Here is a 57,671-nt window from a genome sequence, read left to right on the forward strand (position 1 = left end):
CGGCCCGTGCGGCGGCCAGGGCGGCGGCGGCCCGCGCGCGGAGCGCGGCGGCGGAGGTGGGTACGGAGGGCGCGGCGGGGACGGTGGGGACGGCCCGGGCGGTCGGGGTGTCGGCGACCCCCGCCGCCTCGCCGGCGAGCACGGCCCGGCAGATGTCGGCCTCCGACACCGTGCCGAGCAGGCGCCCGTCGGCGACCACGGGCAGCCGCCGCAGTCCGCGGTCGGCCATCACCACGGCGGCCTCGGCGACGGGGGCGCCGGGGCGCAGGGTGATCGGGTCGCGGTCGACGAGCGGGTCGACCGGCCGGGACGCCCTCGTCGCGGCCCCGGTGAGGAACACCGCCGACGCCGCCGCGACACTGCCGGCGCGCTGCGCCTCCGCCGCGTCCGGCAGCAGCGCGCGCAGGACGGCGCGCGCGTCGAGCGTGCCGACGAACCGGCCGTCGACGTCGACCACCATCACCGTGCCGACGTCGCCGGCGGCGATCGTCTCCGCGGCGCGCCGCAGCTCGGTGTCCGGGCGCACGGTGACCGGGAACCGGGTCATCACCACCTCGACCTGCACGCCCGTCACCCCCTACCGTCGCGGCGACGACGCCGGGGGATCCACGTCGCGTCGGTGGCGGGGCTCGCCGCCGCGGGCTCGGGTGCCGGGGCCGGCGTCCGCGTCGGCATCCAGGTCTCGTCGGTCCCGGGCGTCGCCGCGGCCGCGGGCTCGGGTGCCGGGGCCGGCTCGCGGGCCGGCATCCACGTCGCGTCGGTGGCGGCGGGCGCCGTTGTCGCTGTCGTCCGGGGTCGGGCCGGCGTCCACGTCGCGTCGGTGGCGGGCGTGCGCCGCGGGACGTACGTCGCGTCGACAGGTGCCGGCTCGGACCGGGACACGGGCTCCGGCTCGGGCTCCTCCGTGATCCCGGGGGCCGGGGGCTGTTCCCCGGCCCCGGCGCGGGCGGTGCGGCGGTCCTTCACCTTCTGCGCGAGCTTGCGGGCCCGCGGGAACCACACCGGGAAGATGATCAGGGCGATCACGAGCACGACGAGCACGGTCAGCCACGGCTGCGGCACGTACTCCCGGGCCAGGCCACCGAGCCGCGAGTTCCAGGTCATCACCGACAGCGCGATCATGGCCCAGAGACAGATCGCGGAGAGCACCCCGAAGATCAGCAGCCCGACCTGCTTCGGGCCGGGACGGCGGCCCGCGCGCAGATCCTTGACGAACCCGCCCCCGAAGTAGGCCTTCGCCTCCTCCTTGAGCCGCGGCGTGCGCAGGGCGTCGGCGAGCGCCTGGTAGCCGTCGAGCGGTACCAGCGGGATGAGGTTGAACAGCGTGTTCAGGTACAGACCCGCGGCGAGCGTGAAGCAGACCCCGGCGATCTTCGGGTCGGGCACGGTGATCGCCGCGATCGACACCCCGCCGGCCAGCCCGACCGTGGTCAGCGGGCCGGAGACCGCGACGACGATCCGCGACCACGACGTCCCGAACCACATGTCCGAGGTGTCCACGAACGCGAACGGCATGCCCATCATCAGCAGGAACCCGCCGCGGTTGACCCGCCGCCCGTAGGACTTCACGGCCAGCGCGTGGGCCAGCTCATGCAGGGTGGTCGCGACGACGTAGCCCGCCGCGGTGGCGACCAGCCCGACGATCCCGGCGCCGCCGAAGTCGAACAGCAGCTGCTCCGACGACGCCGTGACGAACGCGGCGAGCCCGCCGATCGCCAGCACCCACAGCAGCACGACGGCCGGCAGCGTGAAGAAGCGCCACGCGAACCCGTGGTAGAGCCTGTCGGCGAGGGGGTCGAGGCGCTTCACCGACAGCTCGACGCGGATGAGGTTCTTGAGCACCGCCCGCCCGATCCGGCGCCAGAACGTCACCTCCTCGACGTCGCCGGGCAGCCCGCGGACGAGTCCCGCCTGGTGCAGCGTCCGCACGGTCGCCTCGATGCGGGGCAGCGCGAGCTCGCCGTACTCCTCGAGGTAGGCGAAGAGCAGGTCGCGCATCGAGTTCTCGCCGTCGAGACGGCGCCAGAGGAAGACGTCGCGGTCGTCGAGGCTCAGGTAGGCGCCGGTGCGGGTGTTGCGCAGCACCCACCGGTCCGGCTCGATCTGCTTGAGCGCCCACCCGCTGCGCCGCCGCGGCACCGCGGCCAGGGGCTCGGTGGCCGGCGGCGGCTCGTCCTCGCCGTCGGTGGTCTTGCCGAGCACCGTCCCGGCGATGTCCTTGACCTGGGTGCGGTCGGCGACGACGCCCCCGCGCGGCTGGTCGAACAGCACCGCGACGTCCCCGACGTGCACCGTCGCGTGGTCGGCCAGGGCCACCCGGGCGTCGCCGCCGACCTCCAGCTCGTCGCCCCCGAGCGGGGTCACGGTGGTGCCGTTGTGCGAGCCGTGGTCCTCGACGACGTAGCCCGCCGCGCCGCGGGTGATCGTCGCGTGGTGGCGCGAGACGCTCGGGTCGTCGAGCACGACGTCGCAGTCGGCGTCGCGGCCGATCGTCGTCGTCGCGGCGTCGAGCGTGACGCGCTGCTCGCGCATCCCGTGCGACGCGACGCGGAAGACGAGCGACGGCGGCGCGTACTCCGCCACGCTGGCGCCCTTGCGCAACGTCCCGCAGCGCAGGCAGTACGGGAAGTCGCGGCGCACGTGCACGTGGCACGAACGGCACAGCATGGGGGTCCCCCTCGCATGGTGGTGGATCAGAACCAGTCGTTCCAGATCGGGTGGACGCCGCCGCCGATGTTCTTCCACTCGAAGCGGCCGTCCGCGTACCAGACCTGCTGCTCGTAGTGGTAGGTCCCGACGCCGTCGACGATGTCGACGGGCTGGCCGACCTTGATCACCGTCGTGTGCAGGTCGGCCTCGTTGGTGAAGGACCCCTCCCAGACCTCGCCGCCCTCGAAGCCGGCGAAGACCTCGATGTGGCCGTCCTGGAAGCGGAAGATCTGGACCGAGCCGTTCATCGTGTCGACCACCTGGGGGGCGAGCGCCTGCGACGGGTCCGGCTCGGCCGGCGCGGGCGTCGGGTCGCTCGTGACCGGTGCCGGTGTCGCCGGGGCCGTTCGCGGGGTCTCGACGACCGTGCCGTCCGCCCCGACCGTGACCGGCACGCTGCGGCTGGTGTCGTCGGGCAGGTGGTAGGTCCGGGTCCCGGTCCCGTCGGGGTGGACGACCGTGGTCTGCGTGCCGAACCCGTCGGCGCCGAAGAGCGTGGTGGTCACGGTGCCGTCGGGCGCGGTCTCGACCCACTCGGATCCGCCGTCGGGGGTCGGGTGGAAGACGCTGGTCGTGCCGTCGCCGGCGTAGGTGGTGCTGGCGCCGTCGGCGTCGTAGACGGTGTAGCTCCCGTCGGTCCACCCGCCCTCGTAGCCGACGGTCTCGACCCGCGTTCGGTCCGGGTTGGTGACGTTGCGGTACCAGGAGCCGTCGGCCTCGTAGTGGGTCTCGGTGGTGGTGCCGTCGGCCGTGCCCGTCATCTCCCAGCTCACGACGCCGTCGTCGCGGAAGGTCGCGCTGCGCCAGGAGCCGTCGGCGTTCCTGGCGTCCAGCTGCTGGACGTGCTCACCGGTGCCGTAGCTCTCGGTGGTGCCGCCGTGGCCGTCGTCGGTGTCCCGTGACCAGCTGCCGTCCGGGGCGGTGCTGGTGCGGCTCGTGCTGCCGTCGAGCCCGAACGTCGTCACCAGGCGGGACCCGTCGGGGTGGTCGACGGTCGTCGTCACCGCGCCGGTGACCGGGTCGGTCGTGGTCTGCCACGGCGGCCCGTCAGGCGTCCCCGGGTCCGACCAGCTGGCGGCGGTGTCGTCGGCGTGGTGTGACTCGTGGTGGACGACCCGCCCCGCGGCGTCCGTGGTGAACGCGTCGGTGTCGCCGTCGGGGAAGGTGAAGATCCGGGTGGTCGAGCCGTCGGGGTTGTCGACGTCGGTCACGGTGAGCCGCACCGTCTCCACCGAGCCGTCCGAGGCCGTGATCGTGGCGAGGTGGCCACCCGAGGCCGTGGGCGTCACGACGGTCTCGAGGCGGGCGTCGCCGAAGTGGTCGACGGTGGTGAAGACGGCGGTCGGCGCGGTGCCCGTCGGGCCGTAGGTCGTCTGGCTCCACGTGCCATCGGTCCGGGTGACCTCCGAGGCGAACGAGGCGCCGGCGGCCTCGGCGGTGACGGTGCCGTCGGGTCCGGTCCGGACGGTGACGTCGGAGCCGTCGGGCTGCGAGGTGCGGGTCACGGTCGTGCCGTCGGCCTCGGTCCAGGTGTCGGTGCGGACGCCGGTCGTCGCGTCGGTGCTGCGGTGGACGTCGAGGGTGGTGCCGTCGCCGTAGCGGACGTCGACGGTCTGCGTGCCGTCGGCCTGGGTCGTGGGCGCCGCCCGGACCACCCCCCCGTGGTAGCCGGCGTTGGCGTCGACGGCGGGGGCGACGGGGGTCGTGGCCGGGGGTGCGGTCACGGCGGGTACGGCGACGGCGGCGGCGGCCATCGCGGGGCCGGCGTCGGTGTGGGAAGGCACCACCGGCGAGGTCGCCTCGTGCTGGGGGAGCCCCAGCCGTGCGAGGACGTCGCTCGGCGACTGCCGGATCTGCTCCACCACCTGGTGGAGCTGGTCGGACGACAGCCCGGAGAGCGCCCGGGCCATCTCGGTGACCACGCCGCCCAGGGCCTCGCCCGACGGGCCGCCGATTCCCTGGACCGCTGCCGTGAGCGCCTCGGCGCCCGTCGGGGCCGGCGGCGTCGCGTCCTCGTCGAGGAGGTCCGACGCGCTGCGCGTGAGCGAGTGGAAGGCCTGGTGCTCCGCGGGGGAGGGCTCGCCCGCCCAGGCGCCGCCGCTGCGCCCGTCCGCGGCGCGGTCGCTGCCGCCCACCGCGTTGCCGTCGGCGTCGTAGACGGTGGTCCGTGTGCCGTGGTCGTCCACGACGGTCTCGATGCGGGAGCCGTCGAGCTGGTACACGGTCGTCGTGACGGGGTGGGCGAAGTCGCCGCCCTGGTTGACGCCGCGCTGGACGACGGTGTACGAGCCGTCGGGGTTCACGACGTGGGCGGAGTACTGGTCCGGAGGCAACACCGGCGTCTCGCGCTGGTATCCGGCGAAGCTGTCGGGCGGCGTCGGCGGCGTGGTGTCGGCGGGGACGGTTCCCCACGCGCCCTCGCCGTTGCCGGCCCAGCTCCCGCCGATCATCTGCCCGTCGGGGCCGTAGTAGGTGGTCTCGGTCCCCACATTGGTCGGCGTGGGTCCGGTCCGGATCGAGGTCCAGAGCAGGGTGCCGTTGCCGCTGTAGCTCTCGCCGCGGACATTGCCGTCGATCCCCGTGGTGACGCTGGTCCAGCCGCCGTCGTCGTGCGGGAAGCTGTACGCCAGCACCGCACCGGTCCGGGACGTCATGACCGTCCCGTCCGGGTACGTGGTGGTCACCGCAGGCGAGCTGATGTTGGCCTGGTTCCAGGAGCTGGGGGCCTGGACCTCCCGCATCGCTCCGTCCGGGGCGTACAGGACGGTGGTCGGTGTCGTGCCGGCGTCGCCGTCCTTGGTCTCGAGCCAGTACCCGCCGGGCTGGCGCTCGATGGTCCAGGTCGCCGTGACGTGGGGGCCACCGCGGTCCTCGTAGGGATCGGGGTCCCAGTCGACACGGGTGCCGGTGCCGTCGGGTCCGATGGTGCGGACCTGGGTGTCGCCGTACGTCGCGACGGTCGTGATCTCGTTGCCGGCCGCGTCGTGCTCGACGGTGTAGCGGGCTTCAGGGTCGTGGGTGGGGAGCCACGGGTGCTCGGTGGCGAAGTCCGCCGGGGAGCCCGCGTCGTCGGGGACGACGAGCGCGTTGCCGTCGGTCGGTGCGCCGGTGACGTCCCCGAGCGCGATGTTCTGGTCCGGGCTCTGCCCCGCCGCCGGGGTGCCGCTCTCGGGGGACGTCGTCCAGTGCCGCACCTCGGCCCCGTCGAACGTGTCGAAGGCCCGGTACGCGACCTGTCCGAGGGCGACGGTCTCGGTGCCGCCGTCCGGCCGGACGAACGTGTAGACGTAGTCGTAGTCACCGGTCGGGAAATCGCCGACGGTGCGGCTGTCGAACCAGATCGGGGTGACCGTCCGCGAGCCGTCAGGCCCCTCGACGATCGCCGAGAACCGCCCGCCCGGCTCGGTCGTCCCGAAGGTGGTGACGGTGACGGCGCCGTCGGCGTCCGTGTCGACCGACCGGGCGAGCATGGAGCCGCCGGGCGAGCGGTCGTTCGGCGTGTCGTAGCCCTTGTAGCCGGTGAACACCGTCGTCGAGCCGTCGGGACGCGTCGTGGTCTCGGTGAAGGTCGCGAGGTAGTAGTCGCGCGGCTGCTCGTAACTCAACGTCGTGACCGAGCCGTCGGGGTGCGACGTCACCGTGTCGCCGGCGACGACCACGCGGCCCGGCCCCAGCGACCAGTACTGGGTCACCTCGGTGCCGTCCGCCGCGACGGTGACGTCGTGCCAGCTGGTGTTCGGGACGTCGGTGTGGCGGGTGAGCTCGGCGGTGGTCCCGTCGGCGTAGGTCAGCCGCATCGTGGTGCTGCCGTCGACGTTCTCGGCGAGGTCCTCGTGGGCGACCACGCGGCCGTGCTCGCCCGCCATGCCGCGGTCGACGACCTGCGCCACGGCCTCCGGCAGCGCCGTGAAGACGTCCGGCGCGTCCGGGTCGACGAGCGCCGTGCCGTCGTGGCGGACCGACTGCTGGTCGATCACGTGACCGTCGAGCGTCGTGAAGGAGTCCGAGTCGCCGTCGCGGTAGAGGACGGTCGTGGTCCGGGAGCCGTCGGGGTTGTCGGTGTGGAACAGCTGCGCCGACACGGTCGTCGTCGAGCCGTCCGGGCCGAGGACCGAGACGTAGGCCGAGTCGGGGTAGCCGTCGATCGCGTGGACGGTGGTCAGCGACTGGACGAAGTCGGGCTCGGGGCCGGTGTCGTCGATCGTCAGGAGGAGCTGGTCGTTCTCGGCGGTCGGAGTGGACACCTGGACGTCGACCGTCGACCCGTCGGGCAGGTCGGTGTGCCCGTAGGCGATCCCGCCGTCCTCGTTGAACGAGGTGGTCGTGCCATCGGGCGAGGTGGTCTGCCACAGCCCGGTCGCCGGGCCCTGGGCCGGATCCCAGCTGTGGGTCCAGGTGCTGCCGTCGGCGCGGGTGATCGTGTCGGTGATCGCACCCGTGGCCGGGTCGGTGGTGCGGGCGGCGGTGGCGGTCGTGCCGTCGCCGTAGGTGTACTGGACCGTCGAGCCGGCGACCTGCTGCGAGACGACGCCGCCGTGGAGGTTGCTGGCCGACGCGGTCACCGCCGACGCCACGGCCGGCGAGACCTCCGGCCGCACGAACGGGTTGGTGCCCGCGCCGCCGCCGTGGTGGCCGGCGTGGCCGGTGTCGGCGGTCGTCGTGAGCGTCGGCGCGCTCATCGGGACCGCGGCGACCGGGCCGGCCATCGCCGCGAGGGGTGCGGCGGCCGGCTTGGCGGAGGTGCTCGGGGCGTCGTGCTCGACGGCGGGCGTCGTCGGTGCGGTCGCCGCGGTGTGGTCGACCGTCGCGGTGTCGGCGGTGTGCGGCGGGGGAGTGGGATCGCCGCTGGCGGCCTCCGAGGTGGGTGCTGCCGTCGTGGTCGCGGGCGGGGCCGGCTCGGTGTGCGTCGCCTCGGGCTGGGTCGGCTCGCTGCCCGTCGGCTCGGTGTCCGTCGGCTCGGTGTGGGTCGCGTCGGTGTGCGCCGGCTCGGTGCTCCCGGAGTCGGCGTCCGCGCTGCTCGGGTCTGCGCTGTCCGTGTCGGAGTCCGACCCGGAGCCGCCGGTGTCGGAGCTGTCGGAGCTGTCGGAGCTGTCGGTGTCGGAGCTGTGGGACTCGGAGCTGTGGGACTCGGAGCCGCTGGAGTCCGAACTGCCGGAGTGGGAGTCACTTGAGTCGGCGTGGCCGCTCCCGGAGTCACCGGAGTCGGCGTGGCCGCTCCCGGAGTCACCGGAGTCGGCGTGGCTGCTGCCGGAGTCACCACCGGAGTCGCCCCCGGAATCCCCACCGGAATCCCCACCGCCCGAGTCTCCCGAGTCGCCGGCGTGTAGCTCCCCGCCGAAGAACAGCGCCGAGCGCGACAGCCGCTCCTCGAGCCGGGTGGGGCGGTGGTCGACGCCGCCGAGGCGCACCGCGCGCAGCGAGTCCACCTCGTCCTCGGTCAGGCCGTGGCGCACGCCGGCGGCCGCGGGATCCCCGAGGACCTCCTCCGCGAGGGCGGCGTCGGTGGCCATGCGGGCGAGCAGGTCCTGCAGCGCGTGCCGGTCGGCGGCGGTGGTCATGCGGACCCTCCTCGGGCCGTCGTGCGATCAGGAGCAGGAGTAGGTGAAGCCGCCGGAGCCCTCGACGGGCCGCGGTGCGAGAACGCGCAGGGTGGCGGTCGCGTCGAGGCGCCCGCGGCCGGTGACCGACCACTGGAGGTGCACGTCGGTCGACGTCACCCCGCTCGCGATCGTCTGGGTGAGGACCTCGCTCGTCTGGCCGTCGCTGCGCACCCACTGGTAGCTGACGGAACCGGCCTGCCCGTCGGTGACGAGGGTGCCGACGACGTCGACGGTCGTGTCGCAGCTCGCCGTCGGCGGTACCGCGCGGACCTCGACGCCCCGCACCCCGACCGTCGAACCGGCCCGCAGCAGCAGGAACGCCACGACGCCCGCGACGATCAGCAACGTCAGCAGGCCGCCCACCCACCGGCCGGGGCGTCGACGTCGGGTGCCGGTGCCGCGCCCGGGCGGCGAGGTGGGCGACGACCAGCCCGGCACCGTCGCCTCGGCGGACACCTCCGGCCCGAAGCGCACCAGCTCGTCGTCGCCGGTCGGCGACGCGGCCGGCGCCGACGACGGCGGTTCCGCGGGGCGGGCCCGTCCCTGCCCCGCCTGGGTGCCGGCCGGCTCGGCCCGTTCCCGTTCCGCCCGTCGCTGACCCATCGCGGTCGCCGCGGCCGCCGGGAGTTCCGTGGCGGCGGGGACCTCGGCCCCGTTGCGGGGGCGCCTGCCGTCCTGGGTGCCGGCGACGTCGTCGTGCTCGTCCATCGGGCCCGCCATCAGTGGACGACCGGACCCGGGTCGTTGCCACCGCAGGCGCAACCGCCGTAGTCGATGTTCGGATCGGGGTCGCCCGTCCCGCCGGAGCTGCTGGCCGAGCCGGACCCGGACCCGCTGCCGGAACCGCCACCGGAACCGCTCGCCGAACCGGACCCGGAGGCCGAACCACTGCCGGAGCCGCTCGCGGTGCCGCTACCGGACCCGGATCCGCTGCCGGAGCCGGAGCCGGAGCCGCTTCCCGACCCGGAACCGGAACCGGAACCGGCGCCTGAACCCGAACCGGAGCCCGAACCGGAGCCCGACCCGGACCCGGAGCCCGAGGCCGAGCCGCTGCCCGAACCGGAGCCCGAACCGGAGCCGCTGCCCGAACCGGAGCCGCTGCCCGAACCGCTGCCGACACCCGAGCCGGACCCGGACCCACTGCCCTGGCCGGCCCCGACGCCGGTGCCGCCGGTGTTCCCCGTGCCGGCGTTGCCGGACCCGGTACCCGTGCCTCCGTTGCCGGTGGTCGTGCCGCTGCCCGCCCCGACGGTGCCGGGACCGGCCACGCCACCGCCGCCACCCGGTGGGCTGCCGACGGCCGCCGCTCCGGTGCCGCCACCGCCACCGGCGCCGCCACCGCCGAAGACGGTTCCGCCCGGGGCGAAGGGGTTGCCGAGGTCCACGATCGCCTCGGTCGCCGAGCCCACGCCGGCTCCGCCGCCACCGGTCCGCAGCGCCGTGCCGCCACCGCCCCCGGAGGCCGCGGTGCGCAGCGGCGACGCCGCGGGGAGACCCGGCCCGACGGAGCCGGACACCCCGGTGCCGTTCCCGCCGCCGGTACCCCCGGACGTCCCCGCCACCCCGTCGGCGAGGACCGGGGAGCCCGCGTTCGAGCCCGCGGCCGTGGTCGCGACGATCGGGCCGCCGATGAGCAGGGCCGCCGCGAGGACGCCGAGCCCGATGCGCGTGCGGTTGCCGAGCCGATCGGCGATGGAGGCGGCGGCCGCGGGCGGCACGTCCGCCGGCATCGTGCCCATCGTGGTCGTGGCACCGGCACCGGCCGCGTTCACCGCCCCGAGGACGGTGGTCGCCACGGCGCTACCGCCCACCAGCCCGGCGGCGAGCGGGAAGAGCAGCGCGAGCAGGGCGGCACGCTCGGCCAGCCCGCGGCGGCCGCGCTCCTCCCAGTCCTCGCCGTAGCCGAGGGTCGCCGCGGCGTCGAGGGCGACGAGGAACGCCGACGCGTCGGCGGGACGGTCGCCGGGCGCTTTGGCGAGCCCGGCCGCCGCGAGGTCCCGGACGGGCGCCGGGAGCTCGTCGAGCGGCGGGGCCGCGTGCTCGTGCTGGCGCCGCAGCGTCGCCGGGTCGGTGGACGTGAAGGGCGCGCGGCCCAGGAGGCACTCGACGAACACGGCGGTCGCCGCGTAGACGTCGCTGCGCACGGTGGCCGGCCCGTCGTTCCACTGCTCGGGGGCCATGTAGAGCGGCGTGCCGCTCATCGTCGCCGCGGCGCCGTGGCGCGCGGCGACGCCGAAGTCGGTGAGGATGCTCCGGCCGCCGGCGGTGACCATGACGTTGGCCGGCTTGTAGTCGCGGTGGACGACCCCGGCGCGGTGGGCGGCGCCCAGACCGCGCAGGGAGCCCTGGAGCACGAGCAGCGCCGACTCGGGGGAGGTCGCCCCGCGCTCGTCGAGCATCCGCCGCAGCGTGACGCCGTCGACCAGGTCCATGACGATCGCCGCGCCCCGCGGCGACTCGACGTACTCGAAGAGCCGCACGACGTGCGGGTCGGCGACGTCGGCGAGCAGCCGCGCCTCCCCGCGGAAGTCCGCGAGGAACTCGGGGTCGCCGTGCAGCTCGTCGTCGAGGTACTTGATCGCGACCGGCTGTCCGGACGACGTGTGCACCGCGAGGAGCACGACACCGGTCGCCCCGCGTCCGAGCTCCCGGATCTCGTCGTACCCGGGCACCGACCACCGGTCCCGCACCATGTCCGCCTCCCCCTGCTGATCGACGGCGCGATCGTCGGGGGGAGAGCGGGGCGGTGTCTGCCGTAGTGCACTACGGCATCTCGCCGTTACGTGCTTCTGACTACTCCATTACGGTGACAGCGGAGTGCGCTGGTCGTCCCCGAGGCGACGGGGAGCGATGGCGGCGGCCAGCGCGGCGCGGTCGGGCAGGCCGAGCCGGGTGCAGGCGCGGTAGATGTGGCTCTCCACGGTGCGCACCGAGACGTGCAGGCGCAGCGCGATCTGGCGGTTGGTGAGGCCCTCCGCGGCGAGGGTCGCGACCTCCCGCTCCCGCCCGCTCACCGGGAGCGGCGCCTGCGCCAGGCGCAGCGCCGGCGTCACGGCGCCCTCGCACCGCTCGGCGGCGAGGGTGGTGGCCCGCTCCGCGGCCGCGGTGGCCGCGGTGTGCTCGCCGCGGTCGCGCGCGACCACGGCCGCGTGGGCCAGCGCGTCCACGGCGGCGAGCACCAGCCCGCACGACTCCATCTGGTCGGCGGTGGCGATCAGACGGTCGACGTCCCGGGCGGCGAGGGCCGCAGCGTGCGCCGCCGCCGTGCTCGCGCGCGGCCCGTCGAGCACCCGGGCGAGATCGGCGAGGGCGTCGACCTGGTCGCGGTCCCCGAACCGCACCGCCGCGTGCCGCGCGACCATCTCCGCGGCCCGCTGCCCCCGCGAGCGTGCCGCGGCGGCCGCCTGGCGGGCCGTGCGCACGGCCTCCTGCACCGAGCCCTGGGCCGCGGCCACCCAGGCCCGCGCCAGGTCGACGTCGGGGTCGGCCAGCCGGATCACCCCGTGCCGGGCCCGGACCGCCGCGTCCAGCGACTCCGACGCCTCGGCCGCCTCGCCGAGCTGGGCCCGTCCCTGGGCGATCATCGCGTGGAACCAGGCCGTCCAGCCGCCGCCCGAACCGGGGAAGGACGGCACGATGCTGTCGATCAGCCGCACGGCGGTCGCCGGCCGACCGGCGTCGAGGGCGTGCCGCCCGTGGTAGAGCGCCGACCACGTCGCGCCGTGCCCGCCGGGGAGGTTCCCGACCCACTCCAGCCGGCCCCGCGCCGCGTCCAGCGCGCCGTCGAAGCCGGCCTGCAGGACGTCGCCGAACCCCAGGTTGCCGAGCATGGCCAGTGTCTCCGGCGCCTGGCGCGCCGCGTCCATCCCGCGGGCGACGTGGTCGCGGACGCGGAGCCCGCCGCCGCCGCGGTAGGCCAGGGCGTAGGCCGCGATCCACGACGCCCACGTGATCGTCTGCGACGAGGGTGCCGGGCCGGCGAGGGCGGCGGTCGCGTCGTCGTGGGCGGCCACGACGTCGCCGTCGGCAGCGTGCAGGAGTCCCTCGAGCGCCGCGATCTCGGGGGTCAGCCCGCCGACGTCCCGGGCCTCCCGGATGAGTGCCCGACCGTCCTCGGGGCGCTCGAGGATGAACACCAGCAGGTGGAACCGGGCGAGCAGCGCCCGGGCCCGCTGGGCGTCGGTGGTCGCCTCGTCGAGCGCGGCGGCGAGCTCGCCCTCCGCCTCGTCGGGACGCATCATCCAGCCGAGCAGGAACCCCAGGCCGAGCCGCGCGTCGAACCCGCCGCCGGCCGCGACCGCCGCGCGCAGCAGGCGCTCGGCGAGCCCGATGTCGGTGAGGTTCATGGCCTGCTCGGCCGCGAGGACCAGCAGCGTCGCGTCCGGGGGGCTGTCGCTGTCGAGGTCGAGCACGGCGCGCCGCAGCTCGTCGCCGGCGCGTCGGCCGCCCGTCGCGCGCAGGGCCCGGGAGAGCTCGCCGCGCAGCCGCCGGGCCCGCGGCACGCTGAGTCGCGCACGGATGGCCTCGCCGTAGAGCGGGTGGGCCAGCCGGACCTCGGAGCGGGCGCCGTCGGAGACGACGGTGATCAGCTCGCGCTCGGCGATCCGTTCGACGTCGGGCTCGGCGACGAGGTCGACCAGCATCCGCAGCCCCACGGGCTCGCCGAGGGCGACGAGCTCGAGGGCGTGGCGCTCACCCTCGTCGAGGGTGCCGATCCGCTCGGCGAGCAGCTGCTCGAGCGCCGGCGACAGTTCGGCGGCCCCGTGCCAGCTCCAGCGGCCGTCGTCGACGACGAGCCGGCCGGCCGCCCGCTCGCCCTCGACGAGGTGGCGCAACCAGAGCACGTTGCCGCGGGTCGTGTCGTGCAGGCGCCGCAGCGCCTGGGCGTCGACCGGGCCGTGGAGGACGGCGTCGAGGAGCGCGGCGGCGTCGGCGGGACCGAGCGGCTCGAGCTCCACGCGCTCGGCGAGCCCGTCCTTCCAGATCGCGGTGATCGCCTCGGAGCACGGTGCGCCGCTGCGGACGGTGAGGACCAGGCGCACCGCGCGCTCCTGGGCGAGCTGGTGCACGAGCGTCGCGGAGACGGTGTCGAGCATGTGCGCGTCGTCCACGAGGAGCAGCGCGCGGGGGCCCGCGGCGCGGATCGCGGCGCCCACCCGGGCCAGCGCGCTGACCATCGCGTCGCCGTTCGCCGTGGGCTCGGTGCCGTCCGGGGCGGACAGCCACGGCGCGAACACCCCGAGCGGGATGTCCCGCGACGACGCGGAGGCGGCGACGACGTCGACGGCGTCGTCGTGGGCCGCCCGGGTGGCGAGCTCCCGCGCGAGGCGGCTCTTGCCCAGGCCCGCCGAGCCCGCGACGACGACCGCGCCGTCGCGCTCGAGGGCGGTGGTGACGGCGTGGAGCTCGGTGGTGCGCCCGGTGAAAGGCCATGCGGGTCCGGGCGCGGTGGTCGCGGTTCGGGGCACCGCTGATCCTCACGGACAGGTGATCGGAGCCCCGGAGTGTGCCCTACCAGGCCCGAACGTGTGAAGCCGCGGTGTGCTCAACGGGGCAATCGTGCCTCCGTCTCCTCGACCGTCACTCGTGCTCCCTGCGCGTGGAGTGCGTCCAGATGGGCGCGGTACGCGGTGGTGAAGCGCTCGTCGTCGACCAGGTCGCCGAACAGATCCCGATCGGCGAGGAAGGCCAGCGGCTCGTCGGGGTAGCGGCGTGCCGCGGCGATACGGTCCTCGGCGCGACCGGTGTCGACGACCTCGATCGCCTCGCCCTGCTCGTCGGTCCCCTCGGCGTAGCGCGCCCACGCGGCCACGACCAGGGCGGAGCGGTCGATCTCCCCGCCGTTCTCGAGGTTGATCCGGATGACCGGGACCAACCAGGTGGGGATGCGGTCGGAGCTCTCCGCCGCGAGGCGGGCCAGGGTGTCGCGGATCTCGGGGTTGGCGAAGCGCTCGATGAGCGTGGCCTTGTACTCGTCGAGGTCGACGCCCGGCACCGGCTGCAGCGTCGGGGTGCCCTCGCGGTCCATGTAGGCGCGGGTGAAGCCGGCGAACAGGGCGTCGCCCGCGACCTCGTGCGCGTAGCGGTAGCCCGCGAGGTAGCCGAGGTAGGCGATGGCCTGGTGGCTCGCGTTGAGCAGGCGCAGCTTCATCAGCTCGTAGGGCTCGACGTCGTCGACGACCTGCACCCCGACGTCCTCCACCGGCGGCCGCCCGGCGGCGAAGCGGTCCTCGAGCACCCACTGCGTGAAGGGTTCGCACACCACCGGCCAGGCGTCCACGATCCCGGTGCTGCTCTCCAGCTCCGCGCGGTCCTCGTCGGTGGTGCGCGGCGTGATCCGGTCGACCATGGAGTTGGGGAACGGGACGTTGTTCTCGATCCAGTCCGCGAGCTCCGGGTCCTTCCGGCGCGCGTACGCGGTGATCATGGCGTGGGCGACGTGCCCGTTGCCCTGGATGTTGTCGCAGGACATCACCGTGAACGGGCCGGTGCCGTCGTCGCGGCGCCGGCGCAGGGCCTCCACGATGTAGCCGAACGTCGTCTGCGGGGTCGTGCCCGGCTCTGACGCGATGTCGGCCTGGATGGCGGGGTCGCGGTCGTCGAACTCCCCGGTGCTGGCGTTCTTGTGGTAGCCGCCCTCGGTGACCGTGAGGCTGACGATCCGCGTCGCCGGGTCGGTCATGCGGTCCAGCACGGCGTCGGGGTCGTCGGGCGCGTAGAGGTAGTCGACGATCGAGCCGATCACCCGCGCCTCACGCCGCCCGTCGGCGTGCTTGAGCACGAGCGTGTAGAGGTCGTCCTGCTCGCCGGTGACCTCGGCCATCCGCTTGTCGGCCTTGAGCACCCCCACCCCGCAGATGCCCCAGTCCAGGGCCTTGCCCTGGTTCATGAGCTCGTCGAGGTACATCGCCTGGTGGGCGCGGTGGAACCCGCCCACCCCGAAGTGCACGATGCCCACGCTCACCGCACCCCGGTCGTACGTCGGGCCGGGCACCTCCGCGGGGAGATCGGCCAGGTTCGCCGCCGTCAACGTCGTCGCCGCCACGCCCTCACTATGACGCGGGTCATGGTCCGCTCGCACCCGCCTCGCCCGACAAGATCGCTCCGGGTGCTCGTCCGGGCCCGCTGAGCGCGCCGGACGGAGCAGTGGGAGCGATCATGACCCGCCGCGGGGCGTCGCCGACGTCGTCGGGTACCGTTGCTCCTGTCGCGAGCACGGGGCGACGGTGCGGGACGTGGCGCAGCTTGGTAGCGCACTTGACTGGGGGTCAAGGGGTCGCAGGTTCAAATCCTGTCGTCCCGACGCACGTCAGAGGCCGATGGATCTCCATCGGCCTCTGCGCGTCGGTGCCACGCTGGCCCCGGCTGGCCCCGGCTGGCCCCGACCGACGGAGCCGACCGCGGTCAGCGGATCCCCTGCTCGAGGCGGATGTACTCGAGATGACGCTCGTACTGGTCGAGGACGTCGTCGATCAGCTGCCCGTGGGTGTAGCCCATGACGTCGTAGTCCTGGCCCCCGTCGAGCAGGTGCACCTCGAGGCGGGAATAGCTGTCGGCGCCCTCCGGTACGGCCCGCCCGTAGACCGGGACCGGGACCTCCCGCGGCCGGACCCTCGTAGGCGAACGGGTGCTCCTCGTCGGCGCCCACGGTCAGCGCCACCAGGGTGGTGCCGTGGTCGTCGCGCTCCTGCCGTGCCTGCGCGTCGACGCCCCGTCCGCGGAGGTCGGCGGCCACCTCCTCGACCGCCGGCAGGGCCACCTCGTCGAGGAATGCCTGCGCCCGTTCGGGACCGGGGAACGACAGCGCGCGGTCCAGCCGCTGCCGCCAGCCGAGGAGGCCGTGGGGGTGCGCCCCGCCGGTGCCCCGGCCCGAGATCGACGAGCGCAGCGCGTACCGCTGGCTGTCCGCGAACAGGGCCTCGGTCCGGAGCGCCTTCCACAGCCCGTACATGACCAGGAGGATCACGAAGGCGAACGGCAGCCCCATGATGATGGTGGCGTTCTGGAGGGCGGGGACACCGCCGACGGCGAGCATGCCCACCGTCAACAGGCCCGTGGCCACGGCCCAGAAGGTCCGGACCGGCCGCGCCCCGTCCGACTGTGGCGTCCGCAGCTCGGAGGTCAGGTTGGCCATCACCAGCGCGGCGGAGTCGGCCGAGGTCACGTAGAACAGCAGGCCGACGAAGGTCGCGACCCCGGCGACGAGCGGCACCGCCGGGTACTGCGCGAGCAGCTGGTAGAAGCCCTGCGCGTTGTTCTCCATCGTGTTCGCGCCGAACGCAGCGTCGCCGTTGCGGATGACCTCGATGGCGCTGTTGCCGAAGATCGAGATCCACATGACGATGTAGGTGAACGGGATGATCAGCGTGCCGGCCACGAACTGGCGGATGGTGCGGCCCCGCGAGATGCGGGCCAGGAACAGCCCCACGAACGATGCCCAGGCGATCCACCACGCCCAGAAGAAGAGCGTCCAGGAGCTGAGCCAGTCGACGGGCTGGTCGAAGGCGAACGTCTCGAGCGTCAGCCCGGGGAAGGAGCTGACGAAGTCCCCGACGTTCTGCACGAGCGCGTTGAGCAGGAACACCGTGTTCCCGGCGATCAGCAGGAAGAGGGCCAGCCCGATCGCGAGGAGGACGTTGAGCTGGCTCAGCAGCTTGATCCCGCGGTCGACGCCGCTCACAGCCGACACGGTCGCGATCACGACGGCGAGGGCCACGAGGCCGATCTGGGCTCCCGTCCCCTCCGGGATGCCGAACAGGAAGGTGAGCCCGTAGTTGAGCAGCACCACGCCGATCCCCAGCGAGGCCGCGACACCGAAGATCGTCCCGAGCACAGCGGCGAGGTCGACCGCTGTGCCGATCCCGCCGTGGATCCGCTTGCCGAAGATCGGGTAGAGGGCCGACCGGATCGCGAGGGGGAGGTTGCGGCGGTAGGCGAAGTAGGCCAGCGCCATGCCCATCAGGGCGTAGAGGCCCCACCCGCTGATCCCGTAGTGGAACAGCGTCCACACCGTGGCGTCCTCGGCCGCCTGCAGTGTGCCGCCCTGGCCGCGGGGCGGAGTGAGGTACTGGGTGACCGGCTCGACGACCGCGAAGAACACCAGGGTCGGTGCCGATCCCGGCCGCGAAGAGCATCGACGCCCACGCGAACGTGCTGAACTCCGGCCGCGCGTGCTCCGGCCCGAGCCGGGTCCGTCCGAGGCGCGGCGCGCTGAGGTGTCGTGGCGAGGCCGCCGTCGCGCGGTCAGCCGGTGGCGAGACCGATCTCGACGGCGTGGGCGTAGTCGTCGTCGACGAGGACGACGTCGCGGCCGGCCCGGTCGAGCAGGCTCGCGGCGATGCTGGCGCGGAACCCGGCGGCGCAGTGCACCCACAGCCGGCCCGGGGGCAGCTCGTCGAGGCGGGTCAGGAGGTCCTGCAGCGGCACGTGATGGGCGGCCGGGATACCGCCCCGGGCGCGCTCGTCGTCGCGGCGGACGTCGAGCACCGGCTCCTCGGCGTCGGCGCCGGAGCGTCCGGCGACGTCGGTGAACGTCGCGGTCGGGTAGCGGCGGAGGTCGCCGGACGGGGCCAGCTCGGCCAGCGTGCCGACGGCGGCGCCGGCCGGCCGGTCGATCCCGATGCGGGTGAGCTGGCGCTGGGCCTCGGCGACGGCCTCGGTGGAGTCGCCGATCAGCGTCACCGATGTGCCCCACGGGATCAGCCAGCCCAGGTAGGTGGAGAACTGGTCGCCGAGGGCGACGCCGATCGTGCCGGCGACGTGCTCGGCCGCGTAGGCCGTGCGGTCGCGCAGGTCCACCACCCACTCGCCGTCCGCGATGCGCTTGCGCAGCTCGTCGCGGTCGACCTCGGCCACCGGCGAGAGGTCGGCGGCGTCGGGCCCGGCCAGGTTCCGCGGGCCCATGTGCACGTAGTAGCGCGGGTAGGCGGTCAGGTTCGCCACCAGGGTCTCGACGAAGCGGTCCTCGTCGGCGGCGAGCAGGGCGTCGTTGCCCGCGCGCTCGGCGCCGATGGTGCTCGACGCCGCCCCGGTGGCCCCGCCCGACGAGCAGAAGCTGCCGAACCCGTGCGTCGGGTAGATGCGCGTGGCGTCGGGCAGGGCGTCGGCCAGGCGGTGGGCCGAGCGGTACTGGTGGTGGGTCATCTCCACCGTCCGGGCCGCGTCGACGAGGTCGGTGCGCCCGACGCTGCCGAACAGCAGCGAACCGCCGGTGAACACCGCCGGCGGCTCGCCGGGCGCCGCGGTGTCGTCCACCACGTAGGACAGGTGCGTGACGGTGTGGCCCGGCGTGGCCATCGCCCGCACGCGCAGCGTGCCGACGGCGATCTCCTCGCCGTCCGCGATCGCGCGCCGGTCGAACGTCACCGGGTCGTCGGCGTTGACCAGGTAGTCCGCCCCGACCTGCGCGGCGAGCGCGTGGCCGCCGGTGACGTAGTCGTTGTGGATGTTGGGTCTCGGCGACGGCAGCGACCCGGACGTCCTGGGCGGCCAGGGCGGCCAGGGCGGCGTGGACGGGGTCGAGGTCGCGCTGGGGGTCGACGACGAGGGCGACCTCGCCGTCGTGCACCACGTAGCTGCGGTCCCCGAGGGCGTCGGTGGCGATGACCTCGACGTACATGGACGACCTCCTCAGAGCGAGATGTACCAACATTAAAGCGGGTACGGACGACCCTCGAACCCCGCGAGCCGGCGCACATCCCCGTCGCCGGAGACCGTGGCCCCGAGATCACGATCACTTTCCCGTGGCAGGCCTGGCGCTCGGCCGGAACCTATCCCAATGTCGGGACAGAAAGGTGAGCAAGGCCCACGATCGAGGGGAGAAGTGGCCGGTGCGTCCCACCACCGATCAGGCGCGCGACGACACGACACCGACGGCGCCGGGCGGCCCGTGGACGCCGTCCCGCCGCCTCGCCCGGCGCGCCCGCGAGGTGGCGCCCGGCACGGTGCTCGCGCTGGCCGTCCCCGCGGCCGCCACGCCCCTCGGCGCGCTGGTCCCGGTCATCGGCGGGCCGGTGTTCGGCATCGTGCTGGGCATCGTCGTCGGCGTGTTCCTGCGCCCCGGCGCGCGACTGCGGCCCGGACTCGACGTCGCGGCGCGGCCGGTGCTGCAGACCTCGATCGTGGTGCTCGGCGCGACGCTCTCGTTGGGGCAGGTGGCCGCGGTCGGGCTCGGGTCGCTGCCGGTCATGCTCTCCACGCTCGCGGTCGCGCTGCTGGGCGCGTGGGGGTTGGGGCGCCTGCTCGGCGTGCGGGGCGACACCGGCCTGCTGATCGGGGTGGGCACCGGGATCTGCGGCGCCTCGGCGATCGCGGCCACCTCGGCGGTCCTGCGCCCGCGGGAGCACGAGGTCGCCTACGCGATCGGCACGATCTTCACGTTCAACGTGCTGGCGGTGCTCACCTTCCCGCCGCTCGGCCACGCGCTCGGCATGGACGGCCAGGCCTTCGGGCTCTGGGCCGGGACCGCGGTCAACGACACGTCCTCCGTCGTCGCGGCGGCCTACTCCTTCGGCGACAGCGCGGGGCCCGCGGCGGTGGTCGTCAAGCTCGTCCGGACCTTGATGATCATCCCGATCGTCATGGTGCTGGCCGTGTGGGCCGCGCGCCGCGACGCCGCGTCGAGCCCGGCGGGCGAGCAGGGTGGCCCCGCCCGCCGGCGCAGGCTGCCCTGGCGCCGCATCGTCCCGCCGTTCCTGGTCGGGTTCCTCGTCGCCTCGGCGCTCGACACGGTCGGTGTCGTCCCCGCCTCCTGGCACGCCGGCCTGTCGGCGGTGGGCACCTTCCTCATCACCACCGCCCTCGCGGGGATCGGTCTGGGACTGCGCCCCGCGGACATGCGGCGCGCGGGGCTGCGGCCGCTCGCCCTCGGTGCCTGCCTCTGGGTGCTGGTGGCGGTGTCGAGCCTCGGGCTGCAGGAGCTCACCGGCACGCTGTGAGGGCGCGGCCGTGGGCGGTGCCGTCAGTACATTTCGGGGGAGGCGGGCCGGCCACCGCCGCGGCACCGAGCGGGAGGACGCACATGAGCACGGGCTCCGCGGCGCGGGACGCGCACGAGGGCGACGCCCCGGACGAGGGCGCCGAGATCGACATCGAGCCCGACTACCGGTTCACGCTCGCCAACGAGCGCACATTCCTCGCGTGGAATCGCACATCGCTGGGTCTGATCGCCGGCGGCGTCGCCGTCCTGCAGCTCGTCCCCGAGTTCGGGCCCACCGGCTCCCGGCACATCGTCGGGGCCCTTCTGGCGATCCTGGGCATCGTCGTGTCGCTCGCGAGCCTGCGCCGGTGGGCCCTGGTCCAGCGGGCGATGCGCCGCGACGCCGACCTGCCGCCCAGCCGCCTGCCCCTGGTGCTGACGGGCGGGCTGATCGTGGTCACCCTCGCGGTCGTGGCGCTGGTCCTGGCCGCCCGGTGAACCGTCGGACCCGCCGTCTCACCGATCGGCCGGGCCTCCAGCCCGAGCGCACGGCGCTCTCGTGGGACCGCACCGCGATCGGGCTGCTCGCCAACGGCGCGTTGCTCGTGTTCCGGAGCAACCATGCCGGGCAGATCGTGCTCTACATCGCCGCCGGCTTCGCCCTCCTCGCCACCCTCACCTGCGCCCTCCTCAGCCGCTACCGCCACCGCCGGATCCTCACCGTGGCCACGACCGAGATCCGGGCGTTCACGGGCGGGCTGCTCACGGTGACCGGCCTCATCGTCGGTCTCGGGCTCGTCGTCCTCGTGGCGGCGCTGTCCGCGCTGTGACGGTCTGTCCGGTAGGGATGACCGAACATCGTGATGTGCGCCCCTACGGTGGTCCTCGGGGCCCACGCCGGGGCTAGCTTGCCGGGATCGACGCCGACACGCCGGCCCCTGGAGCCCTCCGGCGGGCCGTCCTCGAGCCACTGGCCCGCCTGAGCCGGCGCACCGCGCCGCGGCCTGCCGACCGCCCGCGGCTACGGGTGCCGGCGCCGGTGCTGCGCACCCGGATCCCGAGCGGGCGGGGCGCCACCGAGCAGCCCAACGCGCCCGTGGAGGAGCCCGCGCGGCTCAGCCCGCGGTTCTGGGTGCTGCTGCTGGCGACCGGGGCGGCCGCGGGCCTGCTCGGGGCGGCGCTCATGGGGCTGCTCCACCTCGCCGAGCACGTCGCGTTCGGCGACGGGTCGGGGACCTTCGAGGACGCGGCGCGGCACGCCTCGGCGCTCCGGCGGATGCTCGCCACGGCCGGCGGCGGGGTGATCGCCGCGGTCGGCTGGTTCCTCCTGCGGCGATGGACCCGGGGCCAGAAGGCCGAGGTGGACGATGCTCTCTGGAACGGCGACGGGACCCTGTCGTTCCCGCGCAGCGCGGGCACCTCGGTGCTCTCCGAGATCGCCGTGGGAGCGGGAGCATCCGTCGGTCGCGAGGCCGCACCCAAGCTCATGGGCGGTGTCGTCGGCAGCCTGCTGGCCCGCTGGGCCGGCCTGACCGTGGCCCAACGGCGCCTGCTCGTCGCCTGCGGCGCGGGCGCCGGGTTCTCCGCCGTCTACAACGTCCCGTTGGGCGGTGCGGTCTTCACGGCCGAGGTGCTCTGCGGCAGCGTCTCCCTGCCGGTCATCCTCCCGGCGATCGCCGCGTCGGCCGTCGCCACCACGACGGCCTGGATCTCCCTGCCGGCGACCGCCACCTATCAGGTGCCTGCCTACCCGTTCACGGCGTCGGCGCTGGTGTGGTCCCTCGGGGCCGGCGTGCTGATCGGCCTGCTCGCCGCGGGGTTCGTGCGGCTGGTGGCGTGGGTCTCGCACCACCGGCCGAGCGGTTGGTGGGCGCTCCCGGCGCCGCTCGGGGCCATGCTCGTCGTGGGCGCGGTCGGCGTGGTGTTCCCCGAACTGTTCGGCAACGGCAAGATCCTCGCCCACCTGGCCCTCGACGGTCGGGGCGGCATCGCCTTCTTCCTGGTCCTCGCGCTGCTCAAGCCGCTGCTGACCACGCTCTGCCTCGGCAGCGGGATATCGGGCGGGTTGTTCACGCCGACCATGAGCACCGGCGCCGTCGTCGGCGCAGGGCTCGGCGGGCTGTGGGCCCTGGTCTGGCCGGGCACCGCCGTCGGGGCGTTCGCGCTGATCGGGGCGGCGGCGATGATCGGCGCGGCGATGCAGGCACCTCTGGCGGGGCTGGCGCTCGTCCTGGACCTGACCCACGCCGGCTTCGGTCTCATGGTCCCCATGGCGCGGCCCGGGGCGTGGCTACCGTGGCTTGTACCAACATATGTGAGGAAGGCCACTGCCATGGTGCTCCAGCACAAGACCGTCATCATCGGCGGGGGCTCCGCCGGCATCACCGTGGCCGCCCGGCTGCGACGGGCAGGAGAGACCGACGTCGCGGTGATCGAGCCGGCGATGACGCACTACTACCAGCCGCTGTGGACCCTGGTCGGTGGCGGCGCCGCCCCGGTCGAGGAGAGCGCGCGGCCGATGGCGGCGGTGATGGCCCCGGGGGGTCACGTGGATCACCGACGCCGCCGCGGAGGTCGACGCGGACGCGGGCGAGGTGACGCTGGCCGGGGGCGCGACCGGGCGGTACGACCACCTGGTCGTCTGCCCGGGGATCCAGCTCGACTGGGGGAAGATCTCAGGGCTGGGGGAGACCCTCGGCCGCGACGGGGTCTCCAGCAACTATCGGTACGAGCTCGCGCCGGCCACGTGGCGGTTCATCCGCGAGACCCGCTCCGGCACCGCCGTGTTCGGCATGCCCTCCGGCCCCATCAAGTGCGCCGGTGCCCCCCAGAAGATCGCCTACCTCGCCGCCGACCACTGGCGCAAGCAGGGCGTGCTGGGCGACATCGACGTGCACCTCGTGCTGCCCACGCCGGGGATGTTCGGGGTCAAGGTCTTCTCCGACGCGCTCGAGCGGGTGGTGGACGACTACGGCATCACCGTGCACCTGACCAGCGAGGTCACCGCCGTCGACGCCGCACACCGCCGGGCGACGGTCACCGACGTGAACACCCGCGAGACCACGACCCTGCCCTACGACGTGATGCACCTGGCGCCGCCGCAGAGCGCTCCGGACTGGATCAAGAAGGGTCCGCTGGCCGACGCGGGGAACCCCAACGGCTACGTCGAGATCGACAAGCACACGATGCGCCACACCCGCTACGGCAACGTCTTCGCCCTCGGGGACGCCGGCTCGTCGCCGAACTCCAAGACCGGCGCCGCGATCCGCAAGCAGGCGCCGGTGATGGTGGAGAACCTGCGCGCGGTGATGAACTCAGGAGAACGCCGGCGCGGTCTGCCTCTTCCCGCCGGAAGGCTCGGATCGTCGGGACCAAGGTCCCGACCTGCCCGGGTCAGGACGCGGTGGCCGCCCTCGGAGGCGTCGCGGCCGACCGGGCCACCGCGAGCTGCAGCCCGCGGGAGGAGAAGTCCGCCTCGAAGGCGAAGCGGTCGCCGCGCACGACGGTCTGCCGCCACTCGACGAGCCGGCCGGCCGCGACGCCCGTGCGTTCGATGACGAACACCGCGACGTCCTCGGGGCACTCGAGGAGCGCGCGTTCGCCGCGGGTGGGGATCTGGGCCCGGATGCGCTCGTGGCCGGACTCGACGCGGGTACCGGTCAGTTCGGTCAGCTCCGCGTAGAGCGAGGTGTGGGTGAAGTCGACCCCGAGCAGGGGCGACGCCACCGAGGCAGGAAGCCAGACACGGTCGACGGCGAGGGGGGTGTCGTCGGCGCGACGCAGGCGTTCGAGGTGGACGAGCGGGGTCGACTCCTCGAGGTCGAGGTGGGCGGCCACCACGCCGTCGGCGCGCACGTCGAGCGCGCGAACGTCCGAGCGTTGGGTCAGGCCGGCCGCCTCGACCGAGGCGAACAGGCTGTACAGCGTGCCCACGGGCTGCTCGATCTCCGCGCGGCGTACGCGCGGCGCCCGCCCGCGTTCGGCCGTCACGAGCCCCTCGGCGCGCAGCCCCCGCAGTGCTTCGCGGACGGTGTTGCGGCTGACCTCGTAGGCCTCGACGAGGGCGTTCTCGCCGGGGAAGGCCGCGTCGAACTCGCCCTCGGTCACCCGGCGCCGCAGGTCGTCCTGGACCTGTGACCACAGCGGAACGGGGCTCCGTCGATCCACAGCTCGCCTCGCCACGCCGGAAGCTTACCGGCAGGACATCGGCGGGACTCCGAATGACCTGACAATCAGGCGCCCGGGGACGCCGGTGTCGCTGCCCCGCGAGGGCGCGTCAGTGGACCAGGGCGGAGACCCCGAACGCGATGGCGAGGAACAGCAACACGCGGCCGAGGAGCACGGCGGCCCCGAAGACGACGGCCGACATGCGCGTCTTCGTCACCGCGAGCGTCACCGGGTAGAGCGGGGGGATGTAGACGGCCGCGGAGAGGAAGACGACCACCACGCCCCACCGGGACTCGCCGAGGAGCCCCAGCATGCGGTTCGACCAGCCACGCACGGTGGTCCGGAACGTGCCGGCCGGCTTCCGGGGGCGATCGCGTCGGCGTCGGAACACCTCGAGGTCGACCCCCCGGCGGAGCGCCACGACCAGGCCGGCCTTGCCGATGCTCTGGCCGAGCGCACAGCCGACGGCGGTCGTGGTCTCCGCGGCGAACCCGCCGACCTGCGAGGCCACGATGTAGACCTCGCTGTTGAAGATCGGGATCAACGCGGACAGGACGCCGTACGCGACCGAGACGACGAACTCGACGACCAGGTGCGAGCTCATACGCGGTGATCACCGACTCGTCGACGTCCTCGGCGGCCGACGGATCCCACCGCCAGCACAGCAACGTAGGTGGGCCCGGGCCGGGCCGACAAGGAGGCCGCGTCGGCGCCGCTCGTGTCCGACGGGTCGATGCGGATCAGTCGCCGGTCCGACCGACCTCGGGTTCGGGGACGTCCCGTTGCTCCGCCCGGGCTCGAGCGGCCAGGCTCGTGCCGATGAGCCCGTCGTAGACCACGATGCCGATGGCGCCCCCGATCAGGGGGCCGACGATGGGCACCCACCAGTAGTTGTCGAAGTACGTCCCGGTGCCGGGGAACGCCAACGGGCCCCAGCCCTCGACCCAGGTCCAGAGTCGAGGTCCCAGGTCGCGGGCCGGGTTGATGGCGTAGCCGGCGTTGGTGCCGTACGTCAGGCCGATCGCCACGACGAGGAAGCCGATCAGCAGCGGTCCCAGGTTGCTCCCCGGGCCCTGGTTGCGCCGGTCGATCAGTGCGGCGATGAGCGCGACCAGCAGGGCGGTCCCGACGATCTGGTCGAGGAGGGGGCCGGCGAGTCCGCCGCCGAAGTACTTCGCGGGGAAGGTGGCGAAGACGGCGAACGTGTCGAGGGACGTGGCGCGCGTGGGCACGTTGTTCGCCACGTCGTAGGCGTTGATGGCGGGCCGGTAGACCGCGTAGACCAGCGCGGCGGCGACGAAGGCTCCGACGAGCTGAGCCGCCCAGAAGGCGGGGACCTTGGCCCAGGAGAATCCTCGCCGTAGCGCGAACGCCAGGGTGACCGCCGGGTTCAGGTGCGCTCCCGACACGCCGCCGGCGATGTAGACGCCGAAGGCCACGGCGAAGCCCCAGCCGAACGCGACGATCAGCCAGTTGCCGGGGCCGAAGGCGCCGACCTGACGACCCGAGCCCGGCAGCCCCACCACCGCCACCGCCACCGATCCGCACCCGAAGGCGATCAGGACGAACGTGCCGAGGAACTCGGCCAGACACTCGCCGCCCAGCCCGCCGAGGATGCGCGGCACACCGACATCGCGACCCGAGCTGGTCATCATCGCTCCGTTCCGCGAGCGTCCTCGACCGCGCCCGGCGCCGCGGCCGAGGTCGCCCTCGGCGGGCCGTCGGTCCGGACGTCGTTCCCGTGACCGGTCGTCGCGTCCCGGGTGGCGCGCACGACCTCGGCGAGCAGCGCGATCAGTCGCTCGTCGCGCTCGTCGGCCGGTAGGGGACCGAGCGCCGCCATCGTGGCGATGAACGCCTCGTGGACCGCCGCGTGCGCCGGCACTCGCAGCCACCTCGACCACGGGTGGCGCAGTCTGCGGCGAGCGCGGCGCTGCAACGCCGACAGGTGGCGCTCGTGGGGGGTGACGGCCAGCCCCGTCGCCGTGCAGCACGACACGACGACGTCGTCGAGTCCGCTGTCCCGACGACCCGCGCCGATGAGCTCCGGGGCCCACAGCGCGAGTCGGGGCCGGGCGCGGTCGCTGACCGCGTCGTTGACCCGACGGGCCACGACGGCGACCGCGCCGGGCGTGCACGCCGGCCGATCGGTGAAGCGCTGGCCGGCCAGCACGGACACGTACTCCATCAGGCACGCGCCCTGCTCGGGACCCCTGTGCTTGCCGACGCCCAGGCCCGGCAGTCCCGTGACCGCCGACCGCTCCAGAACCATGGCTGGGCCTCCCTCCGGGAACCCTGGCCGTCCACCGTGGCACAGAAGCATCCGGTACGGATGTCGTGCGCAACGGATGATATGCAAACGCAACAACGTGCTACCATGTTCGAGCGCAGGGGCGAGTGCAGGTCCCGCGGCCTCCGCGTCGTCGTGTCCCGGACGAGGAGGCGGTGGACCATGGTCGATCGCGCAGAGCCCGCCACCGGCGTCGTCGCCGGCGTCGGCGGCAACCCGGCGACGCTGCGAGCGGTCAGATGGGCGGCCCGTGAGGCCGCCCGCCGCGGTGTGGGCCTCGACCTCGTCCAGGTACTGCCGCCGTCGCACCACGACCACGTCCTCGAGGCGCCGCAGGGACGCGCACGGGCCCTGCTCGAGCAGGGCCGTCACGTCGCCGCCGCCTCCGCGCCCGACGTCCCCGTGCGCCTCTCCGTGGTCAGCGGCGTCTGCGGGCCCGCCCTCGTCCACGTCGCGGAACACGCCGAGCTCCTGGTCCTGGGCTCCCGTACCGCCGCAGCTGACCTCGACCTCACGGTCGGTCGCGTCGTCGGGCACGCGATCGGCCACGCCCGGTGCCCTGTCGTGCTGGTCCCGCAGATCTGGGACCCCGCGGCGGCGCACGCGGGCAACGTGCTCGTGCACGTCGACGGCACCCGCGAGGCGGTCGGCGCTGTGGCCTTCGCCGCCGACGTGGCCGACCGTTGGGGGGCACCCCTCCAGCCGGTCGCCGTCGGGGCCCGCCGTGGAGCCGGGGCCGACGAGCGGGCGATCCGACAGCGGCTGGCGGACGCCGCCGCCGGGACCACCGATCGCCATCCCGACCTCGCGCTGCACGAGACCGTGCTGTGGGGCAACGCTGCCGAGGCGATCCTGCGGGAAGCTCGTGGCCGGGCTCGGCTCATCGTCCTGTGCTCACGTGGACTCGGGGCGCTCACGGCGTCTCTCCTGGGGACGACCACGCAGGCGGTGGTCCGCATGGCGAGCTGCCCGACCGCCGTCCTGCCGCCCGAGGTCGCCGAGGTCTGGCCGGCGCGCGCGGTCGGTCGGGTGACGGAGGACGTGCCACCACCCGTGCTCCGGTAGCCCGCCGTGGCGTGCGCGGCCCCACGCGGCCGACGCGACCTCGGCGACGCTGGCCGAGCTCGATCGCGAGGGCGGTCGGCACGTCGTACAGCTCGACACGCGCCTCGCGGGTGAGGCAGCGGATGCGCAGCCGGGCGAGCGCGCGGACGAGTACCGGGTCGCACCCGTCGAGTCCGGAGAGGTCGACGACCAGCTCACGGCACGCCGCCCTCGGCAGCTCGTCGGCGAGGGCCCGGAGGAGCTCGCGGGAGCACTGCTCGAAGCGCCCGCGCAGGGCGAGGGCGACGCACCCGGCGCCGTACCGGCACAACCCCATCGCCCCGCGCCCGTCGCGGGTGACCGGCTCGGCCCGGGTGCGGGCCTCGGTGACGGCGGCGCGTCGGCGCGCGGTCAGGTCGGCGGGCAGGTCGACGTCGTCGAGCGCGGGCGCGTCCCAGGGGCGTGTGCGCGCATCGGGGTCCAGGGTCATGGTCGGGTCCCCCTCGCGCCGCGGCCGGGTCACTCCCAATCGCTACTATCGTACGTCGTGCATAGCGCACGACAAGCTGCTGGCGTGGGTGACCGACGTCGGGGGCTGGTCGCCGTCGCGATCGCCGCCGGCGGGTGGTGGGCCACCGGAACCGCCCGGCGCGCGAGCGCTTGTCGTGCCGGATGATGATCGTGCAGGGTGCGCGGCGACGTGCGGGGCCGATCTCCACCGCTGTCGGGACCACGATGGGACGAAGGACGATGACAGAGCCAGCCGGGACGTCCGTGCCGGAGCGGTCCGGGAGGATCGAGGACCGTGCCGGCGCGGTGTTCGCCGATCGTCTGGAGCTCGCCCTGCGCGGGCTGCTGGAGCTCAGCGTCGGCGTGCTCAGCCTCATGGAGGAGAACGTCTCCCCGTCCCACCTGCGGGCCCTGCAGTCCCTCGATCACCTCGGCGGCGCGAAGGTCACCGTCCTCGGCGACGCGCTCGGCGTCCCGCCCTCGACGGCCAGCCGGATCAGCGACCGGCTCACCGCCGCCGGGCTCATCACCCGCGAGGTCGCGCCCGACAACCGCCGTGCCACCTGGCTCGAGCTCACCCCGGCCGGGCGCAAGGTGCTCGCCGACCTGGCCGACGCGCGGGCGAGGGCCCTGGAGCGCGTCACCGAGGCCATGACCCCGGACGAGTGCGACGCATTCCTGCTGGGGGCGGAGGGTTTCGCGCGCGCCTACGAGTCGCTCGACGGCGACGGCGAGTCGCCCGGCGCGGGACGGTGACGCCCCGCACGATCACCGCCGGCGTCCGTGCTCCGACACCGTCGAGCCCTGACCCGCGGCCGGTCGTCCTCAGCCCGAGAGCGTCACGCAGCACTCCCGCGGCTGGGGTGTGAGCGTCGCCGTGACGGTGTCGGCCCGCAGACCCTCGAGCAGCCCGGTGATCAGGGCGTGGTTGAGCGCGCACACGAGCTCGGGCGCGGCCCCGGCGTGGGGACGGAACGGACAGTTGCGCAGGGTCAGCCCGGTGGGGTGCTCGCGGCGCGGCTCGAAGCCGAGGGCGGTCAGTGTGGCGCCGGCGGCCGTCAGCGCCCGCTCGGTGCCGAGCCGCCCGGGGCGCGTCCGCTCCCGCTCGGCGGTGCCCAGCTCGCGACCCCGACGATGGGCGACCGCGGCGACGGTGCTCGCCCCGCCGTTCCCGGGTGGGTCGAGGGCCTCGACGAGGATGCCCGCGAGGAGGTCGGGGGACCGGCTGGGGATGCTGACGCCGACCTGCGCCTCGCTGGGGCGGTAGACCTTCGGGCGACGGCCCACGCGGCGGACCCCGCCGGGAGCCGCCACCTCCGCGTGCAGGAGCTCGACCTCGACGAGCTTGTCGAGGTGGAACCCGGCGAGCTTGCGGGAGATGCCCACGGCGGCCGCGGCCTCGTCGCGGGTCACCGGGCGCCCCGCGGCGCGGACGATCTCGTACAGCCGCCGGCGGGACTCGTCGCCCAGTGCGGCCACCGCGGCCACCGCCTGCGACGACGGGAGCTCCACGGACGCCGGCACCGCTTCGGGTTCCACCTCGCCGAGCCTACGGGCCATGCCGTCGCACGACCATGGACCATGATGGTGGTCGTAATCGACTCCGGACCCCGATGAGCAGCAACCTTGACCGGCTCAGCTGAATGAGCCCATACTCGTTTGCTCAATCATGGTGGGCCGCGGGGTGGTCGGCGTGGTGAGCAGCGAGAGTCGGGCGGGCCGCCCGGGCCGGCGGCCGATCGCCCCGCCGGCGGAGGCGAAGCAGCCCGTCAACGCCGCGCTCGCCGGGCCCTACGGGCACCCCTGGCACCCGCTGCTCGTGACCGTGCCGATCGGGGCGTGGGTCGCGAGCCTGGTGTTCGACGTCGGGTCGTTCGTGGTGCCGGCCGCGGGCTTCCTGGTGGCGGGATCGCGCTGGCTGATCGCCCTGGGCGTGCTCGGCGGGCTCGCCGCCGCGCTGGTGGGCGCGCTCGACCTGCTGGCGATCCCCCCGCACACGCCCGCCCGTCGCACGGCCGTTGCCCACATGGTCCTGAACCTGGTGGTGGTGGCCGCCTACGTCACGGGCTTCCTCTGGCGCCGCGGGACCGAGGGCGCGAGCACGGTCGGTGCCGGCCAACTGGCCCTGTCCGTCGTCGCGGTGGCCCTGCTCGCCGTGTCGGGCTCGCTGGGTGGCCGACTGGTCTTTCGGTTCGGCGTCCGCGTGGCCGACGAGCGCACGCAGGTGACGGGTTACCGGGACGTCCGGGACGAGGTCGGAGAGGAGACGGCGTGATGGTCACGGCAACGGTCGCCCTGGTGGCCTGGGCACTCACCGCGATCGGTGGGTTCGTGATGCTCGGGCGCTGGGTCGCCCGCGGCGGACTGCGCCAGCAGCACGGTGGGACCTCGCGGCTGCCGGCGGGCGCCGTCTTCTCCCACCTCGCCCTCGCCGCCGTGGGCCTCGTCCTCTGGGTGGTGTACGTCCTCGCCGACGTCGAGGCGCTCGGCTGGATCGCGCTCGCCCTGCTCGTGCCGGTGGCCGCACTCGGGCTCGCGATGCTCGCGCGGTGGCGGCAGGTCCGGCGCGCTCCCCGGACGGTGGCGACGGGTGCCGGCGGCACCTCGCCGGGAGCGGCGGCGCACGAGGGCGAGGCGCCCGCCGAGCGGTACCTGCCGGTCGCGGTGGTGGTCGGGCACGGGCTCCTGGCCGTCGTGACGGTCGTGCTCGTGTTGCTGGCCCTGCTCGGCGTCGGTGCCGCGTGACGTGACCGCGCCCGCCCCCTGACCCACGGTCACCGCGGAAGGAGACGAGGACATGGCGGACGACGACGGGACGATCGTGATCGTCGGGGCCGGACTGGCCGGGGCGAAGGCCGCGGAGACCCTCCGCGGGGAGGGGTTCCGCGGGCGGGTGGTGCTGATCGGCGACGAGGACGAACGGCCCTACGAACGCCCGCCCCTGTCGAAGGAGTACCTGCAGGGTCGGGCCGAGCGCGCGAGCACCTTCGTGCACCCGGGGGAGTGGTACGCCGAGCACGACGTCGAGCTGCGGCTGGGCGTGCCCGTCGCGGCACTCGACCGCGACGCCCGTGAGGTCGTGCTGACCGACGGCGGCCGGGTCGGCTACCGCACGCTGCTGCTGACGACCGGCTCCTCGCCCCGGCGCCTGGGCGTTCCCGGCGCCGACCTCGACGGCGTGCACCACCTGCGCACCCTCGGCGACAGCGACCGGATCGCCGCCGCGCTGCGCTCCTCGTCGCGGACGGTCGTCGTCGGGGGCGGGTGGATCGGCCTCGAGGTCGCGGCCGCGGCGCGGATCGCCGATGTCCCGGTGACCGTGCTCGAGTCCGCCCCACTGCCGTTGCTGCGGGTCCTCGGTCCCGAGATGGCCCAGGTGTTCGCCGATCTCCACCGCGAGCACGACGTCGACCTGCGGTGCGAGGTCGACCTCGCGGAGATCCGGGGGCGCGGGGGGCGCGTGGAGGGCGTCCGGCTGGGTGACGGCACCGAGATCGACGCCGACACCGTCGTCGTCGGCATCGGGATCACACCGAACACGGCGCTCGCCGAGGCGGCCGGTCTGGAGGTCGACGACGGTGTCGTCGTCGACGAGGTGCTGCGCACGTCGGACCCCCACATCCGCGCGGCGGGCGACGTCGCCCGGGCCTGGCACCCCGTCCTCGGCCGGCGGTTGCGGGTCGAGCACTGGGCCAACGCCCTCAACGGTGGGCCCGCGGCGGCGCGCGCGCTTCTCGGGACGGGTGCCGCCGACGACCGCCTGCCGTACTTCTTCACCGATCAGTACGACCTGGGGATGGAGTACACGGGCTTCGCCGCCCCCGGCGAGTACGACGAGGTGCTGGTCCGCGGCGACCTCCCCGACCGCGAGTTCGTGGCGTTCTGGCTCGCCGACGGCCGGGTCCGCGCCGGGATGAACGTCAACGTCTGGGACGTGACCGGTCCGATCGGCGACCTCGTCCGGTCGGGCGCGCCCGTCGACCGGGCCCGCCTCGCCGACCCCACGGTGCCGCTGGCGGACCTCGCCGCCGCGGCGGCCCGCTGAGGCGGGCACGTCGAGCGCCGGAGGAGGGACGACGATCGCCGCTGCTCAGCGGCCGAGGTAGGGCTCGTCATCACCGACCTCGACCACCTGCGGGGTGGCCTACCTGGTGTTCCAGGGCCGCAAGGAGCTGCTCCTCGAGCACCGCAGGATCGGGCACGGCGGTGATCCTCGGTGTCGTTCTCGTTCCTCCTCTGCCGCCCCAGCGGCACCCGGGCGCGCCGGGACGGCCACCCGTACCCGGCGGCGGGCTGTGATGTCACCGGCCCGTAACCGGGGGCGCGACTGTCCGAAATGTGGTCACCACAGGGTCTGCGACCGAATTGACCGCATGAGGAAGGAACGCGCCCGACGTGGAACTCGACAGCGGAACGATCGCCTGGATGTTGACCAGCTCCGCGCTGGTCCTCCTCATGACGCCGGGGCTGGCCCTGTTCTACGGCGGCCAGGCGCACGCGAAGAGCGTGCTCAACATGATGATGATGGTGTTCTCCACGTTCGCCACGGTCGGCGTCCTGTGGGTCATCGTCGGCTACTCGCTGGCCTTCGGCGACGACGTGGGCGGCGGCCTGCTCGGCAACCCCGCCCAGTACTTCATGCTGTCCAGCCTCCTCTCGGAGACCGTGCAGACCGACGGGCTGCCCGACATCGCGTTCGCCGCGTTCCAGGCGATGTTCGCCATCCTCACCGTGGGCCTGATCGCCGGGGCCGTGGCCAACCGCATGAAGTTCAACTCGTGGATGGTCTTCTCCCTGCTCTGGGCGCTGGTCGTCTACTTCCCGATCGCCCACTGGGTGTTCGACCTCGACGCCGGGTGGATCGCCAACGGCATCGGCGCGGTCGACTTCGCGGGCGGCACCGCCGTGCACATCAACGCGGGCATGGCCGCGCTGGTCCTCGCCCTCATCCTGGGCAAGCGGAAGGGCTGGCCGAACGACTCGGCGCGCCCGCACAACCTGACGATGGTCATGCTCGGCGCCGGCCTGCTGTGGTTCGGGTGGTTCGGGTTCAACGCCGGGTCGGCGGCGGTCGCGAACTTCGCCGCGTCGTACGCGTTCCTCAACACCGTCGTGGCCACCTGCACCGCCATCTGCGGCTGGCTGATCATCGAGCAGGTCCGGGACGGCAAGCCCACCTCGCTGGGCGCCGCGTCCGGCATCGTCGCGGGTCTGGTCGCGATCACCCCCGCCTGCGCCGCGGTGACGCCGCTGGGGGCCATGGCCATCGGGTTCATCGCGGGCCTGGCGTGCGCCTTCGGCGTCGGCCTGAAGTACCGGCTCGGCTTCGACGACGCGTTCGACGTGGTCGGCGTCCACCTCGTGGGCGGCCTGGTGGGCACGCTGCTCATCGGCTTCTTCGCCTGGGAGGGCTCCCCGGCGGGTGCGGGCGGTGTCTTCTACGGCGGCGGCTGGGGCCAGCTCGGCGTCCAGGCCGTCGCCGCCCTCGCGGTGATCGCCTACTCCGGCATCCTGACGGCGGTCATCGCGCTGATCGTCAAGGCGACCATGGGCCTGCGGGTGGACGAGGACAGCGAGGCGGTGGGCATCGACGAGGGAGAGCACGCGGAGGCGGGCTACGACTTCCTCGGCATGAACAACCGCACCACGAACGGTGCGACGCCGCCGCCGGTCACCTCCGGCGCGACGCAGACCGTGGACGCCCCGTAGCGGCACCGGTCGACCGGGCCGCCGCCCTCCCGCGGGAGGGCGGCGGCCCCGGCGCCGTGGTCGACCCGGAGGACCGGAGGACCGGGATGGTGGCAGCGAGGTCGGACCCCGGGGGACCGGGATGGTCGCGCCGGGGTGGACCCGCCGCGGTCGCCGGCACGGCGGCCGACCTGGACGGTGCCCGTCGCGCGTTGCTGTCGCCGCCGCCGGGCGCGCGTCGCCTGGACCCCGCGTCCCTGCGGGAGGTGCTGGTCGAGCTGTACGACTTCTGGCTGGTGCGCCGGGCGGCCGCGATCGGGATCGCTGACGGGGCGGCCCTGGTCGCGACCGGCGCGCTCGGACGGCGCGAGCTGGTCCCGTGGTCGCGACCACGGCTGCTGCTGGTGCGCGACGGGACGCGATCCGGCCCCGACGCCGGGGAGGCCGGCCGGGTCGCGGCATCGCTGTGGGCGCCGCTGCGGGACACCGCCGCCGGGGCGGACACCGCGGTCGCGACGGTGGGCGAGGCCGTGGCCTCCTCGCTCCGTGACCTCGACGCCGCGCTGGGCCTTCTGGACGCGCGGCTGATCGCCGGCGACCCGGCCACGGCCGAGCGCCTCGCCGCGACCGCCCACCAGGCGTGGCGGGCGGGCATCGGCGACCGGTTCGACCACGTCGTCGGCGCCACCTGCGCGCGGTGGGCGCGCGCCGGGGAGGCGGCCGTCCAGATCGCTCCCGACCTGCGCGAGGGCCGCGGCGGGCTGCGCGACCTCCGGCTGCTCGACGCGCTGGTGACGGCGAGGTGGGTGGACCGCCCGGCGGTGGACGTCGAGCCGGCGCGGGCCCTGCTGCTGGACCTGCGGACCGAGCTGCACCGGCGCAGCGGGCGCCCCCGCGACGTGCTGGACGCCGACGACGCACAGGCGCTGGCCGACGTCCCGGAGCTCCGCTTCGCCGACCGCGTCGCGCTCGCCCGATCACTCTCGGCGGCGTCGCGCACGGTCGCCCACGCGCTCGACGTCGCGCTGCGGCCGGCCGTGCCCACGGCCCGCCGGTGGGCGGCCCGTCGCCCGCGGGCCGCCGGGATCGTGGAGGACGGCGGTGCGGTCGCGCTCGCCCGCGGCGCGCGGATCGGGCGCGACCCGGGCCTCGTCCTGCGGCTGGCCGCGGCCGCCGCCACGACCGGGCGGCCCCTCGCGGTCGCGTCCGTGCGGCGTCTCGCCGAGGCCGCGCCCGAGCTGCGGGCGCCGTGGCCGGAGTCGGCGCGCGCGGAGCTGCTCGCCCTGCTCGGCGCGGGCGGGACGATGGTCGAGGTGATCGACACGCTCGACCGCGGCGGGCTGTGGGGGCGGTTGTTCCCCGAGTGGAGCGCCGTGCGCGACCTGCCCCCCGGCGACCACCGGCACGCGTGGACCGTGGACCGCCACCTGCTCGAGGTGACCCGCCACGCCGCGGAGCTGACCGCTCGGGTGCCGCGCCCGGACCTCCTGCTGATCGGCGCGCTCGTGCACGACCTCGGCCGGGGCGGCGGCGGGGACCACACCGCCCGCAGCGCGGTGCTCGCGCGACGGATCGGCCTGCGCGTCGGCCTGCCGGACGCCGACGCCGAGACGCTCGCGCGGATGGTGCGCCACCACCGCCTGCTGCCGCTCACAGCGTTGCGCCACGATCCCGAGGACCCGGCGACGGCCCGGAGCGTCGTGCGCACCCTCGGCGCCGACCCGGAGCTGGTCGAGCTCGTCGCGGCGCTGGCCGAGGCCGACGCGCGCGGGACCGGCCCCCGCGCCTGGAGCCCGTGGCGGGCCGCGCTCGTCGACGACCTCGTCGGGCGGTGTCGCGCGCTCCTGGGCGGCGGGCCCGGCACGGTCGAGCCCGGGGTGCGGTGAGCCTCCCGCCGACCGCCGGCGCTGCCTACCATCGGCACGATGAGCGGCTCCGGTCGAGGCGATCCCGGTGCCCGCGCCTCCGCCGACGAGCGGGAACGCGCCGCCGGGCTCGTCCGGGCGGCGGTGGACGACGGCCGGCTGGCCCCCGCGCAGGGCGACGCGCGCCTGGCCGGCATCGCGGCGGCGGTGCACCGTGAAGAGCTGCGGGCGTACACCGACGACCTCGTCGCGGTCTCCCCGCCACCCGTCGAGGACGGGCCGCCGCCGGCGACCGGGTCGGAGTCACCGACGTCGTCGGTCAGCCTCCTGCGCGCCACGGTCCGGCGCGGCGCGTGGGCGCCGGGACCGGAGCACACGGTGCTCGCGTTCATGGGGGGCGCGGAGCTGGACCTCCGCCACGCGCGTCTCGATCCGCGGGGCACGACCGTCCGCGTCTACGCGATCATGGTCGGGGTGGTGATCGTCGTCGGCCCGGACGTCGAGGTGCGCTGCGACGGCCGGGGCGCGATGGGCGGCTTCGCCGACCTGTCCGGTCCGCCGACGACCCCGCCACCGTTCGGGGCGCCGTCCCTGCACGTCACCGGCGCCGCCATCTGGGGCGGCGTCGAGATCCGCCGGCGGGAGAGGGACCTGATCCCGCCGACGTAGAGCTACGCCAACCGCGGGATCGCGGTGATGATGAGGTAGCCGCCCAGCGCGATCGCCGCCACGCAGATCAGGGTGCGGCCGTGCCGGGACAGCCACGCGTTCGCGCCCCGCACCGTCCGGAGCGTGGCCTCGGGCCAGAGGGCGTGGGCGGCGATCGGGAGCTCGGCGAACAGCATGAAGAGGACGGCGACGAGGACGACGCTGGCGGTGGTGGCGACCGGGCCCGCGTGACCCTTGGCAATGGCGTGCAGCGATGCCAGGTAGAACGGCGACGGCGTGTACATGACGAGCCCGATCCCGAACACGGCGAGGACGCCGAGCTCGCGGCGCCGTACGCGCTCCTCCTCGTGGCGGGGCGGGCGCAGGGCGACCCACGCGGCGACGACGAGGAGCGCCACGCCGATCGCGACGTCGATCCACGGGGAGACGGTCGGGTGCCGGGAGCTCTCCAGGTCGGTGTGCTGCAGCAGCAGGACAACGGCGAACCCGACGCCCAGCGTGATGACCACGGCGCCGGACAGGAAGACCAGGGCGCGTGTGCGGGGTTGTGGCCGGCCGAGGATGAACGACACGAACAGCAGCGCCTGGGGGTAGATCGCCGCGGCCAGCGCGGCGGGGACGGCCTGCGCCAACATCGCCCACCGTCCCTCGACGACCGGTACGACCCGGAGGTTGGCTGCGACGCCGGCACCCGGCATCACCTGGCGGGGGTGAGCAGCCTCGGCGGTCGACGTCCGGCCTCTCCACCACCCGGAGGAGGTCGCCGGCGCGGGCGTCACCACCTCCGCGCTCGAGGGCGCGGCGCCCACGGGCGCGCCGCCGAGGGCACCTCCAGGGCAAGATCGTGCTCACCGTTGCGGACGGGACGTCGCCGGGCTCCGTCCAGCCCTGCTCGGTCGGGGCCGCGGCAGTCGGCAGGGCCTCGGCGCAGGACGGCCTCGAGCCCGGGCGAGGCCCTCGTCCCGCAGGAGGAAGGAGCACGCCGTGACCCCGGAGCCGTTCGAGGTCGGCGTCGGCGACGCCGAGATCGCGGACCTGCGCGAGCGCCTGCGGCGCACGCGGTGGCCCGAGCCCGCGACGGTCGACGACTGGTCCCAGGGGGTGCCGCTGGACTACGTGCAGGAGCTCTGCCGCAGTTGGGCCGAGGACTACGACTTCGGGTTCGCGGCGCGGGTGAACGCCTTCCCGCAGTTCCGCGCGACCGTCGACGGGCTCGGCGTCCACTTCCTGCACGTCCGCTCGCCGGAGCCGGACGCGTTCCCGCTGGTGCTCACGCACGGGTGGCCGGGCTCCGTGCTCGAGTTCCTCGGCGTCCTCGGCCCGCTGACCGACCCGCGGGCGCACGGCGGCGACCCGGCGGACGCGTTCCACGTCGTGGCGCCGTCCCTGCCCGGTTACGGCTGGAGCGACAAGCCGTCGGCCCCCGGCTGGGGCATCACCCGCACCGCCCGGGCCTGGGACACGCTGATGGTCTCGCTGGGCTACACGCGCTACGGCGCGCAGGGCGGTGACTGGGGATCGGCGGTGTCCGGCGCGCTGGGCGAGGTGGCGCCGGAGCGGGTCGCCGGAGTGCACCTCAACCTGGGGGCCGTGGCGCTGGGCGGCTTCGACGACCCGACGCCCGCCGAGCGGGCCAACCTCGCCGCCGCGGAGGAGTTCGCCCGCACCGGCCGGGGCTACTCCGGCCAGCAGGCGACCCGGCCGCAGACGCTGGGCTACGCGCTCACCGACTCGCCGGCGGGGCAGGCCGCCTGGATCGCCGAGAAGTTCTGGGCGTGGACCGACAACGACGGCCACCCCGAGGACGCCGTGTCCCGCCAGCAGATCCTCGACGAGATCTCGGTCTACTGGTTCACCGCGTCGGCCACGTCCTCGGCGCGCCTCTACTGGGAGAGCTTCGCGCACTTCCGGGACCCCGTCACCGCGCCGTGCGGGCTCTCGGTCTATCCGCGGGACATCACGCGGCCGTCGCGGCGGGAGGCCGAGCGACGGTTCACCGACCTGCGCTGGTTCGCCGAGATGCCCCGCGGCGGCCACTTCGCCGCGCTGGAGCAGCCGGCGTCGCTGGTCGAGCAGGTGCGGGGATTCTTCCGTCTCGTCCGCCGGGAGCCGTGAGGCCCGCCGCTCTCCCGCGCCCGCCGGACCTTCCTCGACTGGTAGGACACCAGGGCCAGGGTTCGTCGAGCGTCCGGAGTGAGCATGCGTCCGCTGGACGGCCTGCAGGTCGTGGAGTGCGCCAGTTTCGTCGCGGGACCTACCGGGGGACTGACGCTCGCCCAGCTCGGCGCCTCGGTGATCCGCATCGATCCCCTCGGCGGCGGGCCCGACCACAACCGCTGGCCGGTCGCCGGCGCGGCCTGGGGCGGGGAGTCGCACTACTGGGCCTCCCTGAACAAGGGCAAGCGGTCGATCACGGTCGACATGCGCTCCGAGGAGGGCCGCGAGCTCGTCCTGGCGCTGGCCACCGCACCCGGCGACGACCGCGGTGTGCTGGTCGACAACGTCGTCGGACGGCGCTGGATGGCGAACGACGTGCTCCGGGAGCGGCGGGACGACCTGGTCCACGTCCGGGTCCAGGGCTACCCCGACGGGCGCCCGGCCGTGGACTACACGGTCAACGCCGAGGTCGGCATCCCCGGGATCACCGGCAGCACGGAGACCGGCCGGCCGGTGAACCACGTGCTCCCGGCGTGGGACCTCGCCACCGGCCTCAGCGTGTCCACCGCGGTGCTCGCCGGGCTCCACCAGCGCGCCCGCACCGGGCGCGGGGTCTACGCCGAGATCGCGCTCGCGGACGTGGCGCTGGCCGGGGTGGCCAACCTCGGCTGGCTGTCCGAGGCCGCCGACCGCGGCGGGGAACGTCCGCGGCACGGCAACCACGTCTACGGCAGCTTCGGCGTCGACTTCGGCTGCTCCGACGGCGAGCGCGTGATGGTCGTGGCGCTGACCCCGGCCCAGTGGACCGCGCTCACGACCGTGACCGGGACCGAGGCGGTGTTCGCCGCCCTCGAGCAGGCCCTCGGCGCCGACCTCACCGACGAGACCGAGCGCTACCGGTTGCGCGACACCCTCGCTGCGGTGCTCGCGCCGTGGTTCGCCGCGCGGGACTCGGCCACCGTGGAGGCCGAGCTCAAGGCCGCGCGGGTGCTGTGGGGCCGGTACCAGGGCATGGCCGACGTCGTCGCCGAGTACCGCGCGGGCCACTACCCGGTGTTGGCCGACCTGCGCCTGCCGGGCGGCGCGCGCGGGATCACCGCGCGCACCCCGATCCGCTGGGACGGCGACCACGGCGAGCCCGGCGCCGCTCCGGTCCTGGGCGCCGACACCGACGCCGTGCTCGCCGACGTCCTCGGCCTCGGGGAGTCCGAGATCGGCGCCCTGCACGACCGCGGCGTGCTGTAGACGGACGTTGCGGACGATCCCGGCGGAATGGCTAGGGTCACAGCTGTTCGATCAGCGCGGGTGGGGCGGGCGGCGGTGGAGGTATCGCGGCGTGGGGGAGATGTTCGGCCCGTACCGACTCGACGGGCTGATCGGGGCCGGTGCCATGGGCGAGGTCTACCGCGCGCGCGACACCCGCAAGAACGACCGCGTCGTCGCGGTCAAGCGCATGCGCACCGCGCTGGCGACCGACGACGAGGACCGCGCCCGCTTCCGCCGCGAGGCCGAACTCGTGGCGGGTCTCCGGAACCGCAACGTGGTGTCGATCCACGACTACGGCGACATCGACGGGACCCTCTTCGTGGAGATGGCGCTCGTCGAGGGCGTGGATCTCCGGCACGTCCTCGACGTCGAGGGGGCCCTGGAGCCGGCGCGGGCGGTGCGGATCGTCACGCACGTGGCGAAAGCGCTCGATGCCGCGCACCGGCGATCCTTGACCCACCGCGACGTCAAGCCGTCGAACATCCTGCTCGAGGACGTGCCCGACCCTCACGGTGTCGGCGGGGATCCCGACGACGACGAGGAGTTCGCCTACCTCATCGACTTCGGCATCGCCATCGAGAAGGACGCTCCCCGGCTCACCCAGCCGGGACTGGCGAACGGCACCGTTCTGTACATGGCGCCCGAGCAGGCCAGCGGGAGCACGACGATCGACGCCCGCGCCGACGTCTACGCGCTGGGTTGCGTGCTGTACGAGGCACTGACCGGAGAGCCCCCGTTCTCCGGACGGAACATGTACAAGCTGCTGAACGACCACCTGAACACCGCGCCTCCTCGACCGAGCGCCACGGTCCCGGGACTCCCTCGAGGGTTCGACGACGTCATCGGCCGGGCGATGGCGAAGGACCCCGACGACCGGTACCAGAGCTCCGGCGCGCTGGCCCGGGCCGCGCGGGCGGTGCTGGTCGACGCGGGCGCGCAAGCCCGCGACGACCGGGGAAGGCCGCGGGAAACCCGTCCGCCGGCGTCGGACACGCCGGTGGGCGCTCCAGGCGAGGAGGCGATCGCGCACGACGGCGAGGTCACCGCGCCCTCGGAGATGGTCGATCTCGGGCGCCGGCTCGCCGCACAGGGAGAAACGCTCCTGGCCCAGGCCTGGTTCGAGACCGCAGCAGACTCCGGGGATCCCGAGAGCGGTCTGCAGGCGATGGTCCACCTCGCTGCGTTGCTCGCCGAGCAGGGGGCGACCACCGACTCCAGGGCCTGGTACGAGCGAGCGGCCGCGTCCGGGCACGCCCACCACGCCCCGATGGCGATGGTCGACCTCGCCGAGCAGCTCGAGCGCCAGGGCGACCAGGCCGGCGCCCGCACGTGGTGGAGCCGGGCGGCCCGGTCCGGGCACGCCGAGGCGGGCCCTCGTGCCGCGACGAGGTTGCAGGCGCTCCTGGCCAGGCAGGACGTCGTGTCGCGGCCGCGGCACGGAGCCGGCTCCTCCGCTCTCCACGGTGGCAGCGACGGCTCGCCGGGTCTCGGCTGGGCCCTGGCCATCGGCGTCGGGAGCGCGTCGACCCGCGCCGCCGTCGTGACCGACCCGGACACGCCCCGCCCGGAGCTCGTCGATCTCGACGGAGCGCGCCGCATGCCGTCCGTGGTGTGCCTCGGCGCGGACGGCACCCTGCTGGTCGGGCGCGACGCGGCCAACGAGGCTCGGCTCGCCCCGGACCGCGCCGAGCCCGACCCCTTCCGGGCCCTCGCGGCCGCCGAGCACGTCCTCCTGGGCGGCGTGCGCGTCGCAACCGTGGACCTGGTGGGGGCGCTGCTGTCGGGCGTCGCGCGGCGGTCCGTCCGCGCTCCCGGGCGTCCGCCGGAACGCGTGGTGCTGACCCACCCCGCGACCTGGCCGCCCGGTGGGGTCGAGCAGCGCCGGTTGCGCCAGGCCGCCGAGCGGGCGCGGCTGGGCCGCGTGGAGCTGCTCGCGGATCCGATCGCGATCGCCCAGCACGTCCGGCACGCGTTCGACCGCGTCCCGGACGCCGGCCTGGTCGCCGTGCTCGACCTCGGCGTGACCACCCTCGACACCGCCGTCCTGCGGTGGAGCGGCGATGCCGTCGAGCTCGTCGGGACTCCTCTGCGCGACGACTCGCTCGGCGGCGACGCCTTGGACGCCGCGCTGATGGGGTTGATCGCCGAGCGGGCCCGGGCCGCTGACGTCCAGGGCTGGACGAGGCTGTGGGAGGACACCGGGCTGGCTGCGGAGCGCGCACGGCAACGGTTCCGCAGCGACGTCACCGGGGCACGGGAGATGCTCTCCACGAGGCTCTCCGTGGACGTGTTCGTGCCCGGGGCGAGCAAGGAGATCCGGGTGACCCGGCAGGACGTCGAGCGCGCCGTCGAGCCGGTCCTGCGGCGGGTCATCGACCAGGTGGAGCGATCGATCGCTTCGGCGGACGCGACGTCGGGCCAGCTCGCCGACGTCTACCTGGCTGGCGGCGCCACGAGGACGCCGCGGATCACCGCCCTGGTGGCGGACCTGGTCGGCCGGGTTCCCACGACGACGGAGGCGCCCGAGCTCCAGGCGGCGCTCGGAGCCTTGGTCGCTCCGCCGAGTCGGGGCGCCCGTCGTGCTGAGGCTCCGCACGGCGCCGCGCGGGGCGGCCCGGCCCTGCGCTACGCGGCCCAGGCCGATCGCGGCCTCGAGAAGCCGGCCAACCACGACTCGATCTACGCGGGTCCCCGCCTGCTCGCCGTCGCGGACGGAGGCGCCGATCGCCCCTATGGTGACGCCGCCTCGAAGCTGGTGGTGGCCGCGCTGGTGCCGCTGGACGACGAGCCGAGCGGGTCCGGAGGGAACGAGGCGCTGTCGGCGGCCATCGCCGCCGGCGACGGTGCACTCCGCGATCTCATGGCGAAGGAGGCCGCTCTCGATCTCCAGAGCTCGGTGACGGCACTCGTCGTCCGGGGAACGGACGCCTACCTCGGTCACGCGGGGTCGTCGCGGGCGTACCGCCTCCGTGACGGGGAGCTGACCCAGCTCACCGACGACGGTCCCGATCTCGTCGGCGCGGGCGACCGTCGGTGGGCGGTCCACCATGTCACGGTGCGGCCGGACGACCGCTATCTCCTCTGCACCGACGGTGTCCACCGTCATCTGGCGCACGACCAGCTCCACGACGTCCTCGACGGCGGCGGCGACGTGTGGTCCGCCTCGAACAGCTTGGTCGAGCTGGCCCTGGGGCGTGGCGGCGCCGACAACATCGCCCTCGTTGTCGCGGACGTCGTCGACGCGGACGGGACGTAGGGAGTTCCGCGACCGGGAACGCCCGTTGACCACCGCTCCGCGCGCTCGCGAGGCTCCTGGGTCGAGAGGCAGGAGGTCGCCGGTGACCCGCATCCGCACCACCCACGTCGGGAGCCTCGTCCGGCCGCCCGAGCTCGTCGAGATCCTGCGGGCCCGGGAGCACGGGCAGAGCGTGGACGCGGACCGCCACGCCGAGGTGCTGGCGCGGTCGGTCGACGACGTCGTCGCGCGGCAGGTGGACATCGGCATCGACGTCGTCAGCGACGGCGAGTACGGCAAGTCCGACAGCTGGTCGCGCTACATCCGCGAGCGGCTCGGGGGATTCACCGTCACGGAGCCGGCGGGGGCGGTGACGGCGCGGTCCAACGTGCCGCCGGGCACCGACAAGCGCCTCTTCGGGGAGTTCTACGCCGAGTACGAGGCGTCGCAGGGCTTCGTCGGCGGGGGAGGGGAGTGGACGGCGACCTCGCCCGTGCACTACACGGGGCACGCGGCGATCGGGCGCGACATCACCAACCTGACCCGCGCGGCCGAGAAGGCGGGCGCGCACGGGGCCTTCCTGCCGGTGGTCGCGCCCGCGAGCGCCGTGCCGCGCCCGGTCCTCGACTTCTACTCCTCGGACGAGGAGCTGCTGGTCGCGGTCGCGGACGCGCTCAACGAGGAGTACCGGGCCGTCGTGGACGCCGGGCTCGAGGTCCAGGTCGACGACGCCCACTTCGCGATCACCTACGACACGATGGGCGGCGACCTCGCCGCCTACCGGGCGTGGGCCGAGGTGCGCACCGAGGCGCTGATCCGCGCGCTCGACGGCATCCCGCCCGAGCGGGCGCGCTACCACGTGTGCTGGGGGAGCTGGAATGCACCGCACGTCGGCGACGTCGCCCTGCGCGACATCGTCGACCTGGTGCTGCGGGTGCCGGTCGGCACCTACTCCCTCGAGCAGGCCAACCCGCGCCACGAGCACGAGTGGCGCGTGTGGGCCGACGTCGAGCTGCCGGCGGGCAAGGTGCTCATGCCCGGGCTGATCAGCCACGCGACCAACGTCGTGGAGCACCCGGAGCTGGTCGCCGACCGGATCGTGCGGCTGGCCGAGCTCGTCGGGCCGGAGCGCGTGATCGCGAGCAGCGACTGCGGCTTCGCCCAGGGCCCGCTCGTGCGCCGCGTCCACCCGTCGGTGCAGTGGGCCAAGCTCGAGGCGCTCGTCGAGGGAGCGCGCCTCGCGTCGGTACGTCTCTGACGGTCGGCTCCGGGTCCGCGTCAGGACGCGGCGGGCGCGCGGCGGTCCGGACCGGACTCGAGCGCCGCGCGGAAGTAGACGTGCATGAGGGCCGCCCAGTGGCGGTCGTCGGTCGCGCCGAGGTCACCGTCGCGTGCGCGGTCGAGACCCGCGGGGTGGTGCCAGCGACCGGCGATGTCGTCGGCCAGGGCCTGCAGCCGTAGGGCGTCCACCCGGGCGTCGTCGGCGAACACCCCGGGAACCCGTGACAGGACCGCGGCGAGCCCGCGGAGGGCGGCGGCGGCCTCGCAGGGGGCGGAGGCACGGAGGTAGTCGTCCTCGACGTACCGCTCTTCGGGGTCGTGCATGGTCGAGGACATGGAAGCCGTCCCGTCGGAGAAGCGATGGACCGGCGCCAGGATAACCTCGACCATTTCCCTGGCGAAACGCCACGACGTCGCATGTCGAGCCAGTCGTCGCAACGCTGTACCGCACTGTTCCGCGAATGACCGAATCGCCGACGATACGACCGTCGAATCGTGCGACTCCCGCACCACCTCGTTCGGCGAAGATCGTCCGCGCCGATCACACAAGGGGCCCGGGCCACCGGTCGTCGGGACCATCGACCCTGTCCGAGCGACGCCTCGATCGCCCTCTGAGCTGGGGTGGCGACGTCCGCCTCCTCGATTGCTCCGGGCGGTCGACCGTCGGCCCGGGCCGGCCCGGCTACCGTGACGACGATGACGCACGTCGGTACCACCACCCGACCCTGGCCGCTCGGTGAGCCGCCGGAATTCTCGGAGAAATCGTTGCTGGACATGCTCGAGGTCGCCGCCGCGGAGCATTTCGACGAGCTCCGGTTCGGGCTCATCGTCACGGATCGCCAGGGTGTCGTCGTCGGGTACAACAGGTTCGAGTCCGAGCGTGCGGGCATCCGGCGCGACAAGGTGGTGGGCCGAGATCTCTTCATCGAGGTCGCGCCCTGCGTGAACAACTACCTCGTGGCCGAGCGGTACCACGAGGAGGACGCGCTCGACGAGGAACTGGACTACGTCTTCACCTTCCGCGTGCGCCCGACACCGGTGCGGCTGCGGCTGCTGGCGGCCGCCGGCTCCGAGCGTCAGTACCTGGCCATCCGGTCGCGATGACCGCGACGCCCCCGGGAACAGGATCGCGCGACGACGAGCTGGAGGACCTCCTCCTGTTCTTCTACCGGTGCCCGGTCGGTCTCGTCGAGATCGACGACGTCGGCCGGGTCGTGCGGATCAACCCGGCCGCGGCACGAATGCTGACACCCGCGCTGACCGCGGAAGAAGATCTCTCCGAGCTGTACCGGCCACTCGGGCGGCTGTGCCCGGAGCTGCTCGGTCTGATCACCGACGAGCCGGCGCGGACGGGTCCGCTGCACCCGGACCGCCGGATCGTCGTGCAGGCCGGGGGCCCCGACCGCGGCCAGGTCGAGCTCCGTGCGGTGCGGGTCGACCACGGTCGCGTGATGCTCACCTGCACCGACGTCACCGAGGAGCAGCGACTCGCCCGACGCACGCTGACCCTCGCCCGGCGGCTGCGGGACGTCGTCGCCGCGACCACGGGGTACCGCGCCGCGGCGGCGCGGAGCCTCGAGATCAGCGTCAGCGGGGTGATGGCCGTCGAGGAGCTGGTCCTCCGTGGCCCGCGCACGCCCGGCGCCCTCGCGCGCGGGCTGGGCCTGACGCCGACCACGCTGACCACCACGATCGACCAGCTCGAGCGGGCGGGGCTGGCCCTGCGCACGCCCCACCCCGACGACCGCCGCAGCCTGGTGGTGACCCTCGCCCCCGGGGTGGAGGACCGTATCGGCCCCGTCCTCGACCTGCTCACCGGCGGGGTGGACCGCATCGCCGAGGGTGCCGCCGCGGCCCACGACAACGACATCGCCGCCGTCCTCGACGCCGTGACCGCCGCGCTGCGGACCCGCGTGGCCCTCCGTACCCCGACGCGGACCGCCGCCGCGCCCGAGACCACCTAGCCAGGGGACGGGCGCCTCCGGCTCAGGCCGTGCCGAGCAGCCCCTGCATCTCGCGGATCTCCTGCTGCTGCGTGACCTCGATCGCGGCGGCGAGGCGCTTCGCGTCCGCGTTCGTACCCCGGACGAGCTCGTCCCGGGCCATCGCGACCGCGCCCTCGTGGTGCTCGATCATCATCCGCAGGAACATGCCGTCGTAGCCGCCGAGGCCGGACGCCGGGGCGGGGCCGCCCCGCGCGCCCGGCATCCCCGGTCCAGGTCCAGGTCCAGGTCCGGGTCCGGGTCCGCGGTCGCGCACCGGACCGGGCACCCACGGTCGCGGGAGCCCCCACGCGTCGAGCATGCCCTCCAACAGCCCGATCTCCGCGGTCTGCGCGTGGTCGATCCGCGCGGCCAGGTCCCGGACCTGCGGGGACGCGGCCCGCACCTGCGCCTGCCGGGACATCGCGACCGCCTGCACGTGGTGGGGGATCATGCCGCGCACGAACGCGACGTCGGCGGCGTCGTGGTCCGGGGCGGTCACGACGCCCGTCGGGGGCGGCGCGGTGCCGCCGCTCGGCGGGCCGGAGCAGCCCGCGACCGCGAGGGCCGCGGCGAGGGCGGCGGCGGTGACGACACCGGCGGTGGTGCGGGTGCGCATGGGTCCTCCTCGGGCCGCTCGGCGCGATCCCAACGGTGCGGCCCCGCGGCGACCCAGGGCCGAAGGGCCCGTCGCACCAGGGTCCGGTGGTCGCGGGCGCGCCACTCGACCCCGACACCAGGGACCGAGGTCCCTGGCCCGGCGACAGAGATCGGATCACGGTCGGCGGGGCCGACGAGGGGAGCGACGATGGAGGTCCGGCTCGACCTGCCCTACGCGGAGGCGGTCGCGCGGGTGCGCGAGGCGCTCGCCGCCGAGGGCTTCGGGGTGCTCACCGAGATCGACGTGCGGGCGACGATGTCCGCGAAGCTGGGCGTCGAGTTCGAGGACTACGTCATCCTCGGCGCCTGCAACCCCCAGCTCGCGCACCGGGCGCTCGAGGTGGACCGCTCGGTGGGTCTCCTGCTGCCCTGCACCGTCACGGTGCGGGCCGACGGTCCTGCGAGCGTCGTCGAGCTGCTGGACCCGCAGACGATGGTGCAGGTCACGGGCCTCGCCGGCCTGGGCCCGATTGCCGACGAGGCCGGCGCCCGCCTCGAGCGGGTGCGCCGGGCGCTCGCCCGCCACGCCGTGGGGGCCGCGCCGTGAGGGTGCTCGTCGGTTACGCCTCCGCGCACGGCTCGACCCGCGAGATCGCCGAGCACCTGGGCGAGCGCCTCGAGCGCTGGGGTCTCGCCACCGCGGTGCAGGAGCTCGCCCACGCCACCGATCTCGGCTCCTTCGACGCCTTCGTGATCGGCAGTGCGGTCCACGACCAGCGCTGGCTGCCCGAGGCGCGTGCCTTCGTCGCGGAGCAGGCGCCGGCCCTGGCCGCCCGGCCGCTGTGGCTGTTCAGCGTCGGGATGCCCGCGGCCCTGCGCACACCGTGGGACGGCCTCGCGCGGGTGCTGCAACCGCCGTCCCTCGTCGCCGAGTTCGCCGACCGGGTGTCGTTCCGCGACCACCTGGCGGTCAGCGGGGTGGTTCGCGACGAGCACCTGGGGCTCGTGGGGCGTCTGGTGATGCGGGTCGTCACCCGCGGGCCCGGGGACTACCGCGACTGGGCCCGCATCGACGCGTGGGCGGACGGCATCGGCCGCGTCCTCGCGTCCCTGCCCGTGGTCACCGACCGCGGGAGCGCCGGCCGCCCCTGACCCGGCCGGCGTGAGACCTCTAGCGGAGGGGGGCCAGGAGGTGGTCGAGATCCACGGCTGCGTGCCCGACGAGCGCCGCCGCCCCGAGGGCCAGCCCCACGAGCAGCCCGCCGATGACCGCGCCGCGCACGGTCCCGAGCGCCGGCGGCCCGGGCGCGAGGAGGGCGGCGACCCGCCGGGGGACCGGGCCGGCGATCACGCCGAGGGCCGGCGGTGCCGGGGGCCGCGCAGCCCTGCCCGCCGCGGCCAGGGCCACCGCGCCGACGGTGCGGGCCGTGGCGCGCCGGTCGCGGACCTCGGCCGGGTCGTCCTCCTCGGCCCACCGCTCCAGCGCGTAGTCCGCGGCCGCGGCCACCGGGGCGACCAGCGGGTTGGCCGCGACGGCGAGCGCCAGCGCACCGCGGTGGAGGTGGTGGCGCCCGCGGAGGTGCGCGCGCTCGTGGGCCAGGACGACGGCCCGCCGCTCGGGACCGAGCGTCGCCCACGTCCGGGCGCAGACCAGGACGTGCCCGCCCCGCACCGGCACCGCGCACGCCGGGGTGTGCGCGTCGGTCACCAGGAGCGGCTCGCCCGCGGTCGCCCCGGCGGGGACCGCGGCGGCCGCGGCCCGGTACTGCGCGACCAGACGCCCCAGCGCGGCGACGACACGGACCGCGAGGGCGACCACCACGACGCCGGCGACGAGCGCCGTCGCCGGCGCGAGCGAGTCGTCCGCGGGCAGGTCACTGATCGACCACGAGTCCCCGGGCCCCGACGCCCAGCCGGCGAGCCCGGCGGTCACCAGCAGTACGAGCGCGAGGGTGCTGCACGTCGCGAGCCCGACGCCGAGCAGCGTGAGCAGCCGCGCGACGGTGGAGGGCCGGAGGTGGTCGGCGACGAACACCGCGCCGGGCCGCACCCGCGGTGCCGCCACGACGAGCACCGGCACCAGCAGCGCCAGGTAGACCGCGACGTGCACCCCTCAGCCCTCGCCGTCCCCGCGCTCGCCCGCCGCGGCCAGCAGCTCCCGCAGGGCGCGCTCGTCCTCCTCGGACAGGGCCGTGACGAACCGGGCCAGCACCGCGTGACGGTCGGCGTCGCCGTCCAGCAACCGGCGCATGCGCTCGGCCGCGAGCCCGGAGCGGTCGGTCGTCGCGCGGTAGGCGAACCCGCGCCCGCGGCGCTCCCGCTCGACGGCGCCCTTGCCCTGCAGGCGGGTCAGGATCGTCATGACCGTGGTGTAGGCCAGCGACCCCCCGACGGCGTCCTGCACCTCCGCGACCGTCAGGGCCCGGTCCTCGCGCCAGAGCACCGCGAGCACCTCGCGTTCGAGCTCGCCCGCGGCACGTCGCGACGAGGTCACCCACACCACCGCCTACTACACGTCTGTAGTGTCTACGACATGGCTGTCGTAGCCGTGCGGTCCAGTGTGGCACCGCCCGGCGCGGCGGGCCGGACCGGCGGGGAGCGGTGATGGCGACGATGCTGCGCGGTCGGCGCTCCGACGCCACGGCCGCGCCGGGGACCCGGGCCGCGAGGCCGTCGTGGGGCGCGCGCGTGGCGGCCCGGGCGGGGCGCGGCGCGGCCCGGGTCTCGCGCGGGCTGGGGGTGGGCGGCGCCGCCGTCCTCCCGGGCCGCGTGGCGTCCGCCCTGTGGCCGGGCGCCCTGCGCGAGCTCGCCGCGGGCCGGCACGTCACGCTCGTGGCCGGCACCAACGGCAAGACGACGACCACGCACATGCTCGCCGCGGCCACGGCCACCGCCGGGCCGGTGGCCCACAACCGCACCGGCGCCAACATGGCCGACGGCGCCCTCGCCGCCCTGATCGACGCGCCGACCGCGCCGCGGGCCGTCCTCGAGGTCGACGAGCTGCACCTCCCGGCGGTCGCGGCGGCCACGGACCCTGCGGTGATCGTGCTGCTCAACCTCACCCGCGACCAGCTCGACCGGGTCAGCGAGGTGGGGCGCACCGCCGCCGCGATCCGCGCGGCGCTGGCGGCGCGGCCCGGGACGGCCGTGGTGGCCAACGCCGACGACCCGCTGATCGCGTGGGCCGCCGGCGGCTCGGCGCACACGACGTGGGTCGGGGCCGGGGCCCGGTGGCGCGGGGACAGCCACGTCTGCCCACGGTGCGCGACCCTGCTGGTCGACGACGGTGGGTGCTGGGCCTGCCCGGGCTGCGGTCTGCGCCGGCCGGAGGTCACGTGGTGGGCCGAGGAGGTCGGCGGCGACGCGCTCGTCGTCCACGGGCCCGGCCCGGCCGAGGGGCTGGCACTGCGGCCGGGCCTGCCCGGCGCGGCCAACCGGGCCAACGCGCTCATGGCGCTGGCCGCGAGCGCCGCGACGGGCACGCCGGTCGCGCCGGCCGCCGCGGCGATCGCGGTCGGCGACGAGGTCGTCGGGCGCTACGCGCGGCGGCGCGTCGGCCCGTGGACCCTGCGGCTCCTGCTGGTCAAGAACCCGGCCGGCTGGCAGCAGACCCAGGAGATCCTCGACCCGGCCGCCGCGGTCCTCATGGTCGTCAACGCCCGGCAGGCCGACGGCGCCGACGTCTCCTGGCTGTGGGACCTCGACCTCACCTCGCTCGCGGGGCGTCAGCTCGCGGTCGCCGGGGAGCGCGGGGCCGACCTCGGCGTGCGCCTGAGCTACGCCGGCGTCGCGCACCACCACGCCCCCGACCCGCTGGCGGCCCTCCGGGCGCTGCCCGCCGGGCCGGTCGACGTGGTCGCCAACTACAGCGCCTTCCTCGCCCTGCACGGGCGCCTCGCGCGGGAGCGGGAGCAGTGAGCTCCGGGACGGCGGTCGGCATCGCCGTGCTGCTCCCCGACCTGCTGGGCACCTACTCCGACCGCGGCAACGCCGAGGTCCTGGCCCAGCGGCTGCGCTGGCGCGGGATCGGCGTGGAGGTCCGCACGGTGACGGCCACCGACGCGCCCCCGGACGGGTGCGAGCTCTACCTCGTCGGCGGCGGCGAGGACGCCGGGCAGCGTCTCGCCGCGGACTGGCTGCGCCGCCACCCGTCGCTGCGCACGACGCTCGCCGAGCGGGCGGTCACCCTCGCCGTCTGCGCCGGGATGCAGCTGCTCGGGACGTCCGTCACCGAGCGGGACGGGACCCGGTACGCGGGTCTGGACGTGCTCGACCTGCACACCGTTCCCGGGCCGCGGCGCGCACTCGGCGAGGTGCTCGGGCGCCCGTCGCTGCCGGACGTCGGGGTGGTGACCGGGTTCGCGAACCACGGCGGCGCCAGCACCCTCGGACCCGGCGCGACGCCCTTCGCCCGGATCGTCCGCGGACCGGGGAACGGGCCGCACCACCCCGTGGACGGCGCCCGCAGCCCGTCCGCCGAGGGCCCCGGCGTCGTCGCGACCTACCTGCACGGGCCGGTCCTGGCCCGCAACCCCGACCTGGCCGACCACCTGCTGCGCCGGGCGGTCGGACCGTTGCCCCCGCTCGACCCCGCACGCGTCCCGGAGCAGGCCCTCGTGCGGTGCGGCTACGTGCCCGCGCAGGACCGGCGCCGCGGTCGCGGGTGGTCCGCTCCCCGTCCTCGACCCTCGGAGTCCCCGACGTGACCGTGATCAACGGCCTGCCCGCCCACGTCCTGCTCGTGCACGCCGTGGTGGTGCTCGTGCCCCTCACGGCCCTGCTGCTGGTCGTGGTCGCCGCGTGGCCGGCGGCCCGGCCGCGCCTCGCCGGGCCGACCGCCGCCCTCGCCGTCCTGACCCTGCTGGCGGTGCCGCTGACCACGGAGGCGGGGGAGTGGCTCGAGCGCCGGGTGCCGGCCTCGCCCCTCGTCCACGAGCACGCCGAGCTCGGGGACGACCTGCTGCCGTGGGCGGTCGGGCTCGCGGTCCTCGCGCTGGTGGTGCTCGGGCGCGGGCTCGCCGCCCGGCGCCTGCGCTCCCGCCCCGACGGGCCGGCAGCGTCGGCCTCCGAACCGGGCGGGCTCGTGGTCGGGATCGTCGTCGGCGCCATCGCCGTCATCGTGGCGGCGGGCGCGGTGTTCGCCGTCTACCGGATCGGGGAGTCGGGCTCGCGGGCGGCGTGGACGGGCCGGTTCAGCCCCGCGCCGATCGCGCAGCAGCAGGCGCCGGCGGACGACGACGAGGGCCAGGTCAGCGGAGGGTGAACCAGAGCAGGCAGCCCACGCCGACGACGATGCAGTAGATGCCGAAGGGGCGCAGCGACCGGTGCTCGAAGTAGCGGGTCAGGTAGCGCACCGACAGGTAGGCCCCGGCGAAGGACAGCAGGCTGCCGACGAGGATCTGGGGCCGGACCCCGTCGCCGAGGGGGCCGGCGAGGTCGCCGAGCTTGAGCACGCCGGCGGCGAGGATCACCGGGGTGGAGAGCAGGAACGAGAACCGGGCGGCGTCCTCGTGCGAGAGCCCGCGCAGCAGGCCGGCCGACATCGTCACGCCGGAGCGGCTGATGCCCGGGCACAGCGCGGCGATCTGCGCCGCGCCGATGCCGAGCGCCCGCAGCCACGGCATGCCCGCGAGGCGCCGGTCGGAGGCGACGTCGGGGGAGCGGTCGAGCGTCTCCTCGGGCCCGAGCACGACCGTCGGGGCGTCGACGGCACCGCCGGACCGGCCGGCCGCGACGCCGGCGTGCCGGGGGGCGCGGTCCGCGACCGGGCGCCGCCGCAACGCCTCGACCCCGAGCAGCACGAGGCCGTTGAGCACGAGGAAGGCCGCGGTCGGCACCGGGCGGGACAGCCACACCCGGAACACGTGCTCGAGCAGCAGGCCGGCGAGGCCCACCGGGACCGTGCCGAGGACGAGCAGCCAGCCCAGCCGCTGGTCGGGCGTCACGATCTCCCGCCGCACCACGCTGGTGACCAGGCCGCGGACGATCCGCGCCCAGTCCCGCCGGAAGAAGACGATCAGGGCCAGCGCCGTCGCCACGTGCAGCCCGACCACGAACGCCAGGTAGGGCGACTCCGGTGCGGACACGTCGAGGTCGGTGGCCCACTGGCCGCCGATCACGGCCGGCAGGAGCACGCTGTGGCCCAGGCTGGAGACGGGGAAGAGCTCGGCGACACCCTGCAGGGCGCCGATCACGATGGCCTCGAGCCAGCTGAGCTGGTGCACGACGGTGGACCTCCCGGCGAACGATGCTGTCGACCCTGAGTTCTACACCTCTGTAGTAGATCGCTGGTGAAGCGGGGCGGTGACGCGCGGGCGGGCGACGAGCCGGGCGGTCACGGCCGCGACGACGGCGCCGATCCCCGCCGCGGCCCAGCCGGCGGGGGACGGGGTGGTGGTCCGCAGCAGCTCCTCCAGCGGGCCGAGCGTCACGGCGGCCACCTGGGCGGCGACGGCGCCGCCCACCGCGACGAGCAGCCAGTCCGGCCCCGGGGGTCGCGCGTCGCGCGGCCGGTGCGACCGCAGCCCGAGGGCGACGCCGAGCTGCGCGAGCCCGAGCGCCAGGAACGCGGCACTGCGCGGGTCGGGGTCGCCGACGAGCAGGAGGACCGCCGTGGTCATCGCCGCGACCACCGCGCCGACGACCAGCACGGCCAGCCAGAGCCCGCCGGCGAGCACCGACGCGCCGGGACGCCGCGGCGGCGCGGCCATGGCGTCCGGCTCCGCGGGCTCGGTGCCGAACGCCACGCCGGGCAGGCCGTGGGTGAGCAGGTTGATCCAGAGGATCTGGCCGGGCAGCAGCGGCAGCGCGACGCCGACGAGCGGCCCGGCGAGCATGACGAGGACCTCGGCCAGCCCGCCGGCCAGGCCGTAGGCGAGGAAGCGGCGGACGTTGGTGTGGATGCGCCGCCCCTCCTCGACGGCCGCCACCACGGTGCCGAGGTCGTCGTCCGCGAGCACCAGGTCGGCCGCCTGGCGGGCCACCTCCGTGCCGCGCCCGCCCATGGCGACGCCGATGTCGGCCCGCCTCAGCGCGGGACCGTCGTTGACCCCGTCGCCGCTCATCGCCACGACCTCGCCGCGCTCCTGCCAGCCGGTGACCAGCTCGAGCTTGCGCTCGGGGCGGCAGCGCGCGACGACGTCGGCGTCGAGGAGCGCGGCGGTGTCGGCGTCGGGGGCGCCGACGCGCGGCGCGCGCCCGTCCGGGCCCGCGAGCCCGACCTGCTCGGCCACCACGGCGGCGGTGCCGGGGTGGTCGCCGGTCAGCACCACGGTGCGGATCCCCGCGCGCCGGCAGCCCGCGAGGGCGTCCCGCGCGGCGGGGCGGGGGGCGTCGCGCAGGCCGACGACGCCGACCACGTCCAGACCGTCCTCGACCGCGCCCGCGGGCGTCCCGGACCGCCGGCCCGTGACGAGCACGAGGACCCGCAGCCCGCGCGAGGCGGCGTCGTCGGCCCAGGCCCGGGCCCGGTCGGCGGGACCGGACAGGCCGCCCGGCGGCAGGACGGCCTCGGGCGCGCCCTTGCCCACGACGAGGACCCCGTGCTCGTCCTCGTGCCACGTCGTCATCCGCCGCCGGACGGCGTCGAACGGGAGGGCGCCGAGGCGGGGATGGGCCCGCCGGACGGCGGCGACGTCCACCCGGCCTCGCGCCCAGTCGACCAGGGCCGCCTCGAGGGGATCGGTGCCGGGCGTCGGCACGGCCCCTAGCGCCTCGTCGGGCGCGTCGTTGCACAGCACCGCCGCGCGGGCGAGCTCGTCGAGGTCGCCGCCCGCGGTCCAGGTCTCGGCGACCCGGAGCCGGCCCTCGGTGAGGGTCCCGGTCTTGTCGGTGGCGAGCAGGGTGACCGCCCCGAGCGTCTCGACGGCGGGCAGGCTGCGCGTGACCGCGTGGCGCGCCGCCATCCGCCGGGCGCCGAGGGCGAGCCCGAGGGTGACGACCACCGGCAGCGACTCCGGCACCGCCGCCACCGCGAGGCTCAGCGCGGCGACCAGCATGAGCACGGGCGGCTCGCCGCGCAGCAGGCCCAGCACGAACACGACGGCGCAGACGACGACGATGGCGACGGTCAGCCGCCGCCCGAGCACGGCGAGCTGGCGCTGCAGCGGCGTGCGGCGCGAGCGCGTGACGACCAGTCCAGCGGCGATCCGCCCCATCGCCGAGGACGGGCCGGTCCGCCCGACGAGCACCTCCCCCCGCCCGCGGGTGACGACGCTGCCCGAGAGCACCGCGGTGCCCGGGCGGTGGGCCTCCACGGGCAGCGACTCGCCCGTGATCGCCGCCTCGTCGACCTGCAGCGACTCGGCGTCGAGCACCGAGCCGTCGGCCGCGACCACGTCCCCGGCGGCCACGACGAGCACGTCGCCGGGCACGACCTCCCGCGCGGGCACCGTGCGCACGCTGCCGTCGCGCCGCACCCGGGCCCGGGCCGCGCCGAGACGGTCGAGGGCCTCGACGGCGTGGTCGGCGCGCACCTCCTGCACGACGCCGACGGCCGTGTTGCCGACGATCACCAGCAGGACGACCGCGGCGTCGGGCAGGTCCCCGATCGCGACGGTGATGAGCGCGACGGCGATGAGGACGAGCACGAGCGGGTCGCCGAGCTGCGTGCCCACCCGGCGCAGCACCGAGCGCCGCGGCGGGCGCGGCAGCTCGTTGGGTCCCGCGCTCAGCAGGCGCCGGGCGGCCTCGTGGTCGTCGAGCCCCGTCGCGGGCGCGGTGCCGGTCACCGCCGCCGACGTCCGCGACGCAGCCGGTGTCGACGCGGTGTCGGCATGGGTCCCCCTCGTGGTCGCCGCGGCGATCGAGGCTGCCGTCCCTGACCGTTCGGCGCCCGGGTCCTCGGTCCTCGATCGTGCGGGTCGTTCGGCGCTCCTGCTCCCGGCCTCGCTCGGCGGTTCAGCGGGCCCGACCGCGCGCAGGCGCGGGCCCGACGAGGTCCACCAGGACGGCGGCGATCCGGGTGACGGGCAGGACGAGGTCGACCGCGTCGTCGCGCCCGATCGCCGCCTCGGGCATCGCGAAGTAGGCCGAGGAGGCGCGGTCGGTGGCGAGCACCGTGCCGCCGAGGTCGTGCACCGCGACCGCCCCGGTGGCCCCGTCGTTGCCCCGCCCCGACAGCACGACCGCGACGACCCGCGACCCGGCGGTGACCGCCAGCGTCGTCAGCAGCAGGTCGGCGGAGGGGCGGTACGGCGGCGGTCCGCCCGACGCGACCAGGACGATCGTCCCTTCGGCGGTGGCCAGGGCGTGCCGTCCGGGCGGGACGACCAGGACCGGGCCGGGCCGGAGCAGCTCGCCGCTGCGGATGGCGCGGACGGGACGGTGGCAGCGGCGGCCGAGGACGTGCGCGAGGACGCCCTCCGCGGTGGGCGCCTGGTGCAGGAGGACCACGACCGAGGCGGCGAACGCGAGCGGGAGGGGCTCGAGGACCTCGACCACCGCGTCGAGTCCCCCGGCGGAGCCGACGAGCGCGACCACCGGGGCCCGGGTGTCGGGTGGGGACGGGCCGCCGGTGCCGAGGACGGCCGGCTCCGTCATCCCTGCGCGCCCGGCGTCGGAGACGTCCACCCCGCCAGTCGTCCACGCCCCCGGGCCCCGGTCACCGATCCTCGGTCCCGCGGTGCCGGGCCGAACGTCCCCGGGACCGGGCGGCGACGGGAGGCGGCCGCGCGACCGGGCCCGAGCAGTGCCCTTCGGCCCTGGGAGGGGGCGCGTCGATCAGGGATCGTCCCCCGGGCGGAGCGACGACAGGAGGAGCGGACATGGAGACGATGACGCAGGCCACGGAGCAGGCCACGGACACGGGGGACCGGCCGACGGTGGTGGTGGGGGTCGACGACTCGGCGGCGGCGCGCGCCGCGCTCGCGTCGGCCATGCGCTCGGCGGCCCTCCGGGGGGCCCGCCTGCTCGTGCTGTCGGTCTACGAGCCGCCCGAGTGGCGCCTCGGCCCGGCGTTCATGGTGCCGCTGCCCAGCCGGGCCGAGATCGAGTCCTCGCTGCTCGAGCGCGCCCGCGCCCTGGTCGGTGACGTCGCCTACGAGCTGGGCGCCGAGGGGCTGGCCCGCCCGGAGATCACGGTGGAGGCCCGGCCGGGCCGGGCGGCCGAGACGCTCGTCGAGGCCGCGCGCGGGGCCGACGAGCTGGTCGTGGGCCACCGCGGCCGCGGCGCGGTCTCCGCCGCCCTGCTCGGCTCGGTCGGCTGGGGCTGCGTGCTCCACGCGCCCTGCCCCGTGCGGGTGGTCCCCGACGGCCGGGGCGAGGGCTCACCGTCCGTCCCGTGATCGCCGGGACCTTCGACCCTGTGATCGGCACCGTCGGCACGCGATGCTGGAGGCGTGGACCTCGTGGGCGGCCGGCACGGCTGCCGGTCCGTCCCCCTGAGCACGTCGAGCCGTGGGAAGTGGAGTGTGCCGTGATCTCGGTGTTCCTGGTGGATGACCACGAGGTCGTGCGGCAGGGTGTCGCGGCCCTGCTGGACGCGGAGGACGACCTGGAGGTCGTCGGTGGGGCCGGATCGGTGGCCGAGGCCCTGGCGCGCATCCCGGCGCTGCGGCCCCGCGTCGCCGTGCTGGACGTCCGCCTGCCCGACGGGACCGGCATCGAGCTGTGCCGCGAGCTGCGCTCGCGGATGCCGGAGCTGGTGTGCCTGATGCTGACGTCGTTCACCGACGAGCAGGCGATGTTCGACG

Annotated in this window: 47 protein-coding genes, 1 tRNA gene and 3 pseudogenes (1 of these 51 running past the window's edge); 28 read left to right on the top strand and 23 right to left on the bottom strand. The window is 75.2% G+C overall.

The features are described 5' to 3' along the window. The 7 genes from ABD994_RS13475 to ABD994_RS13505 form a co-directional block, all read right to left on the bottom strand. Positions 1-565 (bottom strand): CBS domain-containing protein (locus ABD994_RS13475; protein ID WP_345415118.1); only part of this gene is annotated, 565 nt, incomplete at its 3' end. A 5-nt stretch (positions 566-570) separates the two neighbouring features. Next, entirely contained in the window at positions 571-2,667 is a 2,097-nt protein-coding gene (locus ABD994_RS13480; protein WP_345415122.1) for a PqqD family peptide modification chaperone, read from the bottom strand. Between the two features lie 26 nt (positions 2,668-2,693). Continuing rightward, complete coding sequence (locus ABD994_RS13485) at positions 2,694-8,267, bottom strand: hypothetical protein (RefSeq protein ID WP_345415125.1); 5,574 nt, start codon at positions 8,265-8,267, stop codon at positions 2,694-2,696. 27 nt (positions 8,268-8,294) lie between these two features. Next, positions 8,295-9,029, bottom strand: a complete 735-nt coding sequence (locus ABD994_RS13490) for a hypothetical protein (protein WP_345415128.1) — start codon at positions 9,027-9,029, stop codon at positions 8,295-8,297. Further along, positions 9,029-11,002 carry a serine/threonine-protein kinase gene (locus ABD994_RS13495; RefSeq protein ID WP_345415131.1) on the bottom strand — a complete coding sequence of 658 codons (1,974 nt, stop codon included), beginning with the start codon at positions 11,000-11,002 and terminating at the stop codon, positions 9,029-9,031. The genes ABD994_RS13490 and ABD994_RS13495 overlap by 1 nt, the downstream gene beginning before the upstream one ends. Before the next feature lie 108 nt (positions 11,003-11,110). Next, entirely contained in the window at positions 11,111-13,777 is a 2,667-nt protein-coding gene (locus ABD994_RS13500) for a LuxR C-terminal-related transcriptional regulator (RefSeq protein ID WP_345415134.1), read from the bottom strand. A gap of 77 nt (positions 13,778-13,854) precedes the next feature. Further along, a complete protein-coding gene (locus tag ABD994_RS13505; protein WP_345415137.1) occupies positions 13,855-15,354 on the bottom strand; it encodes a mannitol dehydrogenase family protein in 1,500 nt (499 codons plus the stop codon). Positions 15,355-15,538: 184 nt separating this feature from the next. Here ABD994_RS13505 and ABD994_RS13510 point away from each other — a divergent pair. After that, positions 15,539-15,612 (top strand) — tRNA-Pro (locus ABD994_RS13510). Between the two features lie 6 nt (positions 15,613-15,618). Here ABD994_RS13510 and betT read toward each other — a convergent pair. Together betT and ABD994_RS13520 are read right to left on the bottom strand one after the other, a co-directional pair. Continuing rightward, a complete protein-coding gene (betT, locus tag ABD994_RS13515; RefSeq protein ID WP_345415140.1) occupies positions 15,619-17,409 on the bottom strand; it encodes a choline BCCT transporter BetT in 1,791 nt (596 codons plus the stop codon). 143 nt (positions 17,410-17,552) lie between these two features. Beyond that, entirely contained in the window at positions 17,553-18,674 is a 1,122-nt protein-coding gene (locus ABD994_RS13520) for a rhodanese-like domain-containing protein (protein ID WP_345415143.1), read from the bottom strand. Between the two features lie 79 nt (positions 18,675-18,753). On the opposite strand from ABD994_RS13520, the gene ABD994_RS13525 reads away from it, so the two are divergent. From ABD994_RS13525 to ABD994_RS13550, 6 genes and pseudogenes are all read left to right on the top strand, one after another. Continuing rightward, positions 18,754-18,963, top strand: a complete 210-nt coding sequence (locus ABD994_RS13525; protein WP_345415146.1) for a hypothetical protein — start codon at positions 18,754-18,756, stop codon at positions 18,961-18,963. Between the two features lie 139 nt (positions 18,964-19,102). Next, the gene (locus tag ABD994_RS13530) at positions 19,103-20,245 is read left to right on the top strand and encodes a YeiH family protein (RefSeq protein WP_345415149.1); all 1,143 of its coding nucleotides are present in this window, start codon (positions 19,103-19,105) and stop codon (positions 20,243-20,245) included. An 83-nt stretch (positions 20,246-20,328) separates the two neighbouring features. Next, positions 20,329-20,724 carry a YidH family protein gene (locus ABD994_RS13535; protein ID WP_345415152.1) on the top strand — a complete coding sequence of 132 codons (396 nt, stop codon included), beginning with the start codon at positions 20,329-20,331 and terminating at the stop codon, positions 20,722-20,724. Then, positions 20,721-21,056 (top strand): DUF202 domain-containing protein, encoded by a 336-nt coding sequence (locus ABD994_RS13540; RefSeq protein ID WP_345415155.1) that lies wholly within the window; start codon positions 20,721-20,723, stop codon positions 21,054-21,056. Before ABD994_RS13535 ends, ABD994_RS13540 begins: the two co-directional genes overlap by 4 nt. Before the next feature lie 446 nt (positions 21,057-21,502). Continuing rightward, positions 21,503-22,486: pseudogene (locus ABD994_RS13545) on the top strand (chloride channel protein); the annotation flags it as partial. A gap of 292 nt (positions 22,487-22,778) precedes the next feature. After that, a pseudogene (locus ABD994_RS13550) lies at positions 22,779-23,456 on the top strand (NAD(P)/FAD-dependent oxidoreductase); the annotation flags it as partial. 163 nt (positions 23,457-23,619) lie between these two features. On the opposite strand, the gene ABD994_RS13555 reads toward ABD994_RS13550, so the two are convergent. The 4 genes from ABD994_RS13555 to ABD994_RS13570 form a co-directional block, all read right to left on the bottom strand. Continuing rightward, on the bottom strand, positions 23,620-24,393 hold the full coding sequence (locus tag ABD994_RS13555; RefSeq protein ID WP_345415158.1) for a GntR family transcriptional regulator: 774 nt from the start codon (positions 24,391-24,393) through the stop codon (positions 23,620-23,622). 109 nt (positions 24,394-24,502) lie between these two features. Continuing rightward, a complete protein-coding gene (locus ABD994_RS13560) occupies positions 24,503-24,997 on the bottom strand; it encodes a hypothetical protein (protein WP_345415161.1) in 495 nt (164 codons plus the stop codon). 136 nt (positions 24,998-25,133) lie between these two features. Beyond that, positions 25,134-26,045, bottom strand: a complete 912-nt coding sequence (locus tag ABD994_RS13565; protein WP_345415164.1) for an MIP/aquaporin family protein — start codon at positions 26,043-26,045, stop codon at positions 25,134-25,136. Further along, positions 26,045-26,665: a hypothetical protein gene (locus ABD994_RS13570; protein ID WP_345415167.1), complete on the bottom strand. Its 621-nt coding sequence runs from the start codon at positions 26,663-26,665 to the stop codon at positions 26,045-26,047. Before ABD994_RS13570 ends, ABD994_RS13565 begins: the two co-directional genes overlap by 1 nt. A 180-nt stretch (positions 26,666-26,845) precedes the next feature. Here ABD994_RS13570 and ABD994_RS13575 point away from each other — a divergent pair, with 180 nt between their 5' ends. Then, positions 26,846-27,748, top strand: coding sequence for a universal stress protein (locus tag ABD994_RS13575; protein WP_345415170.1), 903 nt, complete (start codon positions 26,846-26,848; stop codon positions 27,746-27,748). Between the two features lie 76 nt (positions 27,749-27,824). On the opposite strand, the pseudogene ABD994_RS31680 reads toward ABD994_RS13575, so the two are convergent. Next, positions 27,825-28,217: pseudogene (locus ABD994_RS31680) on the bottom strand (STAS domain-containing protein); the annotation flags it as partial. A gap of 260 nt (positions 28,218-28,477) precedes the next feature. Here ABD994_RS31680 and ABD994_RS13580 point away from each other — a divergent pair. After that, positions 28,478-28,993, top strand: coding sequence for a MarR family winged helix-turn-helix transcriptional regulator (locus ABD994_RS13580; protein WP_345415173.1), 516 nt, complete (start codon positions 28,478-28,480; stop codon positions 28,991-28,993). A 69-nt stretch (positions 28,994-29,062) separates the two neighbouring features. Here ABD994_RS13580 and ABD994_RS13585 read toward each other — a convergent pair whose 3' ends face one another. Then, complete coding sequence (locus tag ABD994_RS13585) at positions 29,063-29,776, bottom strand: helix-turn-helix transcriptional regulator (RefSeq protein WP_345415176.1); 714 nt, start codon at positions 29,774-29,776, stop codon at positions 29,063-29,065. A 157-nt stretch (positions 29,777-29,933) separates the two neighbouring features. Here ABD994_RS13585 and ABD994_RS13590 point away from each other — a divergent pair, with 157 nt between their 5' ends. The 6 genes from ABD994_RS13590 to ABD994_RS13615 all read left to right on the top strand — a co-directional run bounded on the left by ABD994_RS13590 (position 29,934) and on the right by ABD994_RS13615 (position 36,459). Continuing rightward, positions 29,934-30,512 carry a DUF2231 domain-containing protein gene (locus tag ABD994_RS13590; protein ID WP_345415179.1) on the top strand — a complete coding sequence of 193 codons (579 nt, stop codon included), beginning with the start codon at positions 29,934-29,936 and terminating at the stop codon, positions 30,510-30,512. Continuing rightward, a complete protein-coding gene (locus ABD994_RS13595) occupies positions 30,509-30,982 on the top strand; it encodes a hypothetical protein (RefSeq protein WP_345415182.1) in 474 nt (157 codons plus the stop codon). Before ABD994_RS13590 ends, ABD994_RS13595 begins: the two co-directional genes overlap by 4 nt. Positions 30,983-31,034: 52 nt before the next feature. Further along, the gene (locus ABD994_RS13600; RefSeq protein WP_345415187.1) at positions 31,035-32,282 is read left to right on the top strand and encodes an NAD(P)/FAD-dependent oxidoreductase; all 1,248 of its coding nucleotides are present in this window, start codon (positions 31,035-31,037) and stop codon (positions 32,280-32,282) included. A gap of 380 nt (positions 32,283-32,662) precedes the next feature. Further along, on the top strand, positions 32,663-33,946 hold the full coding sequence (locus tag ABD994_RS13605) for an ammonium transporter (protein ID WP_345415190.1): 1,284 nt from the start codon (positions 32,663-32,665) through the stop codon (positions 33,944-33,946). An 89-nt stretch (positions 33,947-34,035) separates the two neighbouring features. Beyond that, a complete protein-coding gene (locus tag ABD994_RS13610; RefSeq protein WP_345415193.1) occupies positions 34,036-35,811 on the top strand; it encodes an HD domain-containing protein in 1,776 nt (591 codons plus the stop codon). 39 nt (positions 35,812-35,850) lie between these two features. Beyond that, the gene (locus ABD994_RS13615; RefSeq protein ID WP_345415196.1) at positions 35,851-36,459 is read left to right on the top strand and encodes a DUF1707 SHOCT-like domain-containing protein; all 609 of its coding nucleotides are present in this window, start codon (positions 35,851-35,853) and stop codon (positions 36,457-36,459) included. A gap of 2 nt (positions 36,460-36,461) precedes the next feature. Here the strand turns inward: ABD994_RS13615 and ABD994_RS13620 are convergent, their stop codons facing one another. Beyond that, complete coding sequence (locus tag ABD994_RS13620) at positions 36,462-37,094, bottom strand: GAP family protein (RefSeq protein ID WP_345415200.1); 633 nt, start codon at positions 37,092-37,094, stop codon at positions 36,462-36,464. Between the two features lie 349 nt (positions 37,095-37,443). Here ABD994_RS13620 and ABD994_RS13625 point away from each other — a divergent pair, with 349 nt between their 5' ends. From ABD994_RS13625 to ABD994_RS13640, 4 genes are all read left to right on the top strand, one after another. Further along, positions 37,444-38,574: an epoxide hydrolase family protein gene (locus ABD994_RS13625; RefSeq protein WP_345415203.1), complete on the top strand. Its 1,131-nt coding sequence runs from the start codon at positions 37,444-37,446 to the stop codon at positions 38,572-38,574. A gap of 84 nt (positions 38,575-38,658) precedes the next feature. After that, on the top strand, positions 38,659-39,861 hold the full coding sequence (locus ABD994_RS13630) for a CoA transferase (RefSeq protein WP_345415206.1): 1,203 nt from the start codon (positions 38,659-38,661) through the stop codon (positions 39,859-39,861). 100 nt (positions 39,862-39,961) lie between these two features. Continuing rightward, complete coding sequence (locus ABD994_RS13635; protein WP_345415422.1) at positions 39,962-43,138, top strand: protein kinase domain-containing protein; 3,177 nt, start codon at positions 39,962-39,964, stop codon at positions 43,136-43,138. Positions 43,139-43,220: 82 nt separating this feature from the next. After that, positions 43,221-44,375, top strand: a complete 1,155-nt coding sequence (locus ABD994_RS13640; RefSeq protein ID WP_345415209.1) for a cobalamin-independent methionine synthase II family protein — start codon at positions 43,221-43,223, stop codon at positions 44,373-44,375. Positions 44,376-44,395: 20 nt separating this feature from the next. On the opposite strand, the gene ABD994_RS13645 is transcribed toward ABD994_RS13640, so the two are convergent. Further along, positions 44,396-44,734: a hypothetical protein gene (locus ABD994_RS13645; protein WP_345415212.1), complete on the bottom strand. Its 339-nt coding sequence runs from the start codon at positions 44,732-44,734 to the stop codon at positions 44,396-44,398. Positions 44,735-45,094: 360 nt separating this feature from the next. Between ABD994_RS13645 and ABD994_RS13650 the strand changes: the two genes are divergently transcribed. After that, positions 45,095-45,502, top strand: a complete 408-nt coding sequence (locus ABD994_RS13650; RefSeq protein ID WP_345415215.1) for a hypothetical protein — start codon at positions 45,095-45,097, stop codon at positions 45,500-45,502. Then, positions 45,499-46,362, top strand: a complete 864-nt coding sequence (locus tag ABD994_RS13655) for a MarR family transcriptional regulator (protein ID WP_345415218.1) — start codon at positions 45,499-45,501, stop codon at positions 46,360-46,362. The genes ABD994_RS13650 and ABD994_RS13655 overlap by 4 nt, the downstream gene beginning before the upstream one ends. Before the next feature lie 22 nt (positions 46,363-46,384). On the opposite strand, the gene ABD994_RS13660 is transcribed toward ABD994_RS13655, so the two are convergent. After that, complete coding sequence (locus ABD994_RS13660) at positions 46,385-46,999, bottom strand: DUF305 domain-containing protein (protein WP_345415224.1); 615 nt, start codon at positions 46,997-46,999, stop codon at positions 46,385-46,387. 189 nt (positions 47,000-47,188) lie between these two features. Here ABD994_RS13660 and ABD994_RS13665 point away from each other — a divergent pair, with 189 nt between their 5' ends. Next, positions 47,189-47,587, top strand: a complete 399-nt coding sequence (locus tag ABD994_RS13665; RefSeq protein ID WP_345415227.1) for a DUF302 domain-containing protein — start codon at positions 47,189-47,191, stop codon at positions 47,585-47,587. Then, positions 47,584-48,132, top strand: a complete 549-nt coding sequence (locus ABD994_RS13670) for a flavodoxin domain-containing protein (protein WP_345415230.1) — start codon at positions 47,584-47,586, stop codon at positions 48,130-48,132. Before ABD994_RS13665 ends, ABD994_RS13670 begins: the two co-directional genes overlap by 4 nt. Before the next feature lie 19 nt (positions 48,133-48,151). Here ABD994_RS13670 and ABD994_RS13675 read toward each other — a convergent pair whose 3' ends face one another. Both ABD994_RS13675 and ABD994_RS13680 read right to left on the bottom strand, forming a co-directional pair. Further along, positions 48,152-49,090, bottom strand: a complete 939-nt coding sequence (locus tag ABD994_RS13675; protein ID WP_345415233.1) for a M48 family metalloprotease — start codon at positions 49,088-49,090, stop codon at positions 48,152-48,154. A 3-nt stretch (positions 49,091-49,093) separates the two neighbouring features. Continuing rightward, entirely contained in the window at positions 49,094-49,474 is a 381-nt protein-coding gene (locus tag ABD994_RS13680; protein ID WP_345415236.1) for a BlaI/MecI/CopY family transcriptional regulator, read from the bottom strand. A 110-nt stretch (positions 49,475-49,584) separates the two neighbouring features. Here ABD994_RS13680 and ABD994_RS13685 point away from each other — a divergent pair, with 110 nt between their 5' ends. Genes ABD994_RS13685 through ABD994_RS13695 form a run of 3 tightly spaced genes read left to right on the top strand, consistent with a single transcriptional unit; the run spans position 49,585 to position 52,243 of the window. Continuing rightward, positions 49,585-50,898, top strand: a complete 1,314-nt coding sequence (locus ABD994_RS13685; protein ID WP_345415239.1) for a Mur ligase family protein — start codon at positions 49,585-49,587, stop codon at positions 50,896-50,898. Then, positions 50,895-51,686, top strand: a complete 792-nt coding sequence (locus tag ABD994_RS13690) for a type 1 glutamine amidotransferase (protein WP_345415242.1) — start codon at positions 50,895-50,897, stop codon at positions 51,684-51,686. Before ABD994_RS13685 ends, ABD994_RS13690 begins: the two co-directional genes overlap by 4 nt. Continuing rightward, on the top strand, positions 51,683-52,243 hold the full coding sequence (locus ABD994_RS13695; protein ID WP_345415245.1) for a DUF2231 domain-containing protein: 561 nt from the start codon (positions 51,683-51,685) through the stop codon (positions 52,241-52,243). The genes ABD994_RS13690 and ABD994_RS13695 overlap by 4 nt, the downstream gene beginning before the upstream one ends. Here ABD994_RS13695 and ABD994_RS13700 read toward each other — a convergent pair. The 3 genes from ABD994_RS13700 to ABD994_RS13710 all read right to left on the bottom strand — a co-directional run bounded on the left by ABD994_RS13700 (position 52,230) and on the right by ABD994_RS13710 (position 56,520). Next, positions 52,230-53,204, bottom strand: a complete 975-nt coding sequence (locus ABD994_RS13700; protein ID WP_345415248.1) for an undecaprenyl-diphosphate phosphatase — start codon at positions 53,202-53,204, stop codon at positions 52,230-52,232. The two genes, ABD994_RS13695 and ABD994_RS13700, sit on opposite strands and share 14 nt — an antisense overlap. 42 nt (positions 53,205-53,246) lie before the next feature. Next, on the bottom strand, positions 53,247-55,709 hold the full coding sequence (locus ABD994_RS13705) for a cation-translocating P-type ATPase (protein ID WP_345415251.1): 2,463 nt from the start codon (positions 55,707-55,709) through the stop codon (positions 53,247-53,249). 169 nt (positions 55,710-55,878) lie between these two features. Then, a complete protein-coding gene (locus ABD994_RS13710; protein ID WP_345415256.1) occupies positions 55,879-56,520 on the bottom strand; it encodes a chemotaxis protein CheB in 642 nt (213 codons plus the stop codon). A 224-nt stretch (positions 56,521-56,744) separates the two neighbouring features. Here ABD994_RS13710 and ABD994_RS13715 point away from each other — a divergent pair, with 224 nt between their 5' ends. Next, positions 56,745-57,263 carry a universal stress protein gene (locus ABD994_RS13715; protein ID WP_345415259.1) on the top strand — a complete coding sequence of 173 codons (519 nt, stop codon included), beginning with the start codon at positions 56,745-56,747 and terminating at the stop codon, positions 57,261-57,263. 131 nt (positions 57,264-57,394) lie between these two features. Next, a protein-coding gene (locus tag ABD994_RS13720) for a response regulator transcription factor (RefSeq protein ID WP_345415262.1) crosses the window boundary here: on the top strand, positions 57,395-57,671 show its beginning. The gene runs 362 nt beyond the window's last position; the window shows 277 of its 639 coding nt (coding positions 1-277); its start codon is at positions 57,395-57,397; the stop codon falls past the right edge of the window.

It is taken from the genome of Actinomycetospora chlora (assembly GCF_039542135.1).
GTDB lineage: Bacteria > Actinomycetota > Actinomycetes > Mycobacteriales > Pseudonocardiaceae > Actinomycetospora > Actinomycetospora chlora.

Coding starts and splice junctions, on each gene's coding strand:
- ABD994_RS13480 (WP_345415122.1), bottom strand. CDS start 2,667: ATGCTGTGCCGTTCGTGCCACGTGCACGTGCGCCGCGACTTCCCGTAC.
- ABD994_RS13485 (WP_345415125.1), bottom strand. CDS start 8,267: ATGACCACCGCCGCCGACCGGCACGCGCTGCAGGACCTGCTCGCCCGC.
- ABD994_RS13490 (WP_345415128.1), bottom strand. CDS start 9,029: ATGGCGGGCCCGATGGACGAGCACGACGACGTCGCCGGCACCCAGGAC.
- ABD994_RS13495 (WP_345415131.1), bottom strand. CDS start 11,002: ATGGTGCGGGACCGGTGGTCGGTGCCCGGGTACGACGAGATCCGGGAG.
- ABD994_RS13525 (WP_345415146.1), top strand. CDS start 18,754: ATGTTGGGTCTCGGCGACGGCAGCGACCCGGACGTCCTGGGCGGCCAG.
- ABD994_RS13535 (WP_345415152.1), top strand. CDS start 20,329: ATGAGCACGGGCTCCGCGGCGCGGGACGCGCACGAGGGCGACGCCCCG.
- ABD994_RS13560 (WP_345415161.1), bottom strand. CDS start 24,997: ATGAGCTCGCACCTGGTCGTCGAGTTCGTCGTCTCGGTCGCGTACGGC.
- ABD994_RS13565 (WP_345415164.1), bottom strand. CDS start 26,045: ATGACCAGCTCGGGTCGCGATGTCGGTGTGCCGCGCATCCTCGGCGGG.
- ABD994_RS13570 (WP_345415167.1), bottom strand. CDS start 26,665: ATGGTTCTGGAGCGGTCGGCGGTCACGGGACTGCCGGGCCTGGGCGTC.
- ABD994_RS13575 (WP_345415170.1), top strand. CDS start 26,846: ATGGTCGATCGCGCAGAGCCCGCCACCGGCGTCGTCGCCGGCGTCGGC.
- ABD994_RS13580 (WP_345415173.1), top strand. CDS start 28,478: ATGACAGAGCCAGCCGGGACGTCCGTGCCGGAGCGGTCCGGGAGGATC.
- ABD994_RS13600 (WP_345415187.1), top strand. CDS start 31,035: ATGGCGGACGACGACGGGACGATCGTGATCGTCGGGGCCGGACTGGCC.
- ABD994_RS13605 (WP_345415190.1), top strand. CDS start 32,663: ATGTTGACCAGCTCCGCGCTGGTCCTCCTCATGACGCCGGGGCTGGCC.
- ABD994_RS13615 (WP_345415196.1), top strand. CDS start 35,851: ATGAGCGGCTCCGGTCGAGGCGATCCCGGTGCCCGCGCCTCCGCCGAC.
- ABD994_RS13620 (WP_345415200.1), bottom strand. CDS start 37,094: ATGTTGGCGCAGGCCGTCCCCGCCGCGCTGGCCGCGGCGATCTACCCC.
- ABD994_RS13630 (WP_345415206.1), top strand. CDS start 38,659: ATGCGTCCGCTGGACGGCCTGCAGGTCGTGGAGTGCGCCAGTTTCGTC.
- ABD994_RS13635 (WP_345415422.1), top strand. CDS start 39,962: ATGTTCGGCCCGTACCGACTCGACGGGCTGATCGGGGCCGGTGCCATG.
- ABD994_RS13645 (WP_345415212.1), bottom strand. CDS start 44,734: ATGTCCTCGACCATGCACGACCCCGAAGAGCGGTACGTCGAGGACGAC.
- ABD994_RS13650 (WP_345415215.1), top strand. CDS start 45,095: ATGACGCACGTCGGTACCACCACCCGACCCTGGCCGCTCGGTGAGCCG.
- ABD994_RS13655 (WP_345415218.1), top strand. CDS start 45,499: ATGACCGCGACGCCCCCGGGAACAGGATCGCGCGACGACGAGCTGGAG.
- ABD994_RS13660 (WP_345415224.1), bottom strand. CDS start 46,999: ATGCGCACCCGCACCACCGCCGGTGTCGTCACCGCCGCCGCCCTCGCC.
- ABD994_RS13665 (WP_345415227.1), top strand. CDS start 47,189: ATGGAGGTCCGGCTCGACCTGCCCTACGCGGAGGCGGTCGCGCGGGTG.
- ABD994_RS13685 (WP_345415239.1), top strand. CDS start 49,585: ATGGCGACGATGCTGCGCGGTCGGCGCTCCGACGCCACGGCCGCGCCG.
- ABD994_RS13710 (WP_345415256.1), bottom strand. CDS start 56,520: ATGACGGAGCCGGCCGTCCTCGGCACCGGCGGCCCGTCCCCACCCGAC.
- ABD994_RS13715 (WP_345415259.1), top strand. CDS start 56,745: ATGGAGACGATGACGCAGGCCACGGAGCAGGCCACGGACACGGGGGAC.